General features: G+C 38.2%; 51 protein-coding genes (2 of these 51 cut by a window edge). 21 read left to right on the top strand and 30 right to left on the bottom strand.

Annotated features, from left to right (window positions below):
- The 3 genes from N0B48_RS15170 to N0B48_RS15160 form a co-directional block, all read right to left on the bottom strand.
- A protein-coding gene (locus N0B48_RS15170) for a S9 family peptidase (protein WP_259839598.1) crosses the window boundary here: on the bottom strand, positions 1-299 show its beginning. It extends 1,747 nt beyond the left edge of the window; only the first 299 of its 2,046 coding nucleotides appear in the window; its start codon is at positions 297-299; its stop codon lies off the left edge, out of view.
- A 176-nt stretch (positions 300-475) separates the two neighbouring features.
- Complete coding sequence (locus tag N0B48_RS15165) at positions 476-1,216, bottom strand: uroporphyrinogen-III synthase (RefSeq protein ID WP_259839646.1); 741 nt, start codon at positions 1,214-1,216, stop codon at positions 476-478.
- 12 nt (positions 1,217-1,228) lie between these two features.
- On the bottom strand, positions 1,229-1,897 hold the full coding sequence (locus N0B48_RS15160; RefSeq protein ID WP_259839597.1) for a DUF4271 domain-containing protein: 669 nt from the start codon (positions 1,895-1,897) through the stop codon (positions 1,229-1,231).
- A gap of 76 nt (positions 1,898-1,973) precedes the next feature.
- Between N0B48_RS15160 and N0B48_RS15155 the strand changes: the two genes are divergently transcribed.
- The 4 genes from N0B48_RS15155 (at position 1,974) to N0B48_RS15140 (ending at position 5,382) form a co-directional block, all read left to right on the top strand.
- Positions 1,974-2,690, top strand: a complete 717-nt coding sequence (locus N0B48_RS15155) for a polyprenol monophosphomannose synthase (protein WP_034724050.1) — start codon at positions 1,974-1,976, stop codon at positions 2,688-2,690.
- Positions 2,687-3,055 carry a DUF4296 domain-containing protein gene (locus N0B48_RS15150; RefSeq protein ID WP_259839596.1) on the top strand — a complete coding sequence of 123 codons (369 nt, stop codon included), beginning with the start codon at positions 2,687-2,689 and terminating at the stop codon, positions 3,053-3,055. The genes N0B48_RS15155 and N0B48_RS15150 overlap by 4 nt, the downstream gene beginning before the upstream one ends.
- Positions 3,056-3,126: 71 nt before the next feature.
- Positions 3,127-4,257: a tRNA guanosine(34) transglycosylase Tgt gene (gene tgt, locus N0B48_RS15145; RefSeq protein ID WP_259839595.1), complete on the top strand. Its 1,131-nt coding sequence runs from the start codon at positions 3,127-3,129 to the stop codon at positions 4,255-4,257.
- Positions 4,258-4,272: 15 nt separating this feature from the next.
- Positions 4,273-5,382: an LptF/LptG family permease gene (locus N0B48_RS15140; protein WP_259839645.1), complete on the top strand. Its 1,110-nt coding sequence runs from the start codon at positions 4,273-4,275 to the stop codon at positions 5,380-5,382.
- Here N0B48_RS15140 and N0B48_RS15135 read toward each other — a convergent pair whose 3' ends face one another.
- On the bottom strand, positions 5,383-6,099 hold the full coding sequence (locus N0B48_RS15135; protein ID WP_259839594.1) for a biotin--[acetyl-CoA-carboxylase] ligase: 717 nt from the start codon (positions 6,097-6,099) through the stop codon (positions 5,383-5,385). It abuts the gene before it with no gap.
- Positions 6,100-6,184: 85 nt separating this feature from the next.
- Between N0B48_RS15135 and rsfS the strand changes: the two genes are divergently transcribed.
- The 9 genes from rsfS (at position 6,185) to N0B48_RS15090 (ending at position 15,164) form a co-directional block, all read left to right on the top strand.
- On the top strand, positions 6,185-6,547 hold the full coding sequence (rsfS, locus tag N0B48_RS15130; RefSeq protein ID WP_034700760.1) for a ribosome silencing factor: 363 nt from the start codon (positions 6,185-6,187) through the stop codon (positions 6,545-6,547).
- A 22-nt stretch (positions 6,548-6,569) separates the two neighbouring features.
- Positions 6,570-8,585, top strand: a complete 2,016-nt coding sequence (ftsH, locus tag N0B48_RS15125; protein WP_259839593.1) for an ATP-dependent zinc metalloprotease FtsH — start codon at positions 6,570-6,572, stop codon at positions 8,583-8,585.
- A gap of 135 nt (positions 8,586-8,720) precedes the next feature.
- Positions 8,721-9,302, top strand: a complete 582-nt coding sequence (locus N0B48_RS15120) for an LUD domain-containing protein (protein ID WP_034724042.1) — start codon at positions 8,721-8,723, stop codon at positions 9,300-9,302.
- Positions 9,303-9,326: 24 nt separating this feature from the next.
- Positions 9,327-10,199: a phosphatidate cytidylyltransferase gene (locus N0B48_RS15115; RefSeq protein WP_259839592.1), complete on the top strand. Its 873-nt coding sequence runs from the start codon at positions 9,327-9,329 to the stop codon at positions 10,197-10,199.
- Positions 10,200-10,203: 4 nt separating this feature from the next.
- Positions 10,204-10,857: a phosphatidylserine decarboxylase family protein gene (locus N0B48_RS15110; RefSeq protein WP_259839591.1), complete on the top strand. Its 654-nt coding sequence runs from the start codon at positions 10,204-10,206 to the stop codon at positions 10,855-10,857.
- Positions 10,858-11,350: 493 nt separating this feature from the next.
- Complete coding sequence (locus N0B48_RS15105; RefSeq protein WP_259839590.1) at positions 11,351-12,343, top strand: helix-turn-helix transcriptional regulator; 993 nt, start codon at positions 11,351-11,353, stop codon at positions 12,341-12,343.
- 79 nt (positions 12,344-12,422) lie between these two features.
- On the top strand, positions 12,423-12,836 hold the full coding sequence (locus N0B48_RS15100; protein WP_259839589.1) for a helix-turn-helix domain-containing protein: 414 nt from the start codon (positions 12,423-12,425) through the stop codon (positions 12,834-12,836).
- Positions 12,837-12,838: 2 nt separating this feature from the next.
- A complete protein-coding gene (locus tag N0B48_RS15095; protein ID WP_259839588.1) occupies positions 12,839-13,156 on the top strand; it encodes a helix-turn-helix domain-containing protein in 318 nt (105 codons plus the stop codon).
- A 208-nt stretch (positions 13,157-13,364) separates the two neighbouring features.
- Complete coding sequence (locus N0B48_RS15090) at positions 13,365-15,164, top strand: phage tail-like protein (protein ID WP_259839587.1); 1,800 nt, start codon at positions 13,365-13,367, stop codon at positions 15,162-15,164.
- 53 nt (positions 15,165-15,217) lie between these two features.
- Here the strand turns inward: N0B48_RS15090 and N0B48_RS15085 are convergent, their stop codons facing one another.
- The 4 genes from N0B48_RS15085 to N0B48_RS15070 all read right to left on the bottom strand — a co-directional run bounded on the left by N0B48_RS15085 (position 15,218) and on the right by N0B48_RS15070 (position 19,353).
- The gene (locus N0B48_RS15085) at positions 15,218-15,565 is read right to left on the bottom strand and encodes a DUF1801 domain-containing protein (RefSeq protein WP_259839586.1); all 348 of its coding nucleotides are present in this window, start codon (positions 15,563-15,565) and stop codon (positions 15,218-15,220) included.
- A 26-nt stretch (positions 15,566-15,591) separates the two neighbouring features.
- Complete coding sequence (locus N0B48_RS15080; RefSeq protein ID WP_259839585.1) at positions 15,592-17,424, bottom strand: ABC transporter ATP-binding protein; 1,833 nt, start codon at positions 17,422-17,424, stop codon at positions 15,592-15,594.
- A 189-nt stretch (positions 17,425-17,613) separates the two neighbouring features.
- Entirely contained in the window at positions 17,614-18,534 is a 921-nt protein-coding gene (locus N0B48_RS15075) for a M28 family peptidase (RefSeq protein WP_259839584.1), read from the bottom strand.
- A 429-nt stretch (positions 18,535-18,963) separates the two neighbouring features.
- Positions 18,964-19,353: a DUF4293 domain-containing protein gene (locus N0B48_RS15070; RefSeq protein ID WP_259839583.1), complete on the bottom strand. Its 390-nt coding sequence runs from the start codon at positions 19,351-19,353 to the stop codon at positions 18,964-18,966.
- Between the two features lie 145 nt (positions 19,354-19,498).
- Here N0B48_RS15070 and rho point away from each other — a divergent pair, with 145 nt between their 5' ends.
- Positions 19,499-21,397 (top strand): transcription termination factor Rho, encoded by a 1,899-nt coding sequence (rho, locus tag N0B48_RS15065; protein WP_259839582.1) that lies wholly within the window; start codon positions 19,499-19,501, stop codon positions 21,395-21,397.
- Between the two features lie 346 nt (positions 21,398-21,743).
- Positions 21,744-22,340 carry a superoxide dismutase gene (locus N0B48_RS15060; RefSeq protein WP_259839581.1) on the top strand — a complete coding sequence of 199 codons (597 nt, stop codon included), beginning with the start codon at positions 21,744-21,746 and terminating at the stop codon, positions 22,338-22,340.
- 96 nt (positions 22,341-22,436) lie between these two features.
- On the opposite strand, the gene N0B48_RS15055 is transcribed toward N0B48_RS15060, so the two are convergent.
- Both N0B48_RS15055 and N0B48_RS15050 read right to left on the bottom strand, forming a co-directional pair.
- A complete protein-coding gene (locus N0B48_RS15055) occupies positions 22,437-22,856 on the bottom strand; it encodes a DUF6146 family protein (RefSeq protein ID WP_259839580.1) in 420 nt (139 codons plus the stop codon).
- Positions 22,857-22,911: 55 nt separating this feature from the next.
- Positions 22,912-24,099 carry an endonuclease/exonuclease/phosphatase family protein gene (locus tag N0B48_RS15050; protein ID WP_259839579.1) on the bottom strand — a complete coding sequence of 396 codons (1,188 nt, stop codon included), beginning with the start codon at positions 24,097-24,099 and terminating at the stop codon, positions 22,912-22,914.
- Between the two features lie 246 nt (positions 24,100-24,345).
- Between N0B48_RS15050 and N0B48_RS15045 the strand changes: the two genes are divergently transcribed.
- The 4 genes from N0B48_RS15045 to N0B48_RS15030 all read left to right on the top strand — a co-directional run bounded on the left by N0B48_RS15045 (position 24,346) and on the right by N0B48_RS15030 (position 29,887).
- Positions 24,346-27,225 (top strand): carboxypeptidase-like regulatory domain-containing protein, encoded by a 2,880-nt coding sequence (locus N0B48_RS15045; protein ID WP_259839578.1) that lies wholly within the window; start codon positions 24,346-24,348, stop codon positions 27,223-27,225.
- Positions 27,226-27,245: 20 nt separating this feature from the next.
- Positions 27,246-28,643, top strand: a complete 1,398-nt coding sequence (locus tag N0B48_RS15040) for a M949_1556 family lipoprotein (RefSeq protein WP_259839577.1) — start codon at positions 27,246-27,248, stop codon at positions 28,641-28,643.
- Between the two features lie 287 nt (positions 28,644-28,930).
- The gene (locus N0B48_RS15035) at positions 28,931-29,452 is read left to right on the top strand and encodes a hypothetical protein (RefSeq protein WP_259839576.1); all 522 of its coding nucleotides are present in this window, start codon (positions 28,931-28,933) and stop codon (positions 29,450-29,452) included.
- Positions 29,453-29,590: 138 nt separating this feature from the next.
- Positions 29,591-29,887 carry a hypothetical protein gene (locus N0B48_RS15030; RefSeq protein ID WP_259839575.1) on the top strand — a complete coding sequence of 99 codons (297 nt, stop codon included), beginning with the start codon at positions 29,591-29,593 and terminating at the stop codon, positions 29,885-29,887.
- Between the two features lie 86 nt (positions 29,888-29,973).
- Here the strand turns inward: N0B48_RS15030 and N0B48_RS15025 are convergent, their stop codons facing one another.
- The 5 genes from N0B48_RS15025 to N0B48_RS15005 form a co-directional block, all read right to left on the bottom strand.
- On the bottom strand, positions 29,974-30,444 hold the full coding sequence (locus N0B48_RS15025) for a DUF6702 family protein (protein WP_259839574.1): 471 nt from the start codon (positions 30,442-30,444) through the stop codon (positions 29,974-29,976).
- A 58-nt stretch (positions 30,445-30,502) separates the two neighbouring features.
- Positions 30,503-31,255: an LOG family protein gene (locus tag N0B48_RS15020; RefSeq protein WP_259839573.1), complete on the bottom strand. Its 753-nt coding sequence runs from the start codon at positions 31,253-31,255 to the stop codon at positions 30,503-30,505.
- Positions 31,256-31,262: 7 nt separating this feature from the next.
- A complete protein-coding gene (locus N0B48_RS15015; RefSeq protein WP_259839572.1) occupies positions 31,263-31,976 on the bottom strand; it encodes a nucleotidyltransferase family protein in 714 nt (237 codons plus the stop codon).
- 76 nt (positions 31,977-32,052) lie between these two features.
- Complete coding sequence (locus N0B48_RS15010; protein WP_259839571.1) at positions 32,053-32,469, bottom strand: RapZ C-terminal domain-containing protein; 417 nt, start codon at positions 32,467-32,469, stop codon at positions 32,053-32,055.
- A gap of 136 nt (positions 32,470-32,605) precedes the next feature.
- Entirely contained in the window at positions 32,606-33,625 is a 1,020-nt protein-coding gene (locus N0B48_RS15005) for an aminoglycoside phosphotransferase family protein (RefSeq protein WP_259839570.1), read from the bottom strand.
- Between the two features lie 279 nt (positions 33,626-33,904).
- Here N0B48_RS15005 and xrtF point away from each other — a divergent pair, with 279 nt between their 5' ends.
- Both xrtF and N0B48_RS14995 read left to right on the top strand, forming a co-directional pair.
- Complete coding sequence (xrtF, locus tag N0B48_RS15000; RefSeq protein ID WP_259839569.1) at positions 33,905-34,435, top strand: exosortase family protein XrtF; 531 nt, start codon at positions 33,905-33,907, stop codon at positions 34,433-34,435.
- On the top strand, positions 34,422-34,859 hold the full coding sequence (locus N0B48_RS14995; protein ID WP_259839568.1) for an exosortase F system-associated membrane protein: 438 nt from the start codon (positions 34,422-34,424) through the stop codon (positions 34,857-34,859). The genes xrtF and N0B48_RS14995 overlap by 14 nt, the downstream gene beginning before the upstream one ends.
- A gap of 193 nt (positions 34,860-35,052) precedes the next feature.
- On the opposite strand, the gene N0B48_RS14990 is transcribed toward N0B48_RS14995, so the two are convergent.
- The 15 genes from N0B48_RS14990 to N0B48_RS14920 form a co-directional block, all read right to left on the bottom strand.
- On the bottom strand, positions 35,053-36,054 hold the full coding sequence (locus N0B48_RS14990; protein ID WP_259839567.1) for a cation diffusion facilitator family transporter: 1,002 nt from the start codon (positions 36,052-36,054) through the stop codon (positions 35,053-35,055).
- Positions 36,055-36,107: 53 nt separating this feature from the next.
- The gene (locus N0B48_RS14985; RefSeq protein WP_259839566.1) at positions 36,108-37,100 is read right to left on the bottom strand and encodes an aspartate-semialdehyde dehydrogenase; all 993 of its coding nucleotides are present in this window, start codon (positions 37,098-37,100) and stop codon (positions 36,108-36,110) included.
- Positions 37,101-37,175: 75 nt separating this feature from the next.
- A complete protein-coding gene (locus tag N0B48_RS14980; RefSeq protein WP_034724008.1) occupies positions 37,176-37,613 on the bottom strand; it encodes a hypothetical protein in 438 nt (145 codons plus the stop codon).
- Positions 37,614-37,707: 94 nt separating this feature from the next.
- On the bottom strand, positions 37,708-40,296 hold the full coding sequence (locus N0B48_RS14975) for a TonB-dependent receptor (protein ID WP_259839565.1): 2,589 nt from the start codon (positions 40,294-40,296) through the stop codon (positions 37,708-37,710).
- A 209-nt stretch (positions 40,297-40,505) separates the two neighbouring features.
- Entirely contained in the window at positions 40,506-41,366 is an 861-nt protein-coding gene (gene nadC, locus N0B48_RS14970) for a carboxylating nicotinate-nucleotide diphosphorylase (RefSeq protein WP_259839564.1), read from the bottom strand.
- Between the two features lie 11 nt (positions 41,367-41,377).
- On the bottom strand, positions 41,378-42,949 hold the full coding sequence (nadB, locus tag N0B48_RS14965; protein ID WP_259839563.1) for an L-aspartate oxidase: 1,572 nt from the start codon (positions 42,947-42,949) through the stop codon (positions 41,378-41,380).
- Positions 42,950-42,979: 30 nt separating this feature from the next.
- Entirely contained in the window at positions 42,980-43,606 is a 627-nt protein-coding gene (locus N0B48_RS14960) for an NAD(P)H-dependent oxidoreductase (RefSeq protein ID WP_223608663.1), read from the bottom strand.
- A gap of 129 nt (positions 43,607-43,735) precedes the next feature.
- Positions 43,736-45,994, bottom strand: a complete 2,259-nt coding sequence (locus N0B48_RS14955) for an FIDD domain-containing protein (RefSeq protein WP_259839562.1) — start codon at positions 45,992-45,994, stop codon at positions 43,736-43,738.
- Between the two features lie 249 nt (positions 45,995-46,243).
- Entirely contained in the window at positions 46,244-48,496 is a 2,253-nt protein-coding gene (locus N0B48_RS14950; protein WP_259839561.1) for an FIDD domain-containing protein, read from the bottom strand.
- 158 nt (positions 48,497-48,654) lie between these two features.
- Complete coding sequence (gene rnhA, locus N0B48_RS14945; RefSeq protein WP_259839560.1) at positions 48,655-49,131, bottom strand: ribonuclease HI; 477 nt, start codon at positions 49,129-49,131, stop codon at positions 48,655-48,657.
- A gap of 84 nt (positions 49,132-49,215) precedes the next feature.
- Positions 49,216-50,112, bottom strand: a complete 897-nt coding sequence (locus tag N0B48_RS14940) for a DnaB-like helicase C-terminal domain-containing protein (protein ID WP_259839559.1) — start codon at positions 50,110-50,112, stop codon at positions 49,216-49,218.
- 11 nt (positions 50,113-50,123) lie between these two features.
- The gene (gene dnaB / locus N0B48_RS14935; RefSeq protein ID WP_259839558.1) at positions 50,124-51,722 is read right to left on the bottom strand and encodes a replicative DNA helicase; all 1,599 of its coding nucleotides are present in this window, start codon (positions 51,720-51,722) and stop codon (positions 50,124-50,126) included.
- Between the two features lie 343 nt (positions 51,723-52,065).
- Positions 52,066-54,183: an FIDD domain-containing protein gene (locus tag N0B48_RS14930; protein ID WP_259839557.1), complete on the bottom strand. Its 2,118-nt coding sequence runs from the start codon at positions 54,181-54,183 to the stop codon at positions 52,066-52,068.
- A 106-nt stretch (positions 54,184-54,289) separates the two neighbouring features.
- Entirely contained in the window at positions 54,290-56,425 is a 2,136-nt protein-coding gene (locus tag N0B48_RS14925; RefSeq protein WP_259839556.1) for an FIDD domain-containing protein, read from the bottom strand.
- Positions 56,426-56,516: 91 nt separating this feature from the next.
- Positions 56,517-57,671 carry the 3' portion of an MFS transporter gene (locus tag N0B48_RS14920; protein WP_259839555.1) on the bottom strand. The gene runs 81 nt beyond the window's last position, so the window shows 1,155 of its 1,236 coding nt (coding positions 82-1,236); its start codon lies off the right edge, out of view; its stop codon occupies positions 56,517-56,519.

Below are 57,671 nucleotides of genomic sequence, written 5' to 3'. Positions count from 1 at the left end.
TTTCTGCAGAAGATGGGATATTCTTTTCCTTCCTCATAGCGTACAATGTACCAGTATCCGTTAAAGAAATAAGGGAGAGACTCATCGTCTTTTTTGTAGCGGGCTTTCATCTCTTCGAAAAGGTCTTCCTGAAAAGCTTCAGTATCTTTCATCATCACCTCTTCGTAAGCATTTTCTTCCTCAAGGTATTTGATGACTTCGGGGTTTTCCCTTTCGTTAAGCCAGAAGTAATGATCAGTTCTTCTGTCGCCGTGTATTTCTAGTATTTTTTCTATTTTTTTTGCCTGTGGAGCTTTCATCCGAATATTTTAAGTTTTTATTGGGCCGGATGGAACGTACTTACTCATTTTCTCTTTTTTTGAGAATGATTTAAAGCAACGTTTCATTCAATATTAATTCTTGTTCAAATTTAGGTAAAAAAAAGCCATCTTTCCTGTATTGAAAAGACGGCTGTTTTTATCTTATGTATTAAAGACTATTTGTGAAGTGCTTTAATATACTTTTCAAGTGCCATGGTCATAGATGGAGTTTCCTTTGTGGGAGCCATCAGATCTACCTTTAAGCCCGCTTCTTCCGCAGCTGCTAAAGTAGTGTTTCCGAAAACACCGATCTTGGTTTCCTCCTGTTTGAAGTCCGGGAAATTCTGTTGAAGAGATTTGATTCCCTGAGGGCTGAAAAAGATCAGCATGTCATAATCCTTAGCATTGATATCGGTAAGATCGCTGCATACGGTTCTGTACATGATGGCTCTCGTCCAGTCAACATTGGCTGTTTCCATCGTTTTCACGATATCCGGGCTCAGCACATCTGAAGAAGGCAGAAGGTATTTTTCTGCAGGGAATTTCTTGAACAGAGGCAGAAGATCTGAGAAGTTTTTCTCCCCAAAGCTGATCTTTCTCTTTCTATAAACAATATGTTTCTGAAGATAGTTGGCAATCGCCTCAGACTGGCAGATGTATCTCATCGTATCCGGAACCGCGAAACGCAGCTCTTCAGCAAGTCTGAAGTAATGATCTATTGCATTTTTGCTGGTGAAAATAATCCCAGTAAACTGCGTCAGATCTATCTTCTGAGTTCTGAGTTCTTTGTTGTCAACTCCTTCGACGTGGATGAAAGGACGGAAATCAATCTTTATTTTTTCCTTCTTTGCTATATCCAGATATGGAGAAGACTCACTAGGCGCTGGTTGAGAAACCAATATAGACTTTATTCTCATCATTGACTTTTATTAAAAAAATAACAACTTCCATAGCAACAATAAAGGTGCGATTTGGAGGGTGCAAATATACAAAAATTTATAATACCATTTTTCGGGAAGTATGTTGTTTTTGTGAAACAAATAGAAGAAAATCTTGAAAACCGCGACAAATGCGAAGAATCCGAAATAGTATAAAAATATTTTATTTCTGTCTACGGGGAAATAATAGTGGGTTACACAAAGAATTATTAACAAAAATGACAGAATGAAGTAAAATTTAGTGGAGGTAAAGTAAAAAACAGTCCATTTTCTGCCGTCACCTATACTTTGGAAAAATAAAAAGCCCAATGCAGATTTTGATGCATAAAAAAATATGACTGCCAATAATGTATATCCGAATTTATTAAGCTGATATCCCATAAGCTGAAGATCGGCGATGTATTTCGGAACGATAGGGATATATTGAGAAAGCAGAACAGACAGGGTCAGAGCCGTTACACAGGACGTGATAATCCAGCTCGGAAGGTTGTTGCTGGCATCAAAATACTTCTGAAGCAGAAAGTCTTTCAGGCTTGCATCTCTTTCTATGATATTCATCATAAAAACATACAGGAATATGCATCCTATCAGGATAAAGATTACCCAGTCATTGTTCTCAGGTATTCTTACGTGGTTGATAAAGTTTTGTGATAACGGCAAAGGAATATTTTTTGCAAAATTATAGATTATTTTGTATAAAATAAAAAGGTTAAATAAACTATCTTTGCAAACTGAAATGAAAAAACTCGTCATCATCCCTACCTATAACGAAAAGGAAAATATTGAAAATATTATTTCCGCGGTTTTTGCATTGGAAGATGACTTTCATATTCTGGTGGTGGATGACTCTTCCCCGGACGGAACAGCAGAAATAGTAAGAGGCCTTCAGAAAAGATTTCCCCATCATCTTCATATGTCTGTAAGGCATACAAAAGACGGTTTGGGAAAGGCATATATTCATGGATTTACATGGGCTATAGAAAATAAGTATGACTATATTTTTGAAATGGATGCCGATTTTTCACACAATCCAAGTGATTTGCCGAAACTTTTTGAAGCCTGTCTGAATGCAGATATGGCGATAGGTTCGCGCTATTCAAAAGGAGTGAATGTAGTGAACTGGCCAATGGGTCGTGTGCTGCTTTCTTATTTTGCTTCCAAATATGTTAGATTTATTTTAGGACTTCCTATTCATGATACGACCGCAGGATTTGTCTGTTTCTCAAGAAAAGTTCTTGAAGAAATTGGATTAAATAATGTAAAACTTAAAGGATACGGCTTTCAGATTGAAATGAAATTCCGTGCTTTTAAAAAAGGTTTTAAAATTGTAGAAGTTCCTATTATATTTACGAACAGAATTTTAGGAGAAAGTAAAATGAACGGTGGCATCATTCATGAAGCTGTATTTGGAGTTTTAAATTTAAAGTGGAAATCAATAATCAACAGATTATGAAAAAGGTGGTCTTCATTTTAGTTATGCTGTGCATGTTCTCATGCGGCGACTATATCGACAAACCCAAAAATCTGATCGAGCCGGATGCCATGGCTGAGATCCTGGCTGATCTTGCCCTTACGGATCAGGCAATCATGACCTATCAGAATAAAAACCTGGAAGCGGGAACAAGATTTGTGCTTAAATCCCATAAAGTAAAATCTGAAGATTTTGTAGAAAGCTTTAAATATTATGTCATCAAAGACAAAATGAAAGATATTGCGGCAGACGCACAAAAAATAGTATTAAAAAAAGATCCTAAAGCGGAAAAATATGTCCAGGACAAATTGAAAGGTACTGTACCTGCACCCGTTTTAAACAAATAAATATGATGCGGAAACGCGTTCTGTCTTTAAAAGCAGAACCGTTATTAGCGGTGAATTAAAAGAATAGACGAATGAAATTTTTTAATATAGAAAAAACCTCTGAAGGAAAAGCAAGAGCGGGAGAGATCACCACAGATCACGGGAAGATCCAGACGCCCATCTTTATGCCTGTAGGAACTGTGGCAAGTGTAAAAACAGTTCATCAGAGAGAATTAAAAGAAGACATTAAAGCCCAGATTATTTTGGGAAATACTTACCACCTGTATCTTCGTCCTGCAATGGACACTATGGAGCAGGCAGGAGGACTGCATAAATTCATGAACTGGGATCTTCCTATCCTTACCGATTCAGGAGGTTTTCAGGTGTTTTCACTTTCCAAAAGCAGAAAAATGTCTGAGGAAGGAGTGAAATTCAAATCCCATATCGATGGAAGTTATCACATGTTTACGCCTGAAAAATCTATGGAAATCCAGAGACAGATCGGAGCGGATATTTTCATGGCTTTTGACGAATGCGTTGCTTATCCTAGTGGATACAATGAGGTAAAAGCTTCTATGGAAATGACCCACCGATGGTTAAAAAGATGCATCGATTGGAATGAAGCAAATCCTGAATTATACGGTCACAAACAAAGATTTTTCCCCATTGTTCAAGGTTCTACCTACTCGGATTTAAGAAAAATTTCAGCGGAAGTAATTTCTGAAGCAGGTGCTGAAGGAAACGCAATCGGCGGACTTTCCGTTGGTGAGCCTGAAGAAGAGCTGTACAGAATTACCGACGAGGTTACCGATATTCTTCCAAAAGACAAGCCAAGATACCTGATGGGAGTAGGAACTCCATGGAATATCCTGGAATCCATTGGTCTGGGAATTGATATGATGGACTGTGTAATGCCTACAAGAAATGCCAGAAATGCAATGCTTTTCACATGGCAAGGGGTAATGAATATGAAAAATGAAAAATGGAAGCAGGACTTTTCGCCTTTGGATGAATTTGGAACCAGCTATGTAGACAGAGAATATTCAAAAGCCTATCTGCGTCATTTATTTGTATCAAAAGAATATCTTGCAAAGCAGATTGCATCAATACATAACCTTGCCTTTTACTTAGATCTTGTGAAAGTAGCGAGAGAACATATTTTGGCAGGTGATTTCTATGAGTGGAAAAAATCTGTAGTGCCGGTTCTTAGACAGAGACTTTAAAACAGAACGATCATGATTAAAATTATAGACGGGTATATCATCAAAAAATATCTTGGAACATTCAGTTTCATGCTGATATTGTTGTCTATAGTGGTACTGGTGATTGATGTACAGCAGAAGATTCCAAGGATTGAAAATGCGAAAGCACTTGATCCCAAGCTGGATCTGGTGTACTTCCTGATCCACTTTTATCCGTTCTGGATCATTAACCTTGTCGTGACGTTCCTGGCTATCCTGGTGTTTATTTCCGTGATTTATTTCACATCCAGAATGGCAAATAATACCGAAATTGTTGCCGTAATCAGTAGTGGAGCCAGTTTTCACAGATTTGCAAAGCCTTATTTGTATACCTCTGTTTTAATTGCTACGATATCGCTGGTGGTCAATCATATGGTGCTTCCGTGGGCCAATATCAAGAAAAACGAGCTGGAAGCCTATACCTATAATGCGGCGAATAAAGAAAAGATTTTGGGTACAGGTCCTGCATCATCTCAATTTAGTAAAACGGAATACATCTTCGTCAACTCCTGGAACAAAAGAGAAACCAGAGGTTCAGGTTTCGTTTATCAGAAGTATGATAAGGCCAGAAAGATGGTCTACGAGCTGAAAGCATCTGAAGTATATTGGGATAAAGCTAAAAAACAGTTTATTCTTACCAACTATCTCGAAAAAACCATCAATAAAAACAATACAGAAAAACTCGGCAACGGAGTTGAAATGAGGAAAAGCTACGGACACTCTCCTGAAGAACTTTTCCCGAACGAACTTCTTGGCCAGAATAAAACCACTCCCGAACTGATCAAATTCATTGAAAGGGAAAAAAACAGAGGAAACAGTAACCTGAATTCTTACCTTAATGAGTTCCATCAAAGGACCGCAATGCCGGTGGCTATTATTATTCTGACGTTTCTGGCCTTATCTCTGGCTTCCCAGAAGAAAAGGGGAGGTCTTGGAGTCAATCTGGCGATAGGGATTTCCCTGGCGTTTGTTTTTGTTTTCTCTTTTGAAGCTTTAAAAGTAGTTTCTGAGAACAAAAGTTTATCACCGGCTGTAGCCATGTGGCTTCCGAATATGGTATTCTTTCCGCTTACTTTATATCTGTACCTGAAAAGAGCGAATCAATAATCAGTAGAGGAGTTTGATCTCCTTGTGATAAAAAGGCTTTAAACCGTCTTTTTCAAGCTCTATCCACAGTTCTCCTTTTTCGTCTGCATGATGGATAATGCCATTTTGTCTCTCTTGTCCGATTTCGAAGACAGAGATCTCATCTTTGCGGTATAAATTCATGTTAAACTGATCAATAATCTCCTGTTCAGACGGAATGTTTTTCATTCTTTCTGACAGATATTCATGAAGTTTAAAGACAAAATCTTCAAGGTCGTAAACTTGCCCGGTCAGTGTAAGAAGTGATCCAGCATGCAATATTTCATCAAACTGATCCTGCAAAACATTGAAACCGGCACCGATGATGAAATAATTATTTTGATTTATTTTTTTCTTTTCGATTAAAATCCCGACGATTTTTTTATTTTTAAGGATGATATCATTCGGCCATTTTATGTTCACCAAATTGTCAGTCAAATTGGCAAGGAAATCCCGGATGACCACTGCGGTATAGTAATTGAATATAAAATCTGAGAGCAGAATGCTCTGGGCCTTAACAGCCAGTGTATACGCCACATTTTTTCCGGCCGCCGCCGCCCATGTATTTCCGTATTGTCCGCGGCCTTTAGTTTGATTGAATGTAGAGACTCCAATAAAATCTGAATTTTCGTAAAGTAAAAACTTGGAAACTTCGTCATTAGTAGAAGAGCACTCTTTTAAATAAAATAATTGATCCATTTAAGAAAACTTTAAGACTTTAAAGGGCTAAAAATAAGGCTAAAGTAAAAGAAAAACAATAAATTTGCAGATTATAGATATTTTAATGAATAAAACAGCAGAAAAGCAGGCACTAATAGATAAAATTGTTGAAGCCATCCAGGACGTAAAGGGTGAAGATATTATGATTTTCGATCTTTCGAAGATTGAAAACTCTGTAGCGGAAACTTTTATAATTTGTAGCGGAAACTCAAATACACAGGTTTCTGCGTTGGCAGGAAGTGTAGAGAAAAAAGTAAGAAACGATCTAAAAGATAGACCTTGGCATGTAGAAGGTACTGAAAACTCTATGTGGGTTTTGGTAGATTACGTAACGGTGGTAGTGCATATTTTCCAGAAAGAAGTTCGTGAATATTACGATATTGAAGAACTTTGGGGCGATGCAGCCATTACCAAAATAGAAAATTAATTTTAAATTTTAAAAAGTATAAATGAACAATAAAGGATTCAACTGGTTTTTTCCAATTGCAATCGTGGCTCTTTTGTTATTTTTCGGTTCCAATTTTTTAGGAGGCGACAGTGCAAAATCTATTGATGAGGATGCTTTCTTCAGGGAAATGCAGGCAGGAAAGGTCCAAAACGTTATCATATACAAAGACACAGAGAAAGCTGATGTTTTCCTGACAAAAGCAGCAAAGACAGCAATGGTCAGTAAAACGGCCAACCAAAGCAATCCTCTTTCTGCGTTCGAAATGGCTCCAAAAGCAGATTTTTCTGTGAAATACGGAGACCTTCAGCTTTTCCTTCAGAAATTTGATCAGGTAAAGGCTACAAACGCTACTATCAAAACGACGAAAGATTACGGAGCAGGTAAAAACCCGTTCATGGACATCTTGGTTTCAGCATTGATATGGATCGCGATCTTAGGACTTTTCTACTTCCTTCTTTTCAGAAAGATGGGCGGTGGCGGAGGCCCTGGCGGACAAATCTTCTCAATCGGGAAATCTAAAGCGAAGCTTTTCGACGAAAAAGAAAGAATCCAGGTGACATTTAAAGATGTTGCAGGTCTTGAAGGAGCTAAAGAAGAAGTACAGGAAGTGGTAGACTTCTTGAAAAATTCTGAAAAATATACAAAACTGGGTGGTAAGATTCCTAAAGGTGTCCTTCTTGTAGGCCCTCCGGGAACCGGTAAAACCTTATTGGCAAAAGCTGTTGCAGGGGAAGCCAAAGTACCGTTCTTCTCACTTTCAGGTTCAGACTTCGTGGAAATGTTCGTTGGAGTTGGTGCATCAAGAGTTAGAGACCTTTTTGCTCAGGCAAAAGCTAAATCTCCGGCTATCATCTTTATTGATGAGATTGACGCTATCGGACGTGCTAGAGGAAAGAATAACTTCTCTGGTGGAAACGACGAAAGAGAAAATACATTGAACCAGCTTCTTACAGAAATGGATGGTTTCGGAACAGACGTTAACGTTATTGTAATGGCTGCTACCAACAGAGCTGATATCTTGGATAAAGCTTTAATGAGAGCAGGACGTTTTGACCGTTCAATTTATGTAGACCTTCCGGAATTACATGAAAGAAGAGAAATTTTTGATGTTCACTTGTTGAAAATCAAATTAGATGATACCGTTGACAGAGACTTCTTAGCAAAACAAACCCCTGGATTCAGTGGAGCTGATATTGCTAATGTTTGTAACGAAGCAGCGTTGATCGCAGCAAGAAATAGCCATACCTCAGTTACTAAGCAGGATTTCCTTGATGCGGTAGACAGAATCATCGGTGGTCTTGAGAAGAAAAATATGGCCATCAAACCTTCTGAAAAAAGAAGAGTTGCTTATCATGAAGCAGGTCATGCGACAATCTCATGGTTGGTAGAACATGCAGCACCGCTTTTAAAAGTAACGATTGTTCCGAGAGGACGTTCTTTAGGGGCAGCATGGTACCTTCCGGAGGAAAGACAATTGACGACTACTGAACAGATGTTGGACGAATTGTGTGCAACCCTTGGAGGTAGAGCAGCAGAGCAGGTTATTTTTAACAATATTTCAACAGGTGCATTATCTGATCTTGAATCAGTAACGAAAAGAGCGCAAGCTATGGTTACGGTTTACGGTCTGAGCCCTACGATCGGTAATATTTCTTATTATGACAGCTCAGGGCAGTCTGAATATAATTTCGGAAAACCATATTCTGAGGAAACAGCTAATAAGATTGATGTTGAGATTAAATCAATTATTGAAAATCAATACGAGAGAGCAGTTCAGATTCTTACTGAGAACAAAGATAAACTTGATGCTTTGGCGAATAAGCTTCTGGAAAAAGAAGTGATATTCCGTGAAGATCTTGAAGATATATTCGGTAAAAGAGCATGGGATCCGGAATTAACAGAAAGACCTGTTACAAGCACGATTGCTACGGCGAAAGAACCGGATGAGCAAATCATTATTAAAGACAAGGAAGAAGAAAGTGAAATTCAGGCTCCGGAAAGCCCAACTCAACTTTAAAATACTTCCAAAACATATCAAAAAAAACCTGACAATCTTAGAATTGTCAGGTTTTTTCATATTTAAAGCCACATTTTTAGAATCTATTGTAATTATTTTCTATTTTTGTATAAAGTTGACTAAAAATAGATTAAGTTGAATTTATTCAAGAGGATTGTAAGCAAACTTACCAACCAGCCTGAGGAAGAGGAAAAACAGAGTCTGGAGAAGCTCGGGGATTCGCTGAAAAATGCGGATCTTGACTATAAGTTTGCGCAATTATTTACGCATTCGGGGGGATTTTTTAATTATTGTGCAGATGAAGCGGAAGCTCTACAGACTTTAAATCAGATTGTCAAAATAGAAGGAGTCAACAATGTATTCTGCTGGGACAAAGAGCTTCAGAACTTTTTGAATGTGGTGAAAATACCATATACCTCAGAAATGGAGCATTCTAACGATGCCGCCTTCATCACCTGTGAATATCTTATCGCCTACGACGGGAGAATTATGCTTTCGCATAACAACATCCTGCATTACCATTCTTCAAGACTGCCGGGTAAGATCATTATCATGGCCAATGTTTCGCAGATTGTAAACAACCTGAATGATGCGATGGGAAAAATAAAAAGAAACGGGAATATCAAAAACCTTACTTCCATCAGTGGAGGACAATCAAGTTTAGATACTTCCTCCAATACGAATACAAAACTGTTTTTATTGCTGCTTGAAGATTAAGCATCAACTTATAAATTTTACATCTTGGACAAAAACCTTATTCAAAGAACCATTTCCGGACTTGTTTACGTTGCCGTTATCATTCTTTGCACAACACCGCTGGGCGCCCAGCTGATCAACAAGATCCATCCGGACCTTATCAGACAGGAATACCTGTATCACGGGCTGATCACTCTTTTGCTGCTGGTAGGTACCTGGGAATGCGTAAAGATCATGAAATTCGGGAAGGGCTATGAAAAATGGATCGTATTCCCTCTGGTGATTTTTACTTACTATGTTTTTTCCAAAAGATATTTCCATCACGACTTCTTTTTCGATTTCAGGCTGAATGAAATACTGGCTATTTCCCTGGTCGCAATTGCGGTGGTTACCTTATTCAAATATTCAAACGAACTTTATTTCGACATCGGAAAGCTGATATTTACTGTTATCTATGTAGCACTTCCTTTTAGTTTTGCATTGGGATTACCTAAGTTTTCCAGTTTTGATGGGACGTTCTCACTGGAAGTTCTTTTCCTGTTTATTCTGATCTGGAGCAGTGATACCTTCGCTTACCTTACCGGAAAATTCTTCGGAAAACATAAAATGGCCCCTAAAATCTCTCCAAAGAAGACCTGGGAGGGTTATGTTGGCGGAGTAGTGCTAACGTTGGTTTTATCTTACTTTATTGAGCATTATCAGCCTGAACTGCGCGGGAACTGGATGGTAGTTGGTTTCCTGGTAGCTGCATTCGCTCCGTTGGGGGATCTTGTGGAAAGCCAGCTGAAAAGAAATTTCGGGGTAAAAGACAGCGGAAACATCATTCCGGGGCATGGAGGCGTGCTGGACAGACTGGATAGTTTTTTAATTTGCGTTCCTGTCGTATATTTGTACTTTATTTTAGAAAAATTTATTTAATCTCATGAAACTACATAAGGAGTCAAAAGGAACGATTACCGTAGCAACGATACTGTTTATCATCATAAGCGTATTGGCTATTTATTTTCTTAAAATGTGGTCGTTACTGATCATTATGCCAATATTGGTTGTTTACTGTTTAGTATTTTGGTTTTTCAGAGTTCCGGAACGTGATATTCTGGAGCACAGAGAAAATGTAATTGCACCGGTAGACGGAAAGGTGGTGATGATCAAGGAAGTGGAAGAAACTGAATTTATCAAAGGAAAAGCGATTCAGATTTCCATCTTCATGTCGCCATTGAATGTGCACATCTGTAGATATCCGGTATCCGGAAAGGTGATCTACAAAAAATACCATCCCGGAAAATATCTGGTAGCATGGCATGAAAAATCATCTACAGAGAACGAAAGAACAACGGTAGCGGTGGAAACTGCAACAAATCATAAGGTCGTATTCAGACAGATCGCAGGATATGTGGCCAGAAGGATTGTTTTCTATTGTAATGAGGGTGATCAGGCTAAAGCCGGACATGAGTTCGGATTTATCAAATTCGGGTCAAGAATGGATGTATTTTTGCCTTTAGACACAGAAATCACCTGCAAGATCGGAGATATTGCAAAAGGAGGTCTGGATGTGATCGCCAAAATGAAAGATTAATACAAAATATCATCAGAATATAGAAAGGAGAAATTAAGTTTTCTCCTTTTTTGTTTTTTATAAACCGGCATCTTCATTTATAAATTCCTTTTGCAGTAGTTTTATATGCATGCGAGTGCTATTGAGTAGTCATTTGATGGTGTATATTGAATCAGTCCTGTATTTTTGTCTGTAACAGGTTCTCTGGCATTGAGTGAAATATATTTTTAATAAATTTTATCCAAAACGTAACAATTTTTAACCTGTTGGTCAATTGTAATGATCGGCAATTCATTTTTTATGTATATATGCTGAAAAATTATACGGATTTTAAGTCCATTCAGCTTACTATCTTATTAAGAAAATACACCTTTTCACTAAACATATAAAAACAGCAGAATTAAGCGTTCTGCAATTTTTTGTTATGCTTTATTGAGTATTGATATGATTTCAGATTGTTTTGATTGGTACAAAAAGCAACCTGATCATTATTAAAAAACATAAAACAAATACGATGATTTTTAAATTTTTCTTCAGAACAATCAATGAAGAGCCTGAAAAGAGGGATAACGAATATGAGCGCAGCTATTTGAATCTCATTAATAAATATCTGGTTTTTCTTTTTCTACTGTTCTTATTTTATTCTGTATTTATTGTGATTTTTTTTGGAGATGCCGTGATTTCTACATTTCTTACAGTTATTACGTTTTTTTGGCTTTTTTTAATGGCCATCAAAAGCAAAACGGCCCGTTACCGGAAGATTTTAAAGACAAGTGTAATTTTCGTTTTTGTCCTGCTGATTTTTATTGTCAGCTTCTTTCATATTTATACGTTCAAAAATGCGGGGGTAGAGTATTTTTATTTCTCCCTCTTATTTGCTACTCCTTTCTTTTTCAATTATAGAGAAGAATCTTTCATGATTCTGATTATTGCTTTAGTAATCAGTCTAAATTTTATTGGCTGCCTCTATTTTGATTTCAATTTTCTTCCTAAAAGCAGGTTTTTTGAAGCTGGCGATTTCAAAACAGTAAAACTCCTTAATATTCTGTTCTCCGTAGGGTCATTTCTAATGGATATTTCTTTTATTACCCAGAAAGATGACCTGATTTACGGACTTATTGAAGATACAAGAATTAAGAATTCCACGATAGAAAATCTGCAGAAAACCAATACCGGACTTCTGAAACAGCAGATGCTGATCAACCATCTTACGGAAGAAAATATCAGAGAGATCTATCAGCTTGCTGTAAATAATTCACCCTTTTTTTACGATAAATTTCAGGTGTTTTTCCCCCATTTTATTCCGGAGATTTTGATCATAAACCCAAATCTTATTCATTCGGAACTGTATTTCTGTGCGTTGATGAAGATTGATTTTGATACTAAGAAGATTGCACAGTGCACAAACAGCAGCATCCGGGCCGTAGAAAGTAAAAAATACAGGATCAGAAAAAAACTGAATATCCCTTCTGAAATGAATATTAACAGTTTTATTCTCAAAATATAATTTTTTCCACAATGCGCGTAGTATTACGTAGAAAGACAAGCTGTTATTGATTGCTGTTGTTAATATTTTTGCTGTACTTATGAATTTAAGAGATATACATATTGGAAGTTTTGTGAAAGCGAAAGCTGAAGAACTTGAAATACCCGTTGCCCGAATCATGAATTTTTTAAACTGTACCGAGGCCGAAATACAGGAAATGTATGGCCAGGAAAGTATGGATACGAAAAAACTGCTCAGATGGAGTAAGCTTCTGCACTTTGATTTTTTCAGAATCTATACGGGACATCTTATTTTGTATTCACCTCCCTTAAAAACGGATAGATCCATTAAAATAGAGAGTTCTACACTGGAATTCAGGAAAAGTGTCTATACGGAAGAAGTGAAATCTTTTATATTGAACAAAATCCTGTCCAAACAGATGACCACCACAGAAGTTCTTACAAAATACAAGATTCCGAAGACAACCCTTTATAAATGGATTAAGAAAGTATAACCATGCCCGATTTTAAACTGATCTATACAGATATCATCAATGAAAAATTTCCGGAAAAAATAAATAATCCCGGGATAAAGAATAAACTGAATGCTCTTCATACGGCATCCAATATTTTAAAATTCAATGCACTCATCTTTGGGCAGCCTGAATACAGCGTTGGATGTAAAAGTCAGAGGCTCCGTTCTTATGATGAACCTTCCATCCGTGAAATTCTCAATTATCAAAGGAAAAACAAACTGACGAATACAGAAACGGCCAATCATTTCAAAACCAGCCGGAATACCATTGCTCGATGGAAGTCTGTTTATAAATTGTAGTTTTTTTGTTTTTAAATCAATTCCAAATTTTGATGTTTTTTATGAGTTTTCTAAGTGTTTATTTGTAAGGTGTTGATTGGTTGTGAGTTTTACTACTCACGCGTAGTATTGCGTAGGCTGTTTTTATTTGAAATGCCTTTATGGATGATATTTTTGCGTTGGCTGAACAGTCAGTTTAAAACATAACAAACATAATTATTTCGAAACGATGAAAACAAATTCTACAACGACAAAAATCAAAGTTTTGCTTCTGGCGCTGCTTTTGGTTTTTGGACAGTTCTATTCACAGATTCAGAACGGCTCGGTAGGGATCAATACTTCCTTACCTAATGTAAATTCGGTGCTGGATGTGGTCTCAGGAAACCACAATAAAGGGATACTTATTCCCCGTCTCACGGAAAACCAAAGAAATGCAATGATCATTAACCGGCCACAGGATGACGGTCTTACCATTTACAATACTACTGAAGACTGTTTTAATTACTGGAGCTTTGCCGATGATGAATGGAAAAGTGTCTGCGGACAGCTGGGAAAGGCAGTGTTTACGGTTGATTGTTCCAACACGAAAGTAATGGGGACTTATGTGAAAGGAAGAGACCTTACCACTTCCAATTATCTGAGTATTTCTGTTAATGTCACCAAAGTAGGAAACTACACCATCTCAGGAACCACAATAAACGGATATAATTTCTACGGAACGGGAGCGTTTCTGAATACGGGTGTGCAGACTATTCAAATTGCGGGACAGGGAACTCCTCAGAATGTTCAGACGGATGATGTGTCGTTGACGGCTAACGGAAATGATGTGACTTGTACACCTGCTGTATCTGTCAACGTTCTGAGCCCCGCAGGAAGTTACACCATGAGTTGTGGAAGCGCTGTCGCGAATGGCGTATATAAAGTGGGAACAGCTCTTAATTCTTCCAATACGATTACATTACCGATCAATGTTTCTGCATTGGGAAGTTATACCATTACAACCAATACCGTAGATGGAATTTCATTCAGAGGTTCAGGCACATTTACGTCGACGGGAAACCAGAATATAACTCTGAGTGGTACGGGAACACCATCTTCCACAGCGACGAAAACCATTACCATCACTTCAGACAGTCAGGGTGGAGTTTCTACAACGTGTAATGTGAGTATAATTGTAGTCGTTCCTAAAAAAACAGTTCTTCATATAGGGTTGGAAACAGCTTACGGATACAGTGCTTTTACAGGACCTTCCAGAAGTCTTATGGATTCTCCTACGAATTTTGGAACCACAGCTTCCAGTATTGTAAAATATGAAGGCTTTACCCATACATCTTTGGGGAACTCACCATCTTCTGCAGCACTTCAGGTAGCTCTGAATGCCAAGCCGGATATTGTGATTATTGGATACGCTTATACACCCAGTGCTACCGATGCAGGTTATATTGCTTCTTATCTCAATAAAAAAGGAATTGTGATTGCGCTTACCGATGATACGGGAACCGCACAGAATTTATTCAGAGGAATATTTTCAGATCCTACCATTTCAGCATCCAATGGATCAGGGGCAGGATCGGTATATGCACTATCCAATACGGATGATCCCATATTGAATGGTCCTTTCGGAGATGTAAGAGGAAAGAACTGGGGCGAAGATGCTTCTACCACTATAAATATATCAGGCCTTACCAGCGGATTCATACCTTACAGCTATGCACAGCCGATTAACAGTACTACAGCAAGAACCGGTATTTCCGGACTGAGAAGCAGCAGCCTGAACTTTATATGGTTTGGAGACGGTGGTTTCTTAAGTAACGAAAATGCAAACGGAAATCCTTATTCAAGCAATACCATTGAACCTTTCGTAGCGCCAGGCTCAGGCGGATATTTCCCTGTTCAGAAAGCAACCTACGGAACTGCAGGAAACGGCTATTCGGCAGGAGGAATGCAGGTGCAAAATTCCATATTGTTTGCGAATATGATTGCATGGGCGGTTAAGCAGGCAGAATTCAGCGGAATTAATACACAGTGATGAAAAGAAATTCTTAAACAGGGCTGCGGCATGGTGAAACCATGCCGCAGTTTTTATTTTATATGCTTTTTAACCTCTTCTGTAAGTTCTAAAATAGTTTCAACAGGCAAATCTTCTTCCATATCAATCAGAAGGATTTTAAACTTCTTTCTGCCATCCTGAATCAGGAGTGGATGATCAAGTCTGTCCCCGTGATAAAAGCTTACATAATGTTGTTTGTATTTTTTGCTGTAGTAGAGATAGCACAGCATTTTCTTTTTATACTTAAAGAAAGGAAACCCGAAACTCAGTGTTTCCGTAATGTTTTCCGTATCAGATTCGAGGATCTTTTTACGTAAAAACAAAAGAGTACTTCTTTCAGGCTCATCGATTCTGTAGAAGTACTCTTGTATGGGATTCATTTAAATGAATTTAATTCAATAAACGATTAGTCAAAATTTTGCAGCTCTACCAGCTTGTGGTACATGCCTTTCTTCGCGATAAGGTCGTGGTGTGTTCCCTGTTCCACTACAATTCCTTTCTCCATTACTACGATCCAGTCTGCCTTCTGAATAGTGGAAAGTCTGTGGGCAATCACCAGTGAGGTTCTGTTTTCCATCATTTTATCCAAAGCATCCTGAACAAATCTTTCAGATTCCGTATCCAGTGCAGAAGTAGCTTCATCAAGGATCATTACCGGAGGATTTTTCAATACCGCTCTGGCAATAGAAACCCTTTGTTTCTGACCACCGGAAAGTTTATTTCCATCGTCACCGATATTAGCGTTGTACCCTTCAGGAAGATTCGAAATAAAGTTATCAGCGTTGGCAATTTTTGCAGCCTCAACGACTTCTTCTTTCGCAGCATCAGGCTTACCCATCAGGATATTGTTGTATACTGAATCATTGAACAGTACAGATTCCTGAGTTACCATTCCAAGAAGCTGACGGTATTCTTTTAATTTTAAATGTTTAATGTCTACTCCGTCAATTAAAATTTGCCCTTCATTCACATCATAAAATCTTGCCAAAAGGTTAGCGATCGTGGTTTTTCCACTTCCACTCTGGCCTACAAGAGCGATGGTTTTTCCTTTCGGAATGATCAGTGAGAAATTTTTAAGGATAACATTGTCTTTATCGTAATAGAATCCAATGTTTTTGAATTCAATCTGGTTGCTTAAGGTAGAGATAGAAACCGGTTCTGCAATTTCTTCTACTTTTAAATCATAGTCAAGAACTTCAGCTACTCTTTCCAAACTTGCCATACCTCCCTGAATAGAAGAAATCGCACTGGAAAGCTTTTTCGCCGGGTCAAGAATCTGGAAGAACATTCCGATGAACACCAGGAAAGCCTGAGGTTTCATCGTCTGATCCTCTAAAATCTGCGTTCCTGCATACCAGGTAATGATAAGAATGGTGATAGAACCAAGGAATTCGCTCATAGGAGACGCCAATTCTCTTCTTCTGCTCATATCGATAGCGAAGTTCTGCCAGTTGGTCGTTGTTTCGTTGAATCTGTTCTTAAGGATTTTATCGGCATTAAAGATCTTGATAACCTTAGAAGATTTCAATGTCTCGTCTACCAATGAGAAAAGATTCCCTAGTTCAGCCTGAGCAAAATGAGCCTGCTTTTTTAAGCTTTTTCCGGTCCATGAGATCAGTAAGCCCATAACAGGGAAAACGATCAGTGAAAAAAGGGTTAGCTGAGGAGACAGTAAAAATAACGCGATCAGTGAAGAAATGATCATGAATGGAGCATTGATGATATCTACCAAAACCCCCATAATTCCACCTTCCACACCTCCGATGTCATTGGAAATTCTGGACATCATATCTCCCTTTCTCTGTTCTGTAAAGAATGAAACCGGAAGCTGAAGAAACTTATTATACATAGCAGTACGAAGATCCTTTGTAATTCCTACACGGTAATTCACCAATAGGAAAGATCCGATGTATCTGAAAATATTTCTTAATAAAAATGAAACTCCGGTGATAGCACAAAGAACAGCCAATACATAAACAGCACCATGCTGGTCTATCTGTATCTGTACAAAATAGTACGCCTTATCTTTTATATAATTGAAATAGTCGCCGAAAGCTCCGCTCCATACCGGTTCTTTAGCCTGTTTTTCAATGGTACCGAACATTAATCCCAAAATAGGAAGCATCGTTCCTACCGATAAGATATTGAGTAAGGAGTACAGAATATTGAAAAACATACTTCCGAAAAGGTATTTTTGATGCGGTTTCGCGAAATAAAGTATTCTTTGTAATGGTTTCATTCAATGAAAAATTGGATAGCAAAATTACGTAAAATTAAAGGAAAAGACGTTCTTAATCCTGTTTTACTTTAATTAATATGTTTCAATTGGCCCCATTTTGTTACAAACGTTTGTTTAATTTTATATCATTAAAGGTATGCATACTAACGAAAAAACCGCCATTTCGGCGGTTTTTATGATTATAATTATTTAAAATTTTACTTTGTCATTATATTTTGGAGCAAAATTTTTAGGATTTAATTTTTCAAGAGTTTTTCCCACATTGTTGATAATACCCGTTAAATTATCAAAATCCACAACACTCACATCATCACTTTCATTATGATAATGCGAAGCTTTCGTCATATCAACTGTAGAAAATGAATGCGCGATAATTTTCTTCTTCACAAAACTTACATTGTCTGATCTGTAGAATAATTTTTGCGCTGCATAAGGATCAGGGTTTATTTTTAAACCGTTGGCAGCATATGTATTAAAAAGTTCATCAAAGTCTGAGAACTCGTCACCCGTCATAAAAAGAGCATTTTTTCCGAACTGAGATTCTGTGGCTACCATTTCAAAGTTGAAAAGAGCGGTCATATTGTTATAGATCTTATCCAAATTAGCATCCGTAGAAATCGCTTTGGATCCCAGCATTCCTTTTTCTTCCCCGTTGAAGGCCATGAACACCATTGAGAATTCAGGTTTTTTATTTTTAAAATAATCTGCAATACCTGCTAAAGTGGCAATTCCGCTTGCATCATCATCTGCGCCGTTGTAAATATTGTCTCCGGTTTTTTCACTCGTCCCGATGTGATCGAAATGACCTGAGAATCCAAGATACTTGTCCGTTTTCCCTTTTTTGATCCCGCATACGTTATAAACTTTCTTTCCTTCATATTCAAAAGGAATCAGGTAAGAATTTCCTGTACAGTATTCAAGTTTGTTTTCTTTAAAAAGCTTTGCAATATATTCTGCTGCCTTGTCATTTTCCGGAGTTCCGATCTCACGGCCTTTCATTTCGTCTGAAGCGAGTGTGGAAAGGATGGTGGTTACTCTTTCTTTTGAAACTTCCTGTGCCAGCGTAAATACGGAGCAGAAGGACAGGGCAAGGTAGGTTAGTTTTTTCATTATAGATACAATTTAATAGGATCAGTCGTATTCTTAACGGAAATGTTGCACGAAATGGTATAAAATTAATCAAATGGGAATGCATTTTAACCATTAAGAAACTTAATATTCTTAAAAACTTCTTCAATCTTAAGGGTATAAAAAAAGGTCACAGCTATTCTAGTTTTTTTTGGTGACACCTTTTATACGCAAAGAGATAAATATGATGTGCTTTAGTTTTAAGTTGGGCAAAGAATTGCGACTTCGTCACTGACTAAGCTAATGGATAAAACATTCGCTTCATCAAATCAATGCAATTGATTCCCCCTTTGCTCACCTTTTAATATGCAGAATTATGATCGAACTTTGCGTTTTAAATCCAGTCCAATCATTACAATAAAAAAAACAGCTCCTTTCGGAACTGTTCTCACTCAAAAAATCGTTGTAAGGCTATCGAAGTCGGTCTACAGATTTTACGAGCCTCTCATCTCTGCGGATCAATACGTTTGCGATAAGCAGACATATGATCGCGATCAATGGGAAAACCGGCTCAATACCCTTCTCAGGAATCTGAATTCCTCCGGATAAGTTTAGTAACCAGTACGCCAATACACCAATCAACAAAGCGTTTATAATGATGCTGAACGTATTCAGCATGATTTGTCTTTTTCTGTTTTTGAAACTGAAAATACTTAATGCACCCGCCAAAACAAGCGCAATACAACTGATATCAATCACCGGAATATTGCCGAAAACGTCAACATCCTGTCCTGTAACGAAAAGGGAAACAGCAGCCAAAACCGCCAAAAGAGTCCATATAGTCTGTATTCTCTGTAACATTGATTCTTAAATACCTGGCAAAAATAACATAAATTTTGCACAATTCAAAAATTAGTGTAGATTTGCATTATACATATGTACTTGAAAACAAAAGTCACCGGACTTACTTTTCTTACTCACAATTAATTACATTTTTACATTAAGTATGTTTAACATAGAAACGTTAAGGTCAAAATCCGTAACGGAACTGACTAAAATCTTAAAAGATTTAGGCGTTAAAGTTGCTAGAAACAGCAATGATAATGATAAGATCTTTGCCGTTCTTGACTTTCAGGCTTCTAACCCTAAAGTTGCAAAAGATTATTTCAACGCCACAGAAACCAGCATGGATACTGAAGAAAAACCGGCAGACAAACCTGCTAAGGCTCCTGTAAAAAAAGCAGCGCCTAAAAGACAACCTGCCAAACCGAGAGCAGAAGTAAAAGCACCCACTGAAGAAAATCCCCAGATTGAAGAGAAAGTAGAAGAAAAGGTGCCCGCTGCTGAAGAAACAAAACAGGAAGAACCCAAAGCTGAAACAGTTTCCACTCCTGAAGACAACAATCAGGCACAAGCTAAGAAAAAAAGAAAAAGAGTAGTAGCCAATAATACCGGCAATACAGAAACTCCACAGGAAAGAGCAGAAGCTCCTAAAAATGCAGAACCTCAAGAATCTGCTCCATCTGAAGAAAAGCCTAATACTCCTCAAAATCAGGCCAGATCCCAACAAAGACACAACAATCCGCAAAACAGCGGAAACCAAAATAAAAACCCTAATCAGCACCAAAACCAGGGTCAAAACCAAAATCCTAATCAACACCAGAATCCTAACCAGAGTCAGAATCAGAGTCAGAATCAAAATCCTAATCAGAATCCAAACCAAAATCAGCAAAGACAACACGCTGACAGACATGAGGAACATCATTCTGAACACAGAAAAGAATTCAGTTTCGATGGGATGGTAAGTATTGAAGGGGTTTTAGAAATCCTTCCGGATAACTACGGATTCCTTCGTTCATCTGATTTCAGTTATATTTCTTCTCCTGATGACGTATACGTTTCTACGGCACAGATCAGAAATTTCGGTCTGAAAACCGGAGATACTGTTAAAGGAATTGTAAGACTTCCGAAAGAAGGTGAAAAATATTTCTCATTACTAAAACCAACGGAAGTAAACGGACGTGATCTTGCGTTCATCAAAGACCGTGTGGCATTTGAATATTTAACGCCGCTTTTCCCTGAAGAGAAATTTAATCTTACCGGAAACGGATCTACACTTTCAACAAGAATTGTAGACCTTTTCGCACCTATCGGAAAAGGACAGAGAGCCATGATCGTTGCCCAGCCTAAAACGGGTAAAACGATGTTGCTAAAAGATATCGCAAACTCTATTGCAGCCAATCACCCTGAAGTATATATGATGGTCCTTCTGATCGACGAACGTCCGGAAGAAGTTACCGATATGGAAAGAAGTGTAAATGCAGAGGTTATTGCTTCTACATTTGATGAAGCAGCTGACAAGCACGTAAAAGTAGCGAACCTTGTTTTAGCAAAAGCCCAGAGAATGGTAGAATGCGGACATGACGTAGTGATCCTTCTTGACTCTATTACAAGATTAGCAAGAGCATACAATACGGTAACACCGGCATCAGGAAAAGTACTTTCCGGTGGGGTAGATGCCAATGCGCTTCATAAGCCGAAAAGATTTTTTGGGGCAGCCAGAAAAATTGAAGGGGGTGGTTCATTAACCATTATTGCTACGGCACTTATCGACACAGGTTCTAAAATGGACGAAGTGATCTTTGAAGAATTCAAAGGAACGGGTAACATGGAACTTCAGTTAGATAGAAAAATTGCCAACAGAAGAATTTATCCTGCGATTGATCTTGTCTCTTCAAGCACACGTAGAGATGACCTTCTCTTAGACGAAGTAACTTCTCAGAGAATGTGGATCTTCAGAAAATATCTTTCTGAGATGAATCCTGTAGAAGCCATGGAATTTGTAAACAAAAACATCAGAGGAACTTTAAATAACGAAGAATTCCTGATGTCTATGAATAAATAGATTAATTTAATTGTTGTTAAAAAAAAGCACGGAAATCAGCGGATTTTCGTGCTTTTTTATTGATGTTGGAGAGTTTTGGGTTTGAGAGTCTGAGTGTAATAGGGTTTGAGAGGGTTGAGATTATAAATTTGTTCTGTTGTCGTTTTTTTTTAATTAATTAAATAAGACCTTAAGATGTATTTTATACTGCGATAACCTCCATCTTCCGAATTCCTGCTTCTTTCTATAAAAATTAATTCATTCTAAATCAATATATCAATGTTAAAGATTTATTAAAGTAATGCCCAGTATTTGATAATCGCTTAAATATTGGCTAAATTTGGATATAACATTAAAAATAAAAATTATGTCATTTGAATTACCAACATTAGGATATGCCTATGATGCATTGGAGCCGACTATCGATGCAAAAACTATGGAAATCCATTATACAAAACACCACCAGGCTTATATTGACAATTTAAATAAAGCAATCGAAGGAACTGAACTAGCAGGTAAAACAATCGAAGAAATCTGCCAGACAGGAACTGACAAACCAGCAGTAAGAAATAATGGAGGAGGACACTTCAACCACTCTTTATTCTGGGAAATTTTAACGCCGGGCGGAAGCAATGAGCCTGTAGGAAACGTAAAAGCAGCTATCGAAACTTACGGAGGTCTTGAAAAATTCAAAAATGATTTTTCTGATGCGGCTAAAACAAGATTCGGTTCAGGATGGGCTTGGTTAGTGAAAAATGCAGACGGATCCGTATCTGTTTCTTCTACTCCAAACCAGGATAACCCGTTAATGCCTGTTGCAGACGTAAAAGGAACTCCGGTTCTTGGATTAGACGTTTGGGAGCACGCTTACTATTTAAACTACCAAAACAGAAGACCTGACTATGTTTCAGCTTTCTTCAGCGTAGTAAACTGGGATAAAGTAGAGGAATTATTCAACAAATAATTTTCAGCTATTATAAAAGTAAAAGGTTCAGAAGAAATTCTGAACCTTTTTTATTGTTGTGATCTTAATGATTTTAATCCTTTTAATTTTTTTAAACTATCTCATAGCATCACTTGGGGAAAGTCCGTTCATTTTTAATCCGTATTTCCAGCTTACGTAAGCAAAAACCTGATACAGTTTATATTCAAATTTGATCCCATAGTTCTCTCTCGGGCTATAATCAATCCCTGATTCTATAATATTCCGGTATTTTCCTGAAGTGTAGTAAGAATTCCATTCAGTAACCAGGAATGTGTTTTTTGTTTTCAGATAAGATTCCGAATATTGGTTCATCGGTTTGGCTACCGCATTTAAAAAGTAATCGAATTGGGTGTCGATCACAGTAATGTCCCACTCGCCGTCTTCATTCTTAGAAGGCTTTATTTCAGATTTCTCTTCATTTTTCTTAGGACTCTCCTGAGAAAAACAGCTGAAAGGAATCAGCGCAAAGAGAAAAATGCTAATTATATTTTTCATAACAGAAACATTGTATATAAAATAAGCACTCAAAATGAGTGCCTAAGTTGATTTTTTATGGTTCTTTCTGAAGAATGACAAATGCCGGGAAGTGGTCACTGTATCCTCCTGTAAACTGATCTCCGTTCCAGGATCTGAAAGGATAGCCTTTATAGTTCCCCTCTTTGTTCACCAGATAAGGCGGAGCAAAGATTTCTGCTTTGTACACTGAATATTCTTTAGTTACCTGATCAGAAACCAAATTCTTGGAAACAATAATCTGGTCGAAAAGGTTAGGTGCGTCCTGATAAGCCAGTGAAGCAATACCTTTCTTATATAATGGATACATTAAATTAAGGTAAGGCGTTGTTTCGCTTAAATCTTTAGGGCTTGCTGCTGCTTTTAAATAATTTTTTAAACTTGAGCTTACAGGATCATCATTAAAGTCACCCATTGCAAACAGCTTGGTCGTAGGATCTGCTGTTCTGATGCTGTCCATCTGTTGTTTCAATAACGCTGCTGCTGCATTTCTCTTTGGTAATGAAACGGCTTCACCTCCTCTTCTTGAAGGCCAGTGATTCATAAAGAATGCCACTTTTTCATTGTCAAGAAAACCGGTTACTACCAAGATGTCTCTGGTATATTCTCTCTTACCGTCATCACCGAATACTTTCAGTTCTTTCTTTAAAGAGTTGGTTACCGTAAATCTTCTTTTCTGATAGATCAGCGCTACGTCAATTCCTCTGTAATCATAAGAGTTATAGTGTACGATTCCGTAATCATATTTGGCAAGAGCAGGCTGTTTCACAAGATCTTCGATCACCTGTCTGTTTTCTACTTCGATAAGTCCTACCACTGCAGGAGCTGTTTTGGTATACTGAGCACCCAGTTCAGCAATTACTTTTGCTTCGTTGGCTAGTTTTGCCTTGTAGATTTTAGTATTATAGTTTTTACCGCTGCTTGGAGTGAATTCCTCAGAACCGCTTTGGTATCTTACTGCTTTTTTACCTTTTAAGGCTCCATCACTCCATGGTCCGTCATGTTTTTCCGCTTCCAGAAATTTGATGGAATCAAGTGGGATGCTTCTGTGGAAAGCAGGATTATGAATATCTTTAGTCCCATCTATATAATCTGCAGAACGTATAGTGTCCCAAAGGTTTTCCACATTCAAAAAACCAACAGCAGCCACTTTTCTAAGTTTCCCCTGTTGTGCAAAAGCCATCACCGAAAAAACGATGGTCATAAAACTCATAAATCTCTTCATCCTCTAGAGTATTAAAATTATTTAAACGACAAATTTACCTTTTTTTAATTCACCTCATTTTAAATATTTGTAAATTTAAAACAATATAAAATAATTCTCTTACATAATGAATCATAAAAGGTTGCAATGTTAAGAAAAAATAATGTTAAAAAAGTTGGAAATTCCAAATTTTGACTAAATTTGTGCCCCCAACTTTTAAACTGTTGAAAACTAAGAAGAAAAGTATTAAAAAAAATAAATATACTCATGATTAAAAAACTATCATTAGTCTCTTTATTTACTTTACTTCCTGCTTCATTCTATTTTTCGCAGACCACTGTGTTTGCGTATCTTAAGGATGCCGAAGGAAAGCCTATTGAAAGGGCAGAAGTAGATCTTAAAGGGAGTGAGAATGATGTAACGGCTGATAAAATTGGATATTTCCAGTTTGTAGACCTGCAGCCGGGCCATTATCAAATTATGATTACGAAACCAAACTTCGAAACCAAAATGATGGAGTTTGACGTAGCCGATGAGAAAAAAAAGGATCTGGGGATAATTACCCTGTATTCTAATCTTACAAGCGCAGATCAAGGTTTAGCTATTATAGACAGTGATGATGATGACAGCAACAGCAGTGGACAAGCTTCTACAGTAGGTTTGCTACAATCATCAATGGATGTATTCAGTAGAATTGCGGCGTTTGATTTAGGATTTTACTGGTTCCGCCCAAGAGGTATCGATGGAAGAACAGGGGAGTCTATGCTGAACGGTGTTTCCATGGTAAAATCTGATAATGGTAATGTTGACTTCAGTAACTGGGGTGGGCTAAACGAGATCACGAGATATCCGGAAATCGCGTCTAACCATTCTCCGTCTGAATATGCTTTTGGTGGAAACAGCTCTGTTGTTTACAAAAACACAAAAGCAAGTGAGTATAGAAAAGGATTTCAGTTTACACAATCCTTAACGAACAGAAACTACAGAAACAGAACATCTTTACGATATACCTCAGGAATGAGCAAAAAAGGATGGGCATTTACTGCAATGGGAGCCAGAAGATGGGCAGAAGAAGGAATTCAGGAAGGAACTTTCTATGATGCTTACGGTGCTTACCTTGGTGTAGAGAAGAAATTCAGCGACAGCCACACGATTACATTCAACGCGATCGGTGCGCCTTACAGAAGATCTACATCCAGTCCAAATACTCAGGAAGTCTATGATTACAGAGGTGTACATTACAACTCTTACTGGGGATGGCAGGATGGAGAAAAGAGAAGCGAAAGAGTTCGAAGAGGATTCCAGCCGCTTTTCCAGATCCAGGATTTCTGGAAAATCAATAAGAAATCAAGCCTTTGGACTACTGCATCTTACCAGTTTGGAAAAGATAAAGGTTCGCGTTTAGACTGGAACGGGGTGACCAATCCTTCTCCTACTTATTACAGAAACTTGCCAAGTTATTATCATAACAGTATTGTTTATAATACAACCAATGGGACAGGGCAGGTTGATCCCTCACAGTACGGAACTCTTATTGATGCTTACAATACAAGTTTGGCAGCTTGGCAGAACGGAGATCCTAATGTTACTCAGCTCAACTGGGGACAGATCTATGCCAACAACCAAAAGGTGGATGCTGCAGACCAGGCTGAAATGGCCCGTTTGTACGGAATATCCGGAAAGCGTTCTAAAGTATATCTGGTAGATGACGTAAGTGATGATAAGATCTTCAACGCAGGTACACATTACACGTACAACTTTAACGACCGTACGAAGTTTATCATGAACGTTTCTTATCAGAACTATAAATCTGAGCTTTACCGTGAAATGAAGGATCTTTTAGGAGGTGATTACGCTATTGGTGTAGATCCATTTAAAGAATCTGCAAAACCGGGTTCTTCAGGATTGTATAATACTTTAGACTCCAACGTCCAGCTGAGAGAAGGAGACCGTATGACTTACAATTATATCTTGAGAAGACAGGAGGCGAAAGTAAATCCGGGACTGAAATTCTCTACCGGTAATTTTGATGTATTTGTTTCTGCTATGGCAGGATATTCTTCTTCAAACAGAGACGGTCTTTTCAAGCATTATTTATATGACAACTCATACGGGAAAAGCAAAGATTACAATTTCTGGAACTTTGGTCTGAAAGGGCAGGTTGTTTACCGTATCAACGGACGTAACTTCTTGGTGTATAACGGAGCGATGTACAATCAGGCGCCATTCCTGGAAGATTTGTTCATCAATCCTAGAATCAATGCACTTGTTAATCCTAATATCAGAAGTACCGTATATACAGCCAATGATTTAAGTTATGTGATCAATACCCCTTTCCTTAAATTAAGAGCATCGGGATATATTGTAGATACTCAGAATGAAACGAATGTACAGAGATTCTTTGCAGATGGAATTCAGCTGAGCAGCACAAATCCGGACGGATCTGTTTCTCAGGTACAAAGTGCATTCGTTACTCAGGTAATGTCCAATCTGGAGAAAAGAAATATGGGAGTTGAGCTAGGGGTTGACCTGAAAGTTCTACCAACTTTATCTTTACAGGGTCTTGCCAGTTTAGGGGAGTATACATATAGAAACAATCCGGAAGTTTATCTGGTTTCTGATGCCTCTGGAAGTAGTGTGACTTCTTTCGGAAAAGCATATCTGAAAGATTATAAGCAGGGAGGTACTCCTCAGCGTGCTTTCTCTTTAGGTTTCCGTTACAACAACCCGAAATACTGGTGGGTAGGAGCTAACTGGAACTATTTTGATAACAATTATCTGGATCCGGCTCCGGCTTTAAGAACGAATAACTTTATTCAGAACCCTTATTCAAGCACTCCTTACCTTGGTCTTACCAATGGTGATGTACGTGATATGCTGAAGCCTGTACAACTTCCTTCTGCATTTTTCTTAAATGCGAATGCAGGGAAATCATTCATGATCGGAAAGTATTACATATTATTAACGGCTTCTGTAAATAATATTTTAAATAACAAAAGATTCATTACAGGAGGTTTCGAGCAGACCAGAGAAACGAAAGCTAATGATTTTGCGCAGGACTACTATGGTGGAGCACCTTCTTTCGGTCCGAAATACTGGTATACTCAGGGACGTTCGTACTTTGTTAACTTACAATTCAGATTCTAATAAAAAATAAAAAAATAACAATGAATAATTTCACTAACTTTTTCAAAACGACATTCGTAGCAGTAGGTGTACTGTCTGCAGTGTCTTCTTGTGTAAAGAATGATGATTGGGAAAATCCCCCGATCGTTTGTTCAAATAAATTCGAAGCACCGAACATTTCAATGGCAGATTTTTCGGCTCAGGCTCCTGCTACAGGATACAAATTAATCACTACAGATCAGATCTTCGACGGGTATATCGTTTCTTCTGATGCTCAGGGAAATTTCTACAAAACCATCTCTTTCCAGGATAAAACGGTGAACCCTACAGTAGGTCTTCAGATCGAGATAGATAAAGGAAGTAACTTTGCTGATTTTCCAGTAGGTGCACACATCAGAATTAATGCTAAAGGATTACGTTTAGGTCTTGACAGAGGTTCTATTAAACTGGGTTCTGAAGATCCGAACTTTGCCATCGGAAGAATTCCTCAGGCACTTGTAGGAAGATATATGTCAGGCGTATGCTCAGGAAACGGTTTGGATATCCAGACTCTTATTCCTACAAAGCTTAATTCATTGAATGATGCAAAACAGGCTAATTTAATCAATACTTTGGTTACCGTATCTGATGTACAGTTCGGTATTGGTGAGATCTTCCCGGTTCAGAAAAAATATCTTGATTATGATGCTGGAAACCAAGGCTTGGATACAGACAGAAATATTGAAGATAAATTAGGAGGTACTGCAGTAATCAGAAACTCTGGATTCTTCAAGAGTGGAGGAGAACTTGTACCAAAAGGAAGCGGAACTGTTACTTTTGTAGTAAGCAGATACAATAGCACATGGCAGATGCTGATCAGAAGCTTATCTGACATTAATTTCGGAGGACCAAGAGTAGATTCAACCCCACCGAAAGGAGGAACTGAAATTGCTTACTCAGGATCTTTCCTTGAAAATTTTGAAAGTTATTCACTGACGCCTGCTAACCTGGAAATATATCCTAAGTATGTAAATGATGCTGTACTAGGAAACAGATACTGGCAGTTAAAAACTTTCAGCAGCAATAAGTATATCCAATTGGGAGCTAATTCCGGTTCTGGAAACTACTTGACTTATTTTGCCGTACCGGTTGACTTTACAGCAGCCAATACCGTGAAATTTGATGTTAACGTTGGATTCTGGAATGGGAATGCTTTAAAAGTATATTACACCACCAATTATACTCCGCTTGGAGATATTACAACGGCCACTAAAACAGATATTACATCTGCGTTTACAATTCCACAGGCTCCTGCAGTTAATTATGGTACTTTAGCTCCTGCGGGAACTTATACGTTACCTGCCGGATTAACAGGTAACGGATTTATCCTGTTTGAATACACGGGAGCATCAACAGGTGTTACCACTACTCTTCAATTAGATAATATTCAGATTCAATAATCGAAATCTGATATTTTAAATACAGGCCGTCTTTTAGGAGACGGCCTTTTTTATGTAATAATTATTTTAACTTTGTTTTAAACATAAAACCATGCAGGAAGGTAAAATAGTATTGGGAGCGATCGCGGCAGGATTGGTCGCTTATTGTATCCAAAGCATATCATATATGATGAAACCTGGTCTTTGGTCAATATTCCTTTTCAATATGATAAGGGCGATATAGAGTATGATCTGAAGAGAGCCTATGAAGAACTTTAGAATAATCTGAAAAACTTAAATGATAAACCATGAATGCAAAAGAATTTATCAACAGAGTGGTTTTAATCACATTAAAAAATAAAGCATCCTTTGAAGGGATATTGATTGACGTGTCCGATGAATGGTGCTATTTAAAGTATATTCCTGTGGATTATGTAGTCGATGGTTATGTTCTGATAAGCCAGAGATATATTGTAACTATTGAAACAGCTGATGATGATGGATTTAAAGAAAATATATTGAGGCTAAAAAGGATGATTTCTAAAAAAAGTACAGTATTAAATATTGATCATCATGTGGAATTATTATCAGACTTACAGGATAAAATCGGAATTATTAAAATTGAACTGAAAGATCATAATAAAGCGTATATAGGGGAAATTAATCTGGTTAGAGAGCATTCATTCAAAGTTCATTTATTCAGTCCCAATGCAACCTGGCTGCAAGTAGAAAGTTTTTTGTTCAAAGAAGTACGGGCTATTTACTTTGACGAGGATTACATTAACTCTTTAAGATTAATATTACCTCCGGTCATGGCCGATTCAAAGTAAATTTCTACACTGTCTTTTTTAGAATGAGTATATTGGAATATATAAAAGTTAAACTCATCCTGTATGAACGAAATAACTAAAACCTTGACCTGTTTGTTTGTGTTTATGATGCTTTTTTCATGAGAAAAAAACGAGTGTTTGAAATACAGTCAGATACTTTCCAAAGAAGAATGTAACATTATTGTAGATCTGGAACCTGCTAATTCGGTCTGGTTTGAGATTAAAGGACATGATCCTATAACGCAAGAGCCTAAAGTTTGCAAAACACACAACCGATGGTGGAATTTATATGCCGATGAAATAGAGCTTGGAGATACGGTTGTAAAGAAGAGAGGGGAATTAACGTTTAATATTCATAAGAAAGATACAGTGATAATGCATAAATGGGAAAAATGTAATGACATAGATTCTACTCTCAAGAAAGGATCTGAATAGCTATTATTTGGTAAAACAAAAGAGGAAAGGACACAAAAAAACCACCGCATCTGCAGTGGTTTATTATTTTTTTAAATTATTCCGATTTAGAAAGCAACCTCATTCACTTCTTTTCCTCTCTGGAAGTTCATTACCTTCTGGCTTCCTTTGTAAGAAACACTCACAATGTTGAACTGCTTAGGAAAAGAACTTAAAAGGATTGTATTTTTAATCTTCATGGTACTGATGTCCGACACGCCGCCGGTTTCAAAATATACCCATACTGTTTCTCCGCTTACCTGACTTCCGGTGAAGGTTATAGTTTTCGGAGAGCCATTGACATACACATCAAAATTATTGTTCACATATTTTTTTACTTCTGCTTCAAATCCGGCTGTATTGGGATTGATTTTAATAGCTTCGGAAATATGGTTGGTATTCATTTTTGTGGTAAACTTCAATGTTTTGCTTCCATCTATATAATCAACTTTAGTCATTGAAGAGAAAAAGTCTACATACATAAAACTCATTAACATAAAAAACGTTAAAATTCCTGATATATATAAAAGTTTTTTCATCTTAATTAATAGATTTACAATCATACTTGCTAATTATAGGTCACAAATAATATGCCAATTAAAAATTTACATTCACAGAATACTTATCGTAAAATGCCTTGATGTGGGCCACCGCTTCATCAGCCGTGTCTACCACTCTGTATAAGTCCAGATCATCTTCTGCGATCATCCCTTCTTTTAAAAGGGTTGCCTTGAACCATTCCAGAAGTCCTCCCCAGAATTCACTTCCTACAAGAACAATCGGAAATTTACCGATTTTATTGGTCTGGATTAGCGTCATCGCTTCCGTAAGTTCGTCTAATGTACCGAAACCTCCAGGCATTACGACAAAACCTTGAGAATATTTTACAAACATTACTTTTCGTACAAAAAAGTAATCGAAGTTCATCGAATAAGATTTGTTGATGTAGGGATTAAAATGCTGTTCAAATGGGAGATCAATATTAAGTCCGATAGATCTTCCCTGCGCATTAAAAGCCCCTTTATTTCCCGCTTCCATGATCCCCGGGCCACCTCCGGTAATGATTCCGAAGCCCAGTTTAGTGATCTTTTCAGCAATTTCCACTGCCATTGCGTAATATTTACTTTCAGGCTTTAGTCTTGCAGATCCAAATATAGAAACGCATGGTCCGATTTTGGCCAATTTTTCATAACCATCTACAAATTCAGCCATCACTTTGAAAACCATCCAGCTGTCTTTGGTAATGGTTTCGTCCCAGGTTTTCTGTCTGAGACTGTTGTGAAGCTTTGTTTCATTACTATCTAGGGCCGGATTGACTAAACTTTCATCCCTGGTTCCATCCATTTCCATTTACAAACTATTTAAAATGTTTTTCGGCTTCTATTACAGATTCGGGTCTTCCCACATCGATCAGAATGCTGTCGTGCACAAATCCGTGGATATGCTCGGTCTGCATCAGATCCAGATATTCCTCCATAACAGAAAACTTGCCGGTTCTCTTTATTTTTTCAAAGATAGTGGGGTTGATACAGTGAACGCCGCTGAAAGCAAGAGCCTTAAAGCCTTTGTTGAATTCCGCAAGCCTTTGTTCTCCCGACTGTACATTCAGCCAGCCTCTCAAAACCATATCGTCGTTGAAAAGTAATTTTCGCGAACTATCTCTGTCTGAAACCGCTAAAGTAGCAAAATCTTTTATCTTTTTGTGGTATTCCACCAGAGCATTGATATTGATATTCGTTAAAATATCAGCGTTCATGATCAGAAAATCTTCCCCGTGATCGAGGAATTTTCTAGCAAAAATCAAGCCGCCACCGGTTTCCAGCAGTTCATTGGTCTCATCTGAGATTTCAATGTTGCATCCGAAATTACTGTTTTTATTTAAAAATTCAACAATCTGGTTTCCAAAATGATGGATATTGATCACAAAATCTTTTATTCCGAAGCCTTTAAGATATTTGATATTTCTTTCCAAAAGAGGAATGCCGTTTACTTTGGCCAGTGCTTTCGGATGATGATCCGTAAAGGGTTTGAGCCTTGTGCCTTTTCCGGCAGCGAAAATTAAAGCTTTCATATAGTATAAGTAATGAGTGATACGTAATGAGTAATTTCAGGGGTTGATGAACAAGTAAAATATTACCGATTGCTCATTACCCATTACTCACGTTCAGTTGGTGCTGTTCGTCATGGTGAAGACTTATTTCTATTCCTTCAGGATATTTTTCTTTGATGAATTCAGCAATTTTGATGGCCGAATACACAGATCTGTGCTGTCCGCCGGTGCATCCGAAACTGATCTGAAGGTCTTCAAAACCTCTTTCAAGATAGTTGTCGATATTGATGGAGACGATAGATTTTACCAGTTTCAGGAACTTAGGCATCTCGGTTTTGGTTTCAAGATATTCCTGAACGCCGATGTCATTTCCTGTCTGGATTTTATATTCTTCAATTCTTCCCGGATTTAAAATCCCTCTGCAGTCGAAAGTAAAACCTCCGCCGTTTCCTGAATTATCCTTGGGAATTCCTCCTTTTTTGTACGAAAAACTGTGTATGTCGATGTGTAGCATTGTTGTTTATTTTATTTGAACCATTAAGGTCTGTTGAGTTTTTATATTGGTTACAAGCCTTCGACTCCGCTCAGGCTGACATTCCTAATACTATTTGGTTATCTATATTTTAAATTTGCAGAAGATCAAAGAAATCTTAATGGTTTAAAATAGCATTAATTTTTGATTCTGTTTCTTCTGAATTCAGCTGTTCTATCACTTTTTTGAGCTCCGGATAATTGTTCATCAGTTCCCATGATGATGCAAACTGCGTGATGTTTTGAATTCCTTTTTCCAGACTTGCTATAAAATGCTGCTTCCTTTGGATAAGCCCTCTGAAGCCGTAAGCTCCGAGTACCTGCAGAAATCTCATCATTTGGATTGGTTTTACCGAATTTTTTAGTTGATTTTTAACTTCTTCATTGTCAAACTGTCCGATGTAATAATCAAGCATTTCGTTTTTGAAATCTTCCGGGAAGTCAGCCTTAGCCTGAAAAAGAAAAGAGATCACATCATACATTAATGGCCCTTTCATAGCAGACTGATAATCGATGAACGAAACTTTACTTTCTTCATTCACCATAATGTTTCTGGCTTGAAAATCGCGGATCATTATTCCTGTAGGTTCAAGACTTTCAATAAGCGCAGCGATCTGTTTAAATTCCTTCAGCAAAGCTGATTTACGGTATTCCAGTTCCAGGACATCCGCCACAAAGTTTTTAAAATAGTACAGATCATGAATCACAGGAAGCTCATCATAACTTTCATATTCAAAAGTTTTCGAGAAATCAATTTTTCCCTGCGTCCGGATCTGAAGCTGGAAAAGGTTTTCTAAGGTCTGTTTTACCAAACCCTTTACATGAGGAGAAAGTCCTTCTTTCGTAATAATCTCAGAAAGAGTCTGTCCTCCCAGAAATTCCTGTACATACATTTTCCTGTCATCAGAGACTGCAAAAATCTGTGGAGTATTGAGGTTTAGTTCAGAAAAGATTTTGGAATAATACAGGAAACTATCATTTTCCGGAATATTTTCATTGCTGGTAACAATGTATTTTCTGTTGCCGGATCTCGCCAAGAAATTCACTCTCGCAGAACCGCTTTGAGCCAGTGTAACAAACTCAGAAGATGGTTCGCCGAGGTAGTTTTCAAAAAATCGTTTTGCGTTTTCGGAAATCATAATATAGAAACAAATATACTAATTTAATGGGAGTTTGGTGTTTGTAGAGTTTGAGAGTTTTAGGGTTTGAGAGTTGTGGGGTTCGGGTTCGGAGTGTTATGGGGTTTGAGGGTATTAGAGTTTGAGTGTTTGAGTGTTTTTGAAAATAAAGTTCTAGAGTAATAACTGGGATCTCGCATCCCGGAACCCGCATCTAAATAACCCTTATCTGATGTCTGGTATCTGAAATCTGATGTCTTAAATTAGCTTACATTTCAGTCTAATTTTTATCTTTGTACTATGCTAAAGGATTTTAAACCAGTTTTAAACATTTTGCTGAGGTTCATCATCATTTATCTGGTGTTGCTGTTTGCCTACCAGTTTTATCTGAATGCTGGTAAAGCAGGCGGACTGGATCCTTTTTCAAGAATGATCGCGGACCAGGTGGCATCTATTCAGAAAGCTTCAGGATATCCCACATTGCTTTATGATGACGTGAAAAACGAGCAGGTTTGGTTTTATGTAAAGAAAAATTACATAACCAGAATGGTGGAAGGGTGTAACGCCATTTCAGTGATGATCTTGTTTATCGCATTCGTATTTGCGTTCTATAAAGGGTCCAAAACTTTTGTATTTGCCCTTGCCGGACTTGTTCTGCTGTATATTATGAATCTTCTCCGAATCGTGGGACTGAATGTTGTGATGTCAGATTATAAAGAATATGGAAAGATGTTTCATGACTTTATTTTTCCGGCGGTTATTTATGGAACGGTGGTGGTTCTTTGGTTGGTGTGGATTAAATTCTTTGCATTAAAAAATGAAAATTCTTAACTGGCTTCTCGTCATAGCAGGAATCTGCGGTCTGATCAGCGTGCGTGTGTTTGAGGACAAAATTTTCTATGATCCTTTTCTGGAGTATTTTCATGAAGCCAATAAAAATATTGCGTTTCCACAGTTTGAGTGGGCAAAATTAATAGCAGGCCATGTTTTCAGGTTTATTCTCAATCTTGCTTTGTCCTGTCTGATTATTCATTGTCTTTTTAAAAATAAACAGTGGACGGTGCAGGGCGTATTGCTGATCACCATTATCTTTGTTATTACTTTTCCGATCTATCTTTACTGTATCTACGATCGGTTTGATGTGGGCTATCTTTTTTCTTTTTATATGAGAAGGTTTGTGATTCAGCCATTAGCGCTGCTTTTGATTGTTCCGATGTTTTATTACAGGAAACAGTTGGAAAAGAACAAGCAATAAGCGGATAAACTCATTAACTTACAAGTTGCCTCAAAATTTTGGAATATTGGGGAAGGTCAATGGTGAATTTTGCTTCGCAAGTGAATGGTTAATAATAAAGTAGAAGTAAGAATCAAGATAATCAGGATACTTCATTAGCTTAATTACTAGCAACCAGTAACTAACTAACAAGCAACTGACAACACTTTGAACCCTAATCTACCGTATGTTTATCCACACTCGTTACATTTTCCGGAGCCCATTGTACTCTTTTTACAAAGTCTTTTTCGCGGACAGGGCAGTCTTTGATTTGACAGACAGAACATGAAACGGTTTTACAATCATCCATATGGAAGTTGAATTCTACGCTTCTTTTGGTGTTTTTAGCTAAAAGGATAATCATTTTTTCCATTTCGTTGTGCGCTTCCCGAAGGCTATAATACCAGGGCAACGTAATATGGGCATCAATATGCAGATTGGCACCGAATTGCTGAATTTTCATATTGTGAACATCGATCCATTCTATTCTTCTGTTGTCTTCCAGTACCTTGATAATCTGATTCAGAAGGTCAGGATCCTGCTCATCCATAATTCCGCTTAACGACTTTCTGACGATCTTATATCCGACATAAATGATGTAAAAACCAAAAACAAGGGCTACTACGGAATCCAGCCAATAGATTTTTGTAAAGTAAACGACAACTAAACTGATCACCACCCCTAATGTTGTGATGGTATCGGACTGAAGGTGCTTTCCGGATGAAACCAGAACCAGCGAGTTTTCAGCTTTACCTTTTTTAATGGAAATATAGCCTAAAAGATAATTGACAATCGCTGTTGCAGCGATGATCCAGATTCCCAGATCCAGTTTTGCTAAAGTTTTTCCCACAACTAAGCTGTTGATGCCTTCATAGATGATCATGATGCCCGCAATGGCGATTAAAGCACCTTCGATGCCGGATGTTACGAATTCTACTTTTCCGTGGCCGTACGGATGGTCTTCGTCCTTTGGTTTTGCGGCGAGATGAAGAGAGTAAAGTCCCATAAATGCACTGATGACATTCACGACACTTTCCATGGCATCAGAAAACACGGCATCGGAATTGGTGAGCTTCCATGCGATGATTTTTCCAATAAATAAGATGACTCCGAAAACAGCGATAATTTTCTGGAATCCTATTTTGTCTTTGTGGGTAATGGTCTTTTTATTTTCCATAGTTTGATAAAAAAAAGAATCTCAATTCTGAGACTCTTTTTTATTTTGTTAGTTTAAACTAAGTTGTTGGCTGCTAAGTATTCTGCAATCTGTACAGCGTTCGTTGCGGCTCCTTTTCGCAGATTGTCTGCTACGATCCAGAGATTCAGCGTTTTGGGCTGCGAGAGATCCCGTCTTATCCTGCCGACGAATACATCGTCTTTCCCTTCGGAGTAGAGTGGCATTGGATATTCGTTGTTTTTCACGTTATCCATTACAACTACACCTGGTGTTTCAGATAAGATCTTTCTTACTTCGTCAAGGTCAAACTCGTTTTCAAATTCAATATTTACACTTTCTGAGTGACCTCCCTGAACAGGAACTCTCACTGCAGTTGCGGTAAGGTTGAATGTGTCGTCACCTAAAATTTTCTTAGGCTCTTTCATTAGTTTGATTTCTTCTTTAGTGTAATCATCATCACTGAATGCATCACAGTGAGGAAGAGCATTTTTAAAGATCTGATAAGGATATACTTTGGCAACGCTATCGTCTCCGTTTATTTCAGCATTAAGCTGATCCACAGCATCTTTCCCTGTTCCTGTTACAGACTGGTACGTAGAAACAACCACTCTTTTCAGATCATATTTTTTATTCAATGGACCTAATACCATCACCAACTGAATGGTCGAACAGTTCGGATTGGCAATGATCTTATCTTCTTTAGTCAATACATTAGCATTGATTTCCGGAACCACCAGTTTTTTGGTAGGATCCATTCTCCATGCAGAAGAATTGTCAATGACTGTTGTACCGGCTTCTGCAAACAGAGGGGCAAATTCAAGAGAAGTGTCTCCTCCGGCTGAGAAAATAGCGATATCAGGTTTGGCAGCTATAGCGTCTTTCATGCTTACAATCGTAAATTCCTCCTGTTTATACTTCACCTTCTTTCCTACAGATCTTTCGGATGCTACCGGAATTAATTCTGTTACAGGGAAGTTTCTCTCCTCCAAAACTTTAAGCATAACTTGTCCAACCATTCCTGTTGAACCGACTACAGCTACTTTCATTGATTTAATTAAAAATTTAAGGTTAAACTATTACCAAGTGATAAACACATCATTGATCACTCAGTATTTTATTTTTTAAGCCCCAAAGACTCTTGTCCAAGGGAACGCGAATGCAAATAAACCTACCGCAATAAGACCCATGATCACGATTCCTAAAGAAATAGTGTCATTAGATTTTACTTTTTTATTGATGATCGTCATCAATACCGCTGCGATCAGCATAGAAAATGGATGTTCTACAAATGTCTGTCTGCTGTAAGCATCTTTCATTAATGTTCCGGCTGCTATTGCTGCTTTAAAGCCCGGAGATGTGAACAATAAACATACGCCCAGTAAAAACTGAACATGGAAGAAAATCATCGTGAAGAGTGTGATCTTCTTTAAAAACTTGTTCACTTTACCACTGAAGCCAAACATAGTAGCTAAAAGGGCAATAATAAATAATGAGGCCAAAAGAAGTTCAAGATACCCGAATCCTTTGTGTGCATTAAGCAAAATCTTGTAAAAATCCATATTCAATTTTTTCTATTTTTCTAAGTACAAATATAACAAAAATCCCGGCTAAAAGCCGGGATAGATATTTATAAAATCTAATATAATGATCTTATTAGAAGTTGAATGACAATGTTGCTGCCCATGTAGTTCCGAATCCGAAGTAAGCACGGTTCGCTGTTGCAACTCCGTTGTACATTCTTCCTGCTTCTTCATATGTCTTTCCTTTGTCTGGATCGTTTGTTGCTGTAATTTTATCAGTTCCAAATATACTTGTAGCAGAGTCAGAGATGTAAATCTTATCAAATAAGTTATAAACGTTAGCTCCGATAGTAAAGTACTGAGCTTCATTTTTCAATCTGATTTTGTAAGAGAATCCTACGTCAAATAGATTGAAATCAGGTAACTGTAATACACCTCTGTCTTGTGCAGCAATATTAGTGAATGATCCTACATCAACAGTTGAATATAGTTTACCAACATATCTCCATGTTCCGAAAATGTTTAGATCTTTTACTGGTTTTACAGTAAGACCCAATGATGCCGTCATTTGAGGAATACTGTTGTTGCTCGATCCTCCAACTTTCACTTTGTCAAGATATAGTTCGCTACCTCCGGAACCAGCTAAGGTAAGTGGGTTGTTGTTGTCATCAAATGCCGCTACAGAAGCATTTCCTTTGTAATAATAATCTCCCCAAGAGAACATCCCCTGAATTTCTAAGAAATTGAAAGGTTTGTACACTCCGTCGAATTCTACACCCTGGTGGACTTCTGTAATACCGTTTATCTCTGCATAACCTGTAGTTGTTGTATTATCAGGTAGTGTAAATGTTTGGCTGGTTTTTCTTAACCATCTGTCTTTCCACTGAGTTCTGTAAACGTTAACATTAGCGTTGAATTTCGCAGATCTGAATCCATATCCAACTTCTGCAGATGAAATTTTTTCGTTAGTTAAAGTTGGGTTTACAAGTTGTTGATTACTTGGGTAAACTGTATTAAGGAAAGGTTGTTTGCTATAATAACCTAAATTAGCAAAAACATTGTGGTTTTCATTGATGTTATAGTTAGCTCCCCCCTTAACGTTATATCCAAAAAGGTTTTTGAATCCTGTCTTGGTGTTTACGGTCTGTCCTTTTAAAGTACTTCCATCAACTACATAATTATCAATTCTCTGATAACCCTGATTAGATACGGAACCTTGTAAAAATGCAGATAATTTATCTTTAGTATACTCTACTTGAGCGAATCCACTGTACCAAAGAACTTCTCCGTCATTGCTGTATCCAACTTGGTCTTGAGCTGGAGCTAATTTTCCTCCGAATGGATTCCATGAAAGGTTTTTATAATCATAAAGGGTATTTACGATTCTTGGAGTTGCAATATTTTTGTTTGCATTGTCTTTGTATCCTGCAGCACCATATAAATCAGTAAGTACCTGATAGTGGTATCCATAGTAATATCTGTCATCTGTACCTACAGAGACGTTCCAGTTGTCATTGATTTTATGTTGGAAGTTAGCCAAGATACCATACCAGTTGTGAGAATTGATATTTGATCTACGAACAATAGTACTTCCTGCACCTGCTGTATTTAAATTCACGGCGGCATTGGCTGCAAAAATTGCATCATAATTGAAATGACCTTCAGTGTCGAGGAAACTTGCATCAGTGATTGACTTAGTGCCAATTTTACCAAGTTCGCCAGTTCCACCACCTCTACCATTTGACATATATAAAACTGTACTTAGTTTGGACTTTTCATTCATTGTCCAGTCCCAGTTTAGCATCATTACCGGTTTTGAGTAGTAATTAGATCTGTTAGCTAAAGGTACTCTATTTCCCGAAGCGTCAGTATAATATCCAAAATCAGAGTTATATTTTCTGTAAGGATCTCCATCGTGGTCAGGATTATATTTGATGTAATTTTGAATCGTAGGAGCAAAAGTTCTTTGATCGTGCCATTGAGGAGCAGAAGTTATTGTAAACTGTAAGTTATGTTTTTTATTTATTTCATAACCTACTGCCAAAAAGTATGCATAAGATTCGTAATCTGTATTTTCAATATAAGTACCTCCTGCCTGTCTACTCATTAAGAATGATGCAGAAACACCGTTATCAGATTTTCCTGTATTGTAAGCAAAAGATGTTTTTAAATAACCGTCGTTACCAACTCCTAATCTTATAGCCCCTCCTTTTTTCATGTCAGCTGAACGTGTAAGGAAGTTTACTGTACCTCCTACAGATGCAATTGCTAACTTAGAAGAACCAAGACCTCTTTGAACCTGTAGTGTGCTTGTTACGTCAGCTAATCCAGTCCAGTTTGAAAAATAAACAGCACCTCCTTCCATATCGTTAACAGGCATACCATTTACCATCACTGCAATGTTTCTTGTTTCGAAACCTCTGATTGTAAGACCTCCATCACCGAAACCACCTCCAGATTTTGTAGCATATACAGATGGTGTAGTGTTTAAGATCTCAGGTAATTCCTGATTTCCTAATCTTTCTACAAGCTGTGCTGCTTTGATGGTAGATGCAGCCACTGGTGTTTTTCTATCTTTAGCGATATCAGTAACACCTCTTAGAATTACCTCATCAATGTCTTTCGACTTCGTTACAGTGTCTTGAACCTGCTGAGCGTAATAAACACTAGCTGTAGATAAAGTGATAGCTACAGTCAGTATCGATTTGTTGATTAATTTCATAATCGTTAGTAATAGTTAGATTTAATTTTCTGCAAAATTCGCGAAATAAAATTTAACTAATATTAACTGTATGTTAATTTTTACTGAATCTTAATAAGAATTAAAATGCTGATTATCAATATTCTAAATAAAAATTGAATTTTAGCATGAAAAAAATCATATTATTGAGTTTTTAACAAATGGGGGCTGTTTTTATTAAAAATACAAAGCTATTTCACAGCTTTGAGACTCAAATCTATATTTTCAGCAGAGTGTGTAAGAGCCCCTGCAGAGATATAAGTAACGCCTGTAGAAGCTATTTCTTTTAACATTTCACGGGTAATTCCACCTGAAGCTTCAGACTCACAAGAGCCGTTGATCATCTCTACTGCCTGCTTCATCACCGGGACGGTCATATTGTCGAGCATGATTCTATCTACTTTTGCTTTGATGGCTTCCTTCACTTCTTCCAGATTTCTGGTCTCAACCTCAATCTTTAACTTTTTCTTGGTATTTTTAACATAATCCTTTGCCATTTTTACGGCATTCGTAATGCTCCCGTTATAATCGATGTGATTGTCTTTCAGCATGATCATGTCATATAAACCGTATCTGTGGTTGGTTCCACCGCCAATAGCCACTGCCCATTTTTCACAAACTCTGAAATTCGGGGTTGTTTTTCTGGTGTCCAGAAGTTTTGTTTTGGTCCCTACCAGTCTGGAATCCCAGTCGTGGGTAAGGGTAGCGATTCCGCTCATTCTTTGCATACAGTTCAGGATAAGTCTTTCCGTGGAAAGAATGGATCTTGCGCTTCCGGTTACGATCATTGCGACGTCTCCTACTTTGGCTGTTTCTCCATCTTTAATGAAAATTTCCACTTTTAAATTCTTATCAAACGTTTTAAAAATAATTTCCGCCAGCTCAACACCTGCTAAAATACAATCCTGTTTTACCAGAAGTTTAGCACTCTGCGCCAGATCTTTCGGAATGGTGGAAAGGGTAGAATGGTCGCCATCCTGGATGTCTTCCTCTAAAGCATTTTTAATAAATGTTTTTAATGCTTTATCTGTTACGTAGCTTGGTCTTTTCATTATTGATGTTTTTAGACTAGGTCTTTATTATAAAATGCTCCCTTATTTTCCGTCATCTCCATAGATTGGGTAATGATGAGGTGAGCAACGGTGGTCAGGTTTCTTAATTCAGATAATTGTGGTGACAGAATAGAGTAGTGGTAAATCTCATCAACAGCGGCAGCTATTTCCTGGTGTTTTTGAAGGGCCATATTCAGACGTCTGTTGCTTCTTACAATACCTACCAGATCACTCATCATTTCTTGAAGCTGTTTTCTGAGGTAACTCACGATTACCATTTCATCCATAATCTTCATACCTTCTTCATTCCATTCCGGAACAGCTTTCAGATCGTCGAAATTGAAATTATTTTCTTTAAGTAAATCAACCGTTTTAATAGCGGCATTGTGTCCGAAAACCAAACCTTCCAGTAAAGAATTGGAAGCAAGTCTGTTTGCACCATGAAGTCCTGAGTTGGTACATTCACCTACTGCAAAAAGATTTCTGATGGAAGACTGTCCGTCTCTGTCTACTTCGATACCGCCCATCAGATAATGGCAGGCTGGTACTACAGGTATTAATTGAGTAAAAGGATCGATTCCTTCTTCTCTGCATTTTTTATAAATATTCGGGAAATGTTCCAGGAATCTTTCGTGATCCATATCGCGACAGTCGAGTCCGGCATATTCGTCTCCGGAAATTTTCATCTCGTTGTCGATGGCTCTGGCTACAATATCTCTTGAGGCCAATTCTTCACGCTCATCATATTTGTGCATGAATTTCTCCCCTTTCTTGGTTCTTAATTTGGCACCGTCTCCTCTTACTGCTTCAGAAATAAGGAAAAGCATTCCGTTAATCTTACTGTATAGAGCTGTCGGATGAAACTGGTAGTACTGCATATTCGAAACCTTACCTCTGGCGCGGGCTACGAACGCAATTCCGTCTCCGGTCGCAATGGTAGGATTGGTGGTGTTCTTATAAACGTGTCCTGCTCCTCCGGTAGCTGCCAGTGTTATTTTCGAAGTAATTTTTTTAATGGTCTTTGATTTTTCATCAAGGATGTAGGCACCGTAGCAATTAATATCGCCTTGATTTACTTCTTTTCCCGGAACGTGGTGTTGGGTAATGATGTCAATAACGTAATGGTGATCGAGGATTTCAATATTCGGGCTGTTTTTGGCTGTTTCCAGTAAAGCTCTTTCGATCTCGAATCCTGTAATATCTTTATGGTGAACAATTCTGTTTTCAGTATGACCACCTTCTCTTCCTAAAGCGAATTCCCCGTTTTTCATGTCGAAATTGGCACCCCATTCTACGATCTCGTTGAATCTTGCGGGAGCTTCTCTTACGACCATTTCTACAACGTCGCGTTTGTTTTCTCCGTCTCCGGCTCGCATGGTGTCATCGATATGTTTCTGGAAGTTGTCATTTTTAAAATCGGTGACCACGGCCAGTCCGCCCTGTGCATATTTAGTATTGCTTTCGTCTTCGTCAGATTTTGTTACGATGATGATCTTGGCATCAGGAAACTGTTCAGAAACTTTAATGGCATAGGAAAGTCCCGAGATGCCGGAACCAATTACTAATACATCCGCTTTTATCATATGCTTGCTTTAGGTACAATCGTTTAAATATTAAATAAATTTAAACAATTTTTCGTTTGGTTTTCTTACTTTTTTCATGTGCTGGAAATGATCTTCCTCAGAACGGTAACCTAAAGCGAGGGTGACGGTTACTTTTTCTGTCTCCGGATTGATGTTGAGAATCTCCTCTATCATATCCTGGCGGAAGCCTTCCATAGGACATGAGTCTATATTTTCAATCGCGGCGGCATACATCAGATTCGCCAGTACGATATAAGACTGCTTTTCTGCCCAGTTGAAAATTTCATCCTGTGTTTTTTGAATAATATGTTGGTTAATGCTTTTTCTGAACAGATCAAGTTTTTCAATAGGCGTTTCTCTTACCTCAGAAATATGGTTGAAATAGCCATGAATATAGCTTTCTTCAATGGTTTTCTTTGAAATGATGACAATGAGATGAGAGCAGGTGGAGATCTGCGATGGATTATAGAAAGCCGGAATTAATTTCTGTTTCATTTCCTCACTTTCCACTACCAGTACCTTGTAGGGTTGAAGCCCAAGCGAACTGGCAGACAGCTTTCCTGACTCAAGAATGTTGTACAATGTGTCTTGAGGAATGATCTCGTGATTAAATTTTTTCACAGAATATCTTCTGCTTAAAGCTTCCAAATAATTCATAGGACAAATTTAAGAATTGAATATGAATAAAGAGACTTTAAAATGAAATATCTCCCGTTTGAAAAAACAAAAAAGAATCACGCCAAATTTGACGTGATCCCCGGGTATTTAAAAATAATCAATTTCTATTTATTCTCTGTTTTTTACCATAATCCAACCTGAGAATTTGATTGGGGTGTTCTTGCTGTTGTTTTCGTTCCATGTGATAGAATACCAGTAGTTTCCGGTAGGAACTTTCTTGCTTCCGTTGGTGGTTCCGTCCCAGGTGTATCTGTTGGACTTGTCCGCCTGGAACATTTTGTATCCGTATCTGTCGAAGATTCCGATTTCCAGATTTTTTTTGTTGGCCAGTGCTGAATAATCAATAGCATCATTCACACCGTCTCCGTTTGGAGTAATCACGTTGATCAGATTTGGAACCGTAATGTCAATTTCGATAGGCTCGCAATCGTAGCTGTCCTTAACATAGATCTTGGCTTCTCCTCTGGCTACATTAGTGAAGATATTGGAATCCTGCCAGTTCACATTATCCATTGAATACTTGTAGAGGGGAGTTCCACCATTCACAAAAACAGTGACTGTGCTTCCGGAAATATCAAGGCTGGTTACTACCGGCTGTTCCGAAGCATATACTTTTACCGGTTGTAATATGGTACAATCTCCGGTTTTTAATTTTACCCAGTAGGTTCCAACCCCTACATTCGTAATGGCCTGTGTAGTTGCACCTGTACTCCAGATATATCCACTGAATCCAGGTCCTGCATCCAATGTGGTTTTATCCTCAATACAAATGATTTTATCCTTTAACACTGCCGACAGTGTCGGGGCTATAACAGTAAGGGTAACTTTTGCAATTCCATAACAACCCTGTGCGTTGAATACTTTTACATAAATCACTCCGGATGGGGCAGTGTAGGTGGCGAAATTTAGAATTTCATTGGTTCCGCTTACAGCATCGGCCAGAGATGGATAATATTTTTTAGTTGCTGTTCCGGCGGTTACTGGAGCATTGGCCAGATTGAATATTCCAAGTGAAGGATTAGTATCAAGGAAACATGTCCTTAGGAAAGCATCGGTAACAACTACAACCGGGTTTAAGGCCAGAGTGACTTTTGCAGTACTGACGCACCCTTGAGGAGTGGTTACTTTTGCAAATAATACTGCAGCTCCTGATGCATAAGCAGTAGGATTAGGAATCTGATTGATTCCTGCATTCAGATCAAACATTGTATTGTAGAACTGCATAGTGCAGCCGGGAACTCCTGTAAGAGCGGCTGTTGTAAGATCAAATGTGGCAGTACCTGCATTATTGTTGTTACAGCCCGTGAGTGTGGCATCCGTAGCGGCAAATGGCGTTGGATTTAACTGTATGACACCATCTCCGTTGTCACAGAGTGTAGAGCTTGGATCCTTAATGACGACCTTAATCGTTGTAGCGCCTGTGTATGGGAAGTTGGTGGGGTTTGTAATCGGTGTTGAACTTCCTAAAACATAGTAAGTGAATACGTAGTTTGCCGGATTATTAACAAATTGTGCGTTGAAAGAAGTCAGATCCACAGAACCTGCACCTGTTGCCGGATTGGTACACACAAAAGGAGTAACGGTAGCGTTCAGGATAGGAACTTTATCTACAAAAACTTTTACATTCTTGATCGAATGTCTGGCGCTGGCACCTCCTGTAGCCGCAGAAAAACCGAAATATCCCTGTGACATTCCTATTGCTCCTCCGGATGGGGCAAACGACTGATCAACGATAAGAACACCATCAAGTTTAATTTTAATGATCCAGTTGGTCGGGTTGGTAAGGTCTGTCTCCCCGTTTACTTCTACGTGTTTGTATACCGGTCCTACGAACGGCTGGGTGGTGATAAGGTCCGGAGAATGAAATGTGCTGTTTGGAGTTGTGTTGTATTCAATATTACTTCCGGCAGAATCATTAGTTCCATACAGTAAATGTATTTTACTCATCTGTCCTTCTGTGGAATTGTTGAAAATATCAAATCCTACCATCAGTCCTGATGCGTTTGCCGGAATTCCAAGTCCGCCTCCGGATACGAATCCTGTTGGAGGATTCACGAGATACCAGAATGTAAATCCATCACCGCGCCCGAACTGTGTGGTTCCGTTTCCATCGATCCTGAAGTCGAATTCTACCTTCCATTTGTCACAATAGCTTAATGTGATGGGAGTAGCCAGCTTTACAGCACCAAACAAGCTGGTATTATCTGTGGTAAGACGGATGAAATCGTTTTCAACAACTGCGTTGGAGACAAGGTCCCAGCCCGTAGTGTTGACAGGGTTTCCAGTCAGCTGATACGTCTGGGAAAACAGCTGTCCTGAAAAACCTAATAGAATGGTTAAATAGTAAATGAGTAGTTTTCTTTTCATGAAGCGATTGGTTTAAGGTTATTGCTATAAATATATTTATTTTGTTTGTGACTGTATAATGAATAATTGTCAATTGTTTGGTTAAAATTGTCAATTTAAAATTAATTTTATATGAATAATATAAACATTAAAATGATATTGCGTTTTTCTTGTATTGGGTAAAAAAATACATTGTAAGTTCACATGAGGTTTATATTATTAAAAAAATCACTCCGGGAAAGAGTGATTTTTTTTTTAATAATAGAAATATTATTCTCTGTTTTTTACTAATACCCAGCCTGAGTATTGGGTAGCAGTATTGTTTTTGTCATTTTCATTCCATGAGATGGAGTACCAGTAAGTTCCTGTAAGGATTTTTTTACCGGAAGCTGTTCCGTCCCATTTGAAGTTTCTGATTTTGTCTGCTTCGTAAAGTTTATTGCCATATCTGTCATATACGATGAAAACAAGGTTTTTCTTATAAGCCAGAGCAGAATAATCAATAAAGTCATTTACATTGTCGCCGTTCGGTGTAATGGCATTGATCAGATTAGGAACTGTGATCTGCACTTCAACAGGTGTACAGTTGTAAAAATCTTTTACGAAAACTTTAGCTTCTCCTCTGTGAAGTCCTGTAAACGTATTTGAATCCTGCCAGTCTATACCATTCAATGAATATTTATAAGGCGGAGTTCCTCCCGATACATTCACAGTTACTGTAGTATTATTGATGTCAATGCTTGTCACAACAGGATTCGCAGAAGCAATGACTTTCACAGTCTGAGTCGTGATACAGTCTCCTGTTTTTAATTTTACCCAATACAATCCTACACCAACATTTTGGATAGAAGGAGTTGTTGCACCCGTGATCCATTCATAGCCATCAAACCCAGGACCTGCATCCAGATTGGTTCTTCCGTCGATACAGATTATTTTGTCTTTTAAAACAGAAGAAGTGACAGGAGGCAGTACAATCAGATTTACCTTAGCCAGCGCGAAACATGCATTGGAGTCAGTGACCTTTACATAAACCGAAGTACTCACAGACATATACTGAAGTGGATTGACAATTTCATTCGTTCCTGCCAAAGCATCTGCTACGGAAGTGTAATATTTTTTAGTGAAACCGCTTGTCAGTGTGGTTACATTAGCGGAAGTAATGTCAAATATGGCACTGGTGATATTATTCTGTAAAAAGCATGAGCGAAGCGTGACCTCTCTTACCGGTGTTTCCGGCAAAAATGCCAGAGTAATTTTTGCATTACCTGTACAGCCGAGTGGTGTAGTTACTTTTACATAAACACTTCCCGGAGCAGAAGTATAGGTAGCTGGATTGGTAATTTCATTGGTACCCGCATTCAGGTCAGCAAGTGTTCTGTAATATTTTTTAACCACACTAAGTCCACCGGCTACATCCGCTGCGTTGAGGTTGAATAATCCGTTTCCTGCTTTATAGTTGTTACAGGCCAGTAAAGTTTTATCGGTAAGCAGAAGAGGTGCAAGGACAAGCTGTATTTTCCCGTCCGGATTGTCACACAATATTCCCGCATTATCTTTTACAACTACGGTAACCGTAGTGTTCGCATTGAATTGAAAGTTGGTAGGATTTGTAATTAGTGTTGCTCCCTGAAAATAGGTGAAGGTATAGTTGGAAGGATTACTTACAAATTGAGAATTAAAGGTCGTTAAATTAACAGACCCGAATCCGGTCGTAGGATTTGGACAGAAAGACTGTGTTGCTGAAGCCTGTAAAATAGGAACTTTATCTGTGTAAATTTTTACATTTTTAATGGAATGTCTCGATCTCGCACCTCCTGTAGAAGCTGAAAATCCGAAATATCCAATCGTCATAGCAGCTGCGGTGCCTGCTGGTGCGAATGACTGATTACAGATCAAGGTCCCATCGATGGTAATTTTTACAATCCAGTTGACAGGATTGGCAGGATCTACCTGAGCCGTTACTTCAACATGCTTATAAGTAGCTCCCTGGAAAGGAATTGTTGTATTCAGATCCGGTGAGTGGAAAGAACTTCCTGCCGTGTTGAAAAACTCTACGTTATTGGTATCCGATGTATTGGCTACCTGTCCATAGGCAACATGCACTTTACTCATCGTAGCGGCAGTGGTATTGTTGTACGTGTCAAATCCTACAATAAAACCTACTGCATTTTGAGAAACGCCAAGACCTGATCCCAGTACGCTGGCCACCGGTGGATTGGCAAGATACCAGAAGGCAATACCATCTCCGTTAGAAGTTTGGTTGGAATCCATTCTGAAATCGAATTCCACTCTCCATTTATCACAGTATTTTAGATTGATCTGATCATTCAGACGTATGGATCCGGATTGGTTATTCGTATCCGGAGTAAGCTGAATAAAATCACCGTTTACCTGTGCGGGATTCACCATCGTCCATCCTGTGGTAGTCACCGGATTTCCTGTTAATTGATAGGTTTGGGAAAACATTCCACCTGAAAGTAAAATCAGAAGGAAGGAAATATAAGACAGTAAAGATTTATTCATTGAATTGGGATACTTTTTAATTAGATGCTGTAAATATATTAAATCCCAATTAATTAATATGTATTCAATGTTAATTTTACCGAATATGATGGCAATTTTTCAATAATGATAAGGAAAAATAAAGAATGTCGTATGTAATGAGTAGTAATTTAGATCCGTTAAAAAAGAGAGTTGCTCTCTAAACCCTCGAAATAAGTGTCAATCTCCAGATCAGAGGAGTTGGCAGCGGCTACGGCAAGTTTGTCGCAGAGTTCATTTTCGAAATGTCCTGCATGACCTTTTACCCAGTGCATTTCCGGAGTATGTTTATTGTACATCTCGATGAATCTTTTCCATAGGTCTGGGTTTTTTACATTTTTCCAGCCTCTTTTGATCCATCCCGCGATCCATTTTTGATTCACAGCATCTGCTACGTATTTGCTGTCTGTATAAACGTGAATATCGTTCTCCGAAGATTTTAGTTTTTCCATAGCGGAAATGACCGCCAAAAGTTCCATCCTGTTGTTGGTGGTTTTTCTGAAACCTTTGGAGAATGTCTTCTGATAGTTTTTCTCAGGAACACGCATGAGAATTCCATAGCCTCCTTTTCCGGGATTTCCGCTGCATGCACCGTCAGTGTATATTTCTATTCTCAAAAGTTAGGGTATATAAAATCAGTATTCCGCAACACGTAGCTTACAGAATACTGAGCTGTTATTTAAATTAAAATGATATTGGTTTTAGAACGGGAAATCATCATCGTCTTCATAATTTGAAATGTTGATGTTTTGGGACATTATTTTTATATCTCGAAAGGATTGTGGACTCTGTTCAAATTGCTCTGCTGAATTGAAGTTTTCAAATTTTTTAAAATCACTGTAGTAAGATAGAATACTTGTTCCAGTAGGTCCCATTCGATTTTTTGCAATTATAACTTCTGCTTGATTATAACATGGGGAATCATTTTCCCAGGTATATATTTTGTATAACTCAGGTCTGTATATTAAAAAAATTAAATCAGCAGTTTCTTCGACTTCAGTATAATTTAAAAAATCTAATAGTTTTGGCCTTCTATCAGATCTAGCAAAAATCTTATTATCATCAATGTCTAAAGCTCCGATAATAGTGATGTTAAATTCTTTGGAAATTGATTTTAATTCTCTGATTGTATTGTTGATGGATTTGTTTTTTTCGCCATAAATTATTGTGTGAAGAAAATGTATATTATCAATAACGAAAATATTTGATTGGTTTTGTTGAATGGAATAAACAATTTGTTTTCTTAAGGATTCTAAAGTTGACTGATTTAATTTTTCCTCAAATCTAATAGGTGCCGTTTCTAGTTCAGGAGTTTTATGAAAGATATTATGTTTCTCAGAATCATTTAATCTCAAGTTTAAAAATTGCTTAAGTGGAATTTCAGTAATGTTTGATAAGAAACGATTAAAAAGTAATTTATTTGTTGTCTGAAAATTAAAATATGTACTGGGAATCTTCTTCTCAATACTTAATTTCTTTATTAAAGAAGTTAAAAAAGAAGTTTTCCCACTTGAAGTACTTCCTCCAACAATAATAAACTCAGGAATTTCAATTCCTCCAATAACTTCATCTATATCAAGAAAACCACTACTTATCATATTGTAAACAATTAAAATGGAAAATCATCATCATCATCAAAATCATTCATTGAAGATCCTGACAGTTTTGAACTATCAGGTAAATCGAACGCTGCACCAGGTTGAATTGTAGTCCTAATTTTATCAAAGCCACTTGGTTCCCCCAACAATCCAGCATTAGATTGATAACCAATTGCTCCGGCTCCGCCATCAAAAGCAGCTTCAATATCACCAAATCTAGCAAAATGCTTTAAGAATGATAATCTCACATCGGCTGTAGCACCATTCCTGTGTTTTGCTATGATCAGCTCGGCCTGGTTTTCTGTTGGCGTTTCCGCACCTTCTTCGTCATTATCCCAGACTGCAATTTTATAGTATTCCGGTCTGAAGATAAAGGATACAATATCTGCATCCTGCTCAATCGCTCCGGATTCCCTAAGATCAGAAAGCTGAGGTCTTTTTCCGGGACGGGCTTCCACACTTCTGGATAGCTGGGAAAGAGCAATAACCGGTACATTAAGTTCTTTAGCAATCGCCTTCAGTGAACGTGAGATCATGGAGATTTCCTGTTCACGGTTTCCGACTCCTTTTCCACTGCTTCCTGCTGTCATCAGCTGAAGGTAGTCGACCATGATTAACCTTACCCCATGTTGCATCACCAGTCTTCGGCATTTGGCACGGAAGTCAAATATAGAAAGGGAAGGGGTTTCGTCAATAAATAGCGGAGCATTTTCCAGTTCCGATACATTGGAGAATAGTCTCTGCCATTCTTCATCGTCCAGAGTTCCTTTTCTCAGTTTTTCGGAAGAAATTTTCGTTTCGGAAGCAATCATCCTGGTGATCAGCTGTACAGATGCCATCTCGAGAGAGAAAAGTACCATTGGGATTTTGTGTCCTACAGCAATATTTCTGGCCATAGACAGAAGGAATGCTGTTTTACCCATCGCGGGACGGGCAGCTATAATGATGAGGTCGGAATTTTGCCAACCTCCGGTTTCTTTGTCGATATCTCTGAATCCTGAAGGAACACCGGAAAGTCCTTCCTTGTCCTTCAAAGATTTAATGGTTTCGATGGCTTGTTTTACCAATGAATTGGCCGTGTCAAATCCTTTTTTGATCGTACCGTTTGTGATCTCAAAGAATGACTGTTCTGCTTTGTCCAAAAGTTCAAATACATCGGTAGATTCTTTATAGGAAGAGTCAATCACGTTCGCAGAAACATTGATCAGACTTCTTAAGATGTATTTTTCAAGAATAACACGTACATGGTATTCAATATGGGCAGATGAACTTACCCCCATGGTAAGATCAATGATATAATGGTCGCCACCGGCCTGGCTTAATTTGTCTTCTTTTTTTAACTCCTGAATGATCGTCATAAGATCCACAGGGTGATTGCCTTCATAAAGTTTTAAAATAGCGGCAAAAATAACCTGATGTCTCGGGTCATAAAATACCTCTGAGGTAAGAAGGTCAATAGAGTGGTCAAGACCCTTCTTGTCAATAAGAAAAGTTCCTATCACCAGTCTTTCAAAATCTACAGCATTGGGTGGCATTTTTCCATCCGCAATAGACAGTTCTCTTGCAAAGTTTCCGTGTGTAAGGGATGATAATGTTTCTTTTTGCGCCATGATGCAAAGATAGTTTATTTAAAAAAAATAATTAAAAAATAGTAACTAACAAGTTATCAGCATTCCTCCGTAAGTTGCAATGGACAGGAAGTATGAGAATGTTAGTAAAAAACGGGGATCAAAAATAGAAAAATTTCAAGAAGTAATGCCTAATCAGATGAAAATGATAAGTGTTTTTTTTAGATGTCAGATTTCAGACGTGAGACATCAGACAGTAGAACGGCTAAACGCGCATCCCGTAACCCGAAACTCTCAAACCGGAATCTCACATCCCGGAAACTTCCAACACAAAAAAAGACTGTCATTTCCGACAGTCTTTTTTTGAGTTTGTATAAGAATAAATCTATTCTTTATTTTTTAGCAGTATCCATCCTGAATATTTCGTTTCGGTACTGTTCTTATCGTTTTCGTTCCATGAGATCGTATACCAGTAAGTTCCTGTAGGGATCTTCTTGCCTGAAGCCGTTCCGTCCCATTTGTAATCTCTCATTTTGTTGGCCTCATAAAGTTTGTTTCCATATCTATCATACACAATGAATACAAGGTTTTTCTTATAAGACAGAGCAGAATAATCGATCTCGTCATTGATCTTATCTCCGTTCGGAGTGATTGCATTGATCAGATTCGGTACAGTCACTGTAATCTGAATAGGCGTACAGTTGAAAGAATCCTTTAAGAAGATCTTGTTGTCTCCCCTAGGAAGTCCACTAAATGTGTTAGATGCCTGCCATGTAATACCGTCTAATGAATACATGTAAGGAGGAGTTCCGCCTGACGCATTCACAGTGATGGTATTGTTACTGATTTCTACAGAAGAGATGACCGGTTGCGAAGAAGCAAAAACGGTTACCATCTGAAGAGTAAAGCATTTTCCTGTTTTCAGTTTCACCCAGTATACGCCTATTCCTACATTGCTGATGGTTTGAGTAGTGGCACCGGTGCTCCATTCGTATCCGTCAAATCCAGGTCCTGCATCCAATGTTGTTTTAGCTTCAGCACAGATCGTTTTATCTTTTAGTACTGCAGATTTTACAGGAGGAAGAACTCTTAATGTGATCTTGGAGATCGCATAACACTGATTAGAATTGGTAACTCTTACATAAACTTCTGTGCTAGTGGTTACATAAGCATCAGGATTACCGATAGGGTTAGTTTCTGCTTTCGCGTCAATCAGTGTTTTATAGAATTTTTTGGTTTGTCCTGCGATGGCTCCTACATCTGCTTTTGTTAAATCAAACTTAGCCTGCAGAATATCGTTTTCTATATAACATTCTTCTATCAATGCATCTTTTAAGGTCACTACCGGATGGAATGACAATGTAATATTTCCTATGGCCGTACATCCGAATACAGAAATTACTTTTGCATAGACTATTTTCTGAGCCGAAATATAGCTGGTAGGATTCGTGATTTCATTAGTGTCAGCATTTAAATCAACAAGCGTAGGATAGTATTTTATGGTACCTCCGGTAAATACATCTGCTGTAGTCAGATCAAATTTTCCGGTTCCGTCGCCGTTATTGTTACACGCAAAAATCGTAGCGTTCTTTGCTGTGATGCTGGCATTTACAAATTTAAATTTCCCGAATATAAAACATTTGTTGATGACGTTGTTCGGGTTGTCCGGATCCAGATAACGAACTCTGTAATAATAGGTAGTGGCTGCATTTACTGTAGCGATAGTCAGAGGGTCATCTCCTGTAACCACGTCATTGGTGTTATCATGGTAAGTCACCTTAAAGTTCGGATTGTTTCCATTGATAATACCGGCAGTAAGTGTGTCGAAATTAAATTGTGAAGGAAGTCCGCACACCATGATCGTTGTAGGATCTGTTGGGTTAGCTGCAGGAATTCCCGGTGGAATAAAAGGGTTAGGAGCAAGAACCGGATCATTGAAAGCAGAGCTTAAGGTAGCCGTACCACCCCAGATCATTTTAAATCCGTCCGGAGAACTTCTGAAATTGTCTATTACCAGGTAATAGGTTTCTCCGGCCAGCACATTCATGTAAGGGCTCCATTCGTTATTGTTTCCTGCATTTCCGTTTGTATTTGGAGGTGGAGGTGGAGGTAAGGTAAGAGTCAGCCCGGTATTTCCGGAAGGTATACCACCATAATAATTACATCTTACAGGTGTTACAAAAACATTGTTGGTATTTAAAGAAGTACATCCATTGTTAGTAGGACCATAGACCGCAAAATCGTAGTCATCACTATTGACATTGGGATCAATGGTAAATGTTAGTGTTCCGGATGTTGCTACGGTAAAAGTATACCATACCGAGAAATTCTCATTATCATCCAGACACCCGTTGGTTGCCGTATTTTCTAAGACAGAACCCGGTCCCGATGGGGTGTAGGAGATGTCCGAGTTTCCGCAGAGCGGAATAGCTGTAACGCAGTCGGACTGTGCGTAAAACACCTGCGCTACAAATAAAATTAAAAGAAGTAATGTTTTTTTCATGTTTAAAATGATTTTTGTGAAACAAGATTTGAGAAAAATAAAGTTATCAGCATTTATGTTGAAAAAAAACCGCCCCGTAGAGCGGTTTTCTATTATTAATAATGGATTATTCTCTGTTTTTTACCATTACCCATCCTGAAAACTTGAATGGTGTATTCTTTTTGTCATTTTCATTCCATGTTACAGAATACCAGTAGGTTCCCGTAGGAATCTTTTTGCCGGCTATGGTTCCGTCCCACTTATATCCGTTGGACTTATCTGCCTGATGGATTTTCGTACCATATCTGTCAAAGATGCTCAGCACAAGGCTTTGTTTTCCTGATAAGGCTGAATAGTCAATCACATCGTTGACACCATCTCCGTTTGGAGTAATCACGTTGATAAGGTTCGGAACTAAAACTGTAATATCTATCGGCTCACAGTCATAAGCATCTTTCACGTATACTTTGTGGTCGCCTCTTGAAATATTGGTGAATACATTAGAATCCTGCCAGTTGATATTATCCATGGAGTATTTATAATCTGGAACTCCTCCGATAACATTAACAGTAATCGTTGTGTTTGAAATGTCAATGCTTGATACCACAGGTTGCTCAGAAGCATATACTTTTACTTTCTGTAGCGTGATACAGGTTCCGGTTTTTAATTTAACCCAGTAAGTTCCTACAGCTGCATTGTTAATAGCCTGTGTAGTAGCTCCCGTGCTCCATTCGTAACCGCTGAATCCAGGTCCGGCATCCAGTGTCGTTTTATCCTCGATACAGATGATCTTATCTTTTAAAACGCTTGAATAAACAGGTCCCATTACAGTCAGTGTTATTTTTGCAATATTATAACATCCCTGTGCGTTGAATACCTTTGCATATACTACACCAGTAGGTGCTGTGTACGTAAGGAAGTTTAAAATTTCGTTCGTTCCGTTTACAGCATCTGCTACAGACGGGTAATATTTTTTCGTTGCGGTTCCTGCAGTTACAGGCGCGTTGTTAAGGTTGAATACTCCCAGTGAATGATTGGTTTCAATGAAACATTCTCTTAAGAAAGCATCGGTAACCACTACCAATGGATGAAATTTCAGGGCGATTTCAGCAGTTGCCGTACATCCGAATTCATTGGTGGCTTTTACAAATATTTTTGCTTCAGCTGATACAAACTGATATATAGAAGGGCTGGTAATCTCATTGGTTCCTGCATTCAGGTCAAACAGTGTAGGATAATACTTTAAGGTATGAGAAGGTAATGCCCCTATTGTAGCAGTGGTAAGATCAAACATGGCTGTTCCCGAGTTGTTATTACTACAGCTGGTAAGTGTGGCATTATTTAAAGTAAAGCTGCCGTCCCTGAATTTGAATTTACCTGTAATAAAACAGCCGTTCATGGGATTGGTTGGGTTCGCAGGATCCTGATACACAATTCTATAATAGTAAGTAGCTGCAAGGTCGACTACCTCTGAAGTTACAGGGTTTCCTCCTGTAATAGCATCATTGGTATTTTTATGGTAGCTTACTTTAAAGTTGGTACTGTTACCATTAATAATCCCGGTGCTAAGTGCCGTAAAGTTGAAAGGTGTGGCAAGTGAGCATACTGTTATCTCATTCGGATTGGCAGGATTGGCAGCAGGCTGTCCAGGTGTCACAAAAGGAAACGGAGCTAAAGCAGGATCATTAAATGCAGAACTTAAGCTTGCAGTACCGCTCCATGTCAGCGAGAATCCATCCGGAGAACTTAGGAAGTTGTCTACCACTAGATAATAGGTTTCACCGGCCTGTACTACCATGTGGGGGCTCCATTCCAGCTGGTTTCCTGCGCTACCATTGGCGTTAGGAGGTGGAGGTGGAGGTATCGTTAGTAGTAAACCTGTATTTCCCTGAGATGCTCCTGTACCATTGTAGTTACATCTTAGAGGGGTTACAAAAATGTTGTTGTTATTCAAAGAGGTACAGCCGTTTGTTGTAGGGCCATACACCGCAAAGTCATAATCGTCGATGTCCATATTAGGATTGATAACAAACGCTAATGTTCCGGAAGTTGCTGCTGTAAATGAATACCAAACTGAATAGTGTTCATTTTCAGTGTCATTCAGACATGAATTTATACCAATGCCTTCCAGTATATTTCCAGGTCCGGCAGGAGTGTAAGAGATATCTGAGTTTCCACAGATAGATATTGCGCTAATACAATCTGATTGAGCATATAAGATGCGCGAACAGATGATTAGAAAAACGAGTAATGCTTTTTTCATAAAGGGGGATTTAAAAAAAACAAATATAAAAAATTATTAAAGTTAAATTAAAGTTTTTGTGATATATTTAATAGAATCAGCATATTATTGCCTAATACTTCATTTTCCTCAGCTTGGGATTTGTACTTGCTACCAGAAGAGCTACGAGTACCGTCATGCTTCCTCCAAAGACTACAGAGCGCACTACACCTAGCAATTTTGCCATCAGCCCACTTTCAAACTGTCCCATTTCATTGCTGGACATGATGAATATGGAATTCACACTCAGGACACGACCTCTGATGTGGTCAGGAGTTTTCAGTTGTACAATCGTTCCTCTGATGACCACTGAAATCCCGTCCAGCATTCCGCTCATGACAAGGAATATAAATGAAAGCCAGTACAGTTTGGATAATCCGAAACCAATGATGCACAGCCCGAATCCGGCTACAACAACCAGAAGAATCTTTCCTTGGTTTTTTCTTAACGGAACCACAGCCAGCAATGTGATGATACACATAGAACCTATATCGGAAGCCGCATTCAGAAGTCCGAAACCTTCCGCTCCGGCATCCAGAATGTCAGTCGCAAATACCGGAATCATGGCAACAGCCCCTCCGAAAAGAACAGCAAACATGTCCAGACATAAAGCACCTAAAATTTCTTTCGTTCTAAAAATATACGAAATACCTTCACGCATACTTTCAGCCACATTGACTTCCTCCTTCTTGTGTTCTGAATGTTGCTGCTTCAGTTGCCAGAAAAATAACGAAGCGATAAATATTAATGAAATAATAACAATCAGCGTCCATTTTACGCCGAAGAACCCGATAAGAAGTCCGCCGGCTGCATGTCCGCATACCGAAGAAATAAGAAAGGTAGCCTGATTTAGGGTTACGGCATTCGGAAGGTTTTCTTTCTTTACGATTTTTGGAATCATTGAAGGAACGATAGGCCCGATAAAAGCGCGGGCAATCCCTGTGAAAAAAATGACACCATATATATAGTACGTGATCTCATGCCCGTTGAAATGCATTTCTACATTGAAAAATGCGGGAATCAGCAGCAGACCGATCAGGAAAATATAAGAATAATTACAGATCAGGAGCAGCCTCTTTTTTTCGTTCATGTCGATCACATGACCGGCGTACAGGGCACAACTTACTGCAGGAATGACTTCCGAGAGACCAATAAGTCCAATTGAAAACGGATCTTTTGTTAACTGGTACACCCACCATCCTAATAACGTAGCAAGCATTCTGAAGGC

Origin of the sequence: Chryseobacterium herbae (assembly GCF_025154075.1) — a bacterium.
In the GTDB taxonomy this organism is placed as follows: domain Bacteria; phylum Bacteroidota; class Bacteroidia; order Flavobacteriales; family Weeksellaceae; genus Chryseobacterium; species Chryseobacterium herbae.
This window is presented reverse-complemented; position numbering and strand designations above follow the sequence as displayed.

Excerpts from the sequence above, each read along its gene's own strand:
- N0B48_RS15015 (WP_259839572.1), bottom strand. The coding sequence starts at position 31,976 with ATGAAAGCTTTAATTTTCGCTGCCGGAAAAGGCACAAGGCTCAAACCC.
- N0B48_RS15080 (WP_259839585.1), bottom strand. The coding sequence starts at position 17,424 with ATGAAACCATTACAAAGAATACTTTATTTCGCGAAACCGCATCAAAAA.
- N0B48_RS14990 (WP_259839567.1), bottom strand. The coding sequence starts at position 36,054 with ATGGAAAATAAAAAGACCATTACCCACAAAGACAAAATAGGATTCCAG.
- N0B48_RS15070 (WP_259839583.1), bottom strand. The coding sequence starts at position 19,353 with ATGTTACAGAGAATACAGACTATATGGACTCTTTTGGCGGTTTTGGCT.
- rho (WP_259839582.1), top strand. The coding sequence starts at position 19,499 with ATGTTTAACATAGAAACGTTAAGGTCAAAATCCGTAACGGAACTGACT.
- N0B48_RS15110 (WP_259839591.1), top strand. The coding sequence starts at position 10,204 with ATGAAACTACATAAGGAGTCAAAAGGAACGATTACCGTAGCAACGATA.
- N0B48_RS15085 (WP_259839586.1), bottom strand. The coding sequence starts at position 15,565 with ATGAATCCCATACAAGAGTACTTCTACAGAATCGATGAGCCTGAAAGA.
- N0B48_RS14995 (WP_259839568.1), top strand. The coding sequence starts at position 34,422 with ATGAAAATTCTTAACTGGCTTCTCGTCATAGCAGGAATCTGCGGTCTG.
- ftsH (WP_259839593.1), top strand. The coding sequence starts at position 6,570 with ATGAACAATAAAGGATTCAACTGGTTTTTTCCAATTGCAATCGTGGCT.
- N0B48_RS15010 (WP_259839571.1), bottom strand. The coding sequence starts at position 32,469 with ATGCTACACATCGACATACACAGTTTTTCGTACAAAAAAGGAGGAATT.
- N0B48_RS15040 (WP_259839577.1), top strand. The coding sequence starts at position 27,246 with ATGAATAATTTCACTAACTTTTTCAAAACGACATTCGTAGCAGTAGGT.
- N0B48_RS15155 (WP_034724050.1), top strand. The coding sequence starts at position 1,974 with ATGAAAAAACTCGTCATCATCCCTACCTATAACGAAAAGGAAAATATT.
- N0B48_RS15090 (WP_259839587.1), top strand. The coding sequence starts at position 13,365 with ATGAAAACAAATTCTACAACGACAAAAATCAAAGTTTTGCTTCTGGCG.
- N0B48_RS15020 (WP_259839573.1), bottom strand. The coding sequence starts at position 31,255 with ATGGAAATGGATGGAACCAGGGATGAAAGTTTAGTCAATCCGGCCCTA.
- nadB (WP_259839563.1), bottom strand. The coding sequence starts at position 42,949 with ATGATAAAAGCGGATGTATTAGTAATTGGTTCCGGCATCTCGGGACTT.
- N0B48_RS14955 (WP_259839562.1), bottom strand. The coding sequence starts at position 45,994 with ATGAAAAGAAAACTACTCATTTACTATTTAACCATTCTATTAGGTTTT.
- N0B48_RS14950 (WP_259839561.1), bottom strand. The coding sequence starts at position 48,496 with ATGAATAAATCTTTACTGTCTTATATTTCCTTCCTTCTGATTTTACTT.
- N0B48_RS14985 (WP_259839566.1), bottom strand. The coding sequence starts at position 37,100 with ATGAAAGTAGCTGTAGTCGGTTCAACAGGAATGGTTGGACAAGTTATG.
- tgt (WP_259839595.1), top strand. The coding sequence starts at position 3,127 with ATGAAATTTTTTAATATAGAAAAAACCTCTGAAGGAAAAGCAAGAGCG.
- N0B48_RS14975 (WP_259839565.1), bottom strand. The coding sequence starts at position 40,296 with ATGAAATTAATCAACAAATCGATACTGACTGTAGCTATCACTTTATCT.
- N0B48_RS15075 (WP_259839584.1), bottom strand. The coding sequence starts at position 18,534 with ATGAAAAAACTAACCTACCTTGCCCTGTCCTTCTGCTCCGTATTTACG.
- xrtF (WP_259839569.1), top strand. The coding sequence starts at position 33,905 with ATGCTAAAGGATTTTAAACCAGTTTTAAACATTTTGCTGAGGTTCATC.
- N0B48_RS15095 (WP_259839588.1), top strand. The coding sequence starts at position 12,839 with ATGCCCGATTTTAAACTGATCTATACAGATATCATCAATGAAAAATTT.
- N0B48_RS15005 (WP_259839570.1), bottom strand. The coding sequence starts at position 33,625 with ATGATTTCCGAAAACGCAAAACGATTTTTTGAAAACTACCTCGGCGAA.
- N0B48_RS15135 (WP_259839594.1), bottom strand. The coding sequence starts at position 6,099 with ATGGATCAATTATTTTATTTAAAAGAGTGCTCTTCTACTAATGACGAA.
- N0B48_RS15045 (WP_259839578.1), top strand. The coding sequence starts at position 24,346 with ATGATTAAAAAACTATCATTAGTCTCTTTATTTACTTTACTTCCTGCT.
- rsfS (WP_034700760.1), top strand. The coding sequence starts at position 6,185 with ATGAATAAAACAGCAGAAAAGCAGGCACTAATAGATAAAATTGTTGAA.
- N0B48_RS15100 (WP_259839589.1), top strand. The coding sequence starts at position 12,423 with ATGAATTTAAGAGATATACATATTGGAAGTTTTGTGAAAGCGAAAGCT.
- N0B48_RS15035 (WP_259839576.1), top strand. The coding sequence starts at position 28,931 with ATGAATGCAAAAGAATTTATCAACAGAGTGGTTTTAATCACATTAAAA.
- N0B48_RS15060 (WP_259839581.1), top strand. The coding sequence starts at position 21,744 with ATGTCATTTGAATTACCAACATTAGGATATGCCTATGATGCATTGGAG.
- N0B48_RS14925 (WP_259839556.1), bottom strand. The coding sequence starts at position 56,425 with ATGAAAAAAGCATTACTCGTTTTTCTAATCATCTGTTCGCGCATCTTA.
- N0B48_RS14960 (WP_223608663.1), bottom strand. The coding sequence starts at position 43,606 with ATGAATTATTTGGAAGCTTTAAGCAGAAGATATTCTGTGAAAAAATTT.
- N0B48_RS15055 (WP_259839580.1), bottom strand. The coding sequence starts at position 22,856 with ATGAAAAATATAATTAGCATTTTTCTCTTTGCGCTGATTCCTTTCAGC.
- N0B48_RS14930 (WP_259839557.1), bottom strand. The coding sequence starts at position 54,183 with ATGAAAAAAACATTACTTCTTTTAATTTTATTTGTAGCGCAGGTGTTT.
- dnaB (WP_259839558.1), bottom strand. The coding sequence starts at position 51,722 with ATGGCGCAAAAAGAAACATTATCATCCCTTACACACGGAAACTTTGCA.
- N0B48_RS15165 (WP_259839646.1), bottom strand. The coding sequence starts at position 1,216 with ATGAGAATAAAGTCTATATTGGTTTCTCAACCAGCGCCTAGTGAGTCT.
- N0B48_RS14980 (WP_034724008.1), bottom strand. The coding sequence starts at position 37,613 with ATGGATTTTTACAAGATTTTGCTTAATGCACACAAAGGATTCGGGTAT.
- N0B48_RS15105 (WP_259839590.1), top strand. The coding sequence starts at position 11,351 with ATGATTTTTAAATTTTTCTTCAGAACAATCAATGAAGAGCCTGAAAAG.
- N0B48_RS15025 (WP_259839574.1), bottom strand. The coding sequence starts at position 30,444 with ATGAAAAAACTTTTATATATATCAGGAATTTTAACGTTTTTTATGTTA.
- nadC (WP_259839564.1), bottom strand. The coding sequence starts at position 41,366 with ATGAAAAGACCAAGCTACGTAACAGATAAAGCATTAAAAACATTTATT.
- N0B48_RS15050 (WP_259839579.1), bottom strand. The coding sequence starts at position 24,099 with ATGAAGAGATTTATGAGTTTTATGACCATCGTTTTTTCGGTGATGGCT.
- N0B48_RS15150 (WP_259839596.1), top strand. The coding sequence starts at position 2,687 with ATGAAAAAGGTGGTCTTCATTTTAGTTATGCTGTGCATGTTCTCATGC.
- N0B48_RS14940 (WP_259839559.1), bottom strand. The coding sequence starts at position 50,112 with ATGATAAGTAGTGGTTTTCTTGATATAGATGAAGTTATTGGAGGAATT.